A 57,671-nucleotide genomic window follows, 5' to 3' on the forward strand; every position below is an offset into this window, starting at 1 on the left:
CATCCCGATAAAATGCCATCATAACCCCCTTTACGATCAGCCGCCGAATGAATTCGGGGCGAAAAGAAACCTGGTACGACTGCGCTCGTCTGTGAGGAGACGAGCGCAGTTGCATGAATTCAATCCAGAAATTCTGACGTCGCCTCGGACGCGGCCGCGCACGAGGCTTGAAGCCTGCTGATGCAGACTTTTTTCAGCGATTTCTTCCTAGCGCCCTGTCTTGCGCCGGCTGAAGAAAAGGCCGCCCACCAGGGCCACCAGCGCGCCGGCCGCGGCGCCCACTGTTTGGGGCGACAGACTGGCGGGGAAGCCTTTGGGCTTGACCGCGTCGGCCACGCTCACGGCCTCGCGCGAATGGCGGGCATCGGCCACCAGGCGCTGCAGGCGCGCCGGATCACGACGCAGTTCGTCGGCAATGGCGCGCTTGCGGGCAATTTCCTCGTCGGTGACATACTGATCGAACGAGCGCATGCCGGCCAGTTGGAAGCCGTGCTTCTTGAAGAGGCGATAGATCTCTTTGACCCGATCCATTTCGATCTCGCGCCCCAGGGTGTAGTCCTCGAAAATGCCTTCCATCGCGAGGAGGGTCGTTTCAGCCAGACAGGCGTAGGCGGTCTTGGGCGGCAGGCCAATGTCGAAGCCAAAATCAACATCGCCGGGAATCAGAATCTCGCCTGATTCGATCACCAGGACGTCAGGGCGCAACGCGGCCTCTTCCTCGGAGATGTCCGGCGGCCGTGCCACGTCACAGATGACCGCGCCCGGCTTGCAGCGGGTGATGTCAATGATACGGGTCTTGAGCGCGGTGGTTGTCGTCACAATCAGGTCCACATCGCCCAGGTACTCGTCTGCACGCGTCGCGATCGTCACCACGGCCTGGGGCGTTTCGGCTTCGATCTGACGCTTGAGTGCGATCAGGCGCTCTGGCCGCGGGGCCACCAGCACGACGTTGTAGATGGCCTGGGCCAGCAAGCGGGCGCAGACGGCGCCGATGGAACCGGTCGCGCCCACGATCATGGCCTTACCCTGGCTCAAATCGGTCGCGCCCATCTTGATGACCGCCTGCTTGCCGGTTTCCAGGGTGGCCGCGACGGTGAGAGAGTTGCCAGAGGTGATGGCAATGTCAACCTTCTGCGCGACGGTGATGCCGGCATCGCCCACCACCGAGGTGAACGCGCCCAGGCCCATGATGCGCGCGCCCATGCGCTCGGACATGCGCGCGGCCTTGATCAGGCGGCGGTAAGTGAAGCTGGGATCGCGGCGCATCAGCTCGCGCGGGGTGGCGCCCAGGGTCAGGAGAATGCCTTCGACGCGCTGGCCGGTGGCCGGAGAGACCGCGCCGGTGATGCGCGAAAGATACATGGGCGAAATCTCGGCAACGTAATGCTCGACCAGCTTTTCAGGCAGGAAGCGCAGATAGCGCAGGCGTTTGTCCTTATAGATGTAGCGCGTGCTGAGCGGATGGATCACAAAGGCAAAGCGGTTGACTTGGGCGCTTTCCTCCTTGAGGCGCAAAATTTTGGGCGTCCACACCAGGTCGGCCATCAAGTTGAGATAGGTATCTTCGTTCAGCGGCGCGGCAGGATCTGGACGCAGCGCCACAAAAATGGCCTCGATGACCGGGGAGGGCAGGCGCGCCAGGTCGTCGTTCTCCCACGGCATGGTGGTAATCACCATCTCAGCGCCGCGGCCGCGCAGGTCGGCGATATCCTCATCGCTGGCGCTTTCCACCACGATGATCTTGCGTTTCAGTTCGGCGGGTGCATAGCGGCGAATGGCGCCCATGTCGCCGGCCAGCACATCGGCGTGCTCGAAGGGCGCCGCGGTCCGCGCCACACCGGGCGTGCCGGCTAGCGGGAAGAGGCGGCGGAACGGCTCATCCTTCAACTGCGCCAGCACCGGCCCGGCGCCGCGATCAAGCCCCACATAGCTGCCCAGCGGCGTCGGCAAACGGAAGTAGATGATCGAATCGGCATAGTTGACCTCGACAGCCTTCTCCTCCAGCGCGGCAGCCAGGCCGCGGTGATTGAGTCCGGGAACCATGAGGACATTCTTCTGGCTGAAAAGGCCGGGCTGTGCCTCGCTCACCAGGCGCACCGCCCAGCGTTCCAGCGCGCCCCGAATACCGTTGCCATCCAGCACGGGCGTCTGCGTGGCTGACTTGCGCAACTGATCGCCCACGGCATGGGTGACGGAGGCGGAACCGAGGCTCAACTTGGCGGACATGCCTTCCAGGGCGATGGCGTCCACCTTGCCATCGAATTCACGGATGAGGTCGGCCACGCGCTCCTGGTTGCCGTCGGCGCCGATGCGGCGCACGGAAAGCGTCTGACCCAGGAGCTTGACCTCCTGAGTCGTATCGCCAACCGGGCCGAGGTGCAGGCTGAGTATTTGTTTCGTCATAATCTACTGATTCCTTTTTTCTTCCCAATTGCGGTCCCATCTTTGGCCGCCACATCGTCATTTTCACCTGACATTCTGCGCACAGCGGCTGGAGGGGTTGAGCCATATCGGGCCGTGATAACGTCACGCGCGGTCAGGTTGTGCATCTATTATACTGGTACCAGTGTCCAGCGTCAAAGCCTCTGGGCAGCAGTTCCAAATGTAGCACACATTCAACCGCAAAGAGCACAGAGAACACAAAGAAACGGCAGATCAGACGCAAATCGGCAACTTCTCTGCGTTCTTTGTGATCTCTGTGGTAAAAAACCAGGCCACATTTGGAACTGCTGGCCTCTGGGCGGCAAGAATAAGAAGACCCTCTCGGCCACGTTGGGCGACCGAGAGGGTCGTGCTTTCGGGTGTTCACGCGACGGCGGCGCGGCCGGGTCACAGTGAACCGGCTGCATCCAGGCCTTACGCCGGTTCAGGCACGGGTAGCAGGGGAAGCAGGGGAAGCAGGCGGGCGGTCAGCTCTTGATAAGATTTGACGCCCACGACACGGTCCACCTCGACGCCGCCCTTGAAGTAGATCAACGTTGGAATACCCATGATGCCGTAGGTGCTGGGCGTGACGGGGTCATTATCCACGTCGAGCTTGGCGATGACGGCCTTGCCGGAGAACTCGGCCGCCAACCGCTCCACGGAGGGTGCAATGTAATGGCATGGCCCGCACCACTCGGCCCAGAAGTCAACGATCACCGGCAGGTCAGCCTGCAGCACGACCGACTTGAAGTCACTGTCAGTCACATGCAGCGGCAGCGGCCGGTTGGGATCATCCAAAATCGGGTCACGGGGCGCTTTGTCACTGCCCAGAATTCGCCTGAAAAAACTCATGGTAACACCTTTTTCTATGTGTACTGCAAGCGAGAATTGACTTCACTTTTCCGTCTGAGGAAACAGGCGCAATTCGTGCCCGCTTGCAGCATAAAATGTCGCGAACCGGTCAGGAGACCGGCCCACGACATGGCGGATCGGCCCCTAGGCCATTTCTGCAACCCGGACAGGCGCGGGCGCGGCGCTCAGGAAGCTGTCCACCTTCTGCTTGAGAAACGGATAGGGGACGGCGCCCACGATGGCGTCCACGGCCTGACCGTCGCGCACCAAGAGCATGGTGGGAATGCTCTGCACGCCGTACTGCCCGGCCCACACCGGGTTCTCATCGGTGTTGACCTTGGCCACACGCAGCTTGCCCTCATACTCGGCCGCCAACTTCTCCAGCGAGGGGGCGATCATCCGGCAAGGACCGCACCAGGGCGCCCAGAAATCTACCAACACCGGGACAGACGATTTCAATACTTGCTCTTCATACATCGCGTCACTGATATGCATCGGTTTCGTAGTCATTTTTGTTCTCCTCAAATTGCTCTTGCTCGAGCGTTTCCACATTGATTCTTGGACGATACTTCTGTTTGTCTCGTCACGCCGTTGGATGTTTCACCAACAGCCGTCGCGTTCGCATCATGCGGGGATCAACGAGCCAGCAGCCACAGCCGTTGTCATGGGCAACCCGCTGAGCGCATCCACCAGCTCATCCACCAGCTTCTCGGTGGACATGCCTGGTGCAGGATTCAGCAAGCATTCCGTAGCATGCGCTCTGACCAGCAGCAGGCTGGCCTGCTGCACGGCCGCGCGAATGGCCGAAAGCTGCTGCAAGATCGCCCGGCAATCGCGATCATCGTCCAGCATATGCTGAACGCCCCGCACCTGGCCTTCGATCCGTTTCAGGCGCCGGTGCAAATCACCCTTGACTTCGCTATTACTAATTGGCATTCGACACCTCAACTACAATACTGGGGTATAGTATATCACGCCATGCAGATGTTGTCAAATGGAGAGGGAGAGGTGGAGAGGCGAGGGGGGGGGAGAGGGGAGGGTGGAGGGGGGGGGGGTGGAGGGGGAGGGGAGAGAGTGAAGAAGCGCGCCTGGCGCCCTGGCGTCCTTGCGTTAAAAATTAACGCAAAGACGCAGAAGAGGCGGGGCGGTCGGAGGCTAGGGCGTGGCTTCCGTACTCACGACGGTTTGCGCCACCGCGCTGTTGTCGCCCAGGTCAGGGTCTGGTTCGGCTGCGGTCACGGTCACGGTGTTGGTCAGCGTACCGGCCGCGCCGGTCGTAATCACGATGCGGACCTGGATGCTGGCCTGGCTGGCGAGCGCGCCCAGGCTGCAGCTCACCACGCCGCCGGCCTCGCTGCAGGTTCCCTGATCGGGGATGGCCGTCACGAAGGTCACGCCGGCCGGCAGCGGGTCGCTCAAGACAACCGCGGTCGCGCCCAGCGGGCCGTAGTTGGTGATCGTGACTGTGTAGGTGAGCACCGCGCCGGGCTGCACCGGATCGGGCGCATCCACGATGGCGAGCGCCAGGTCGGCATCGGTCGGCGAGACGCAGAGGTCCTTGCGCAGCCAGGGGTCATAGAGCACATTGCTGCTGACGCCGTTGCCGCTGCCCGGCCCACTGCCGCCGGGGCCATCCGCCGCTCCCCACCAGTTGTAGCGCGCGTCCACAGAACTGGCGCTCGTGTTGCGCAGGCCGTAGCTGCCGTTGCCGCTGAGCGCCGCGCCGAGCACATCGAAAGCGCCGCCGGTGATGTAAACCCCGTCGCTGCCGTTGCTCGAAGCGCCGCCGCAGCGCATACTGGCCTGGCCGTTGTGAAGGCGCAGGCCATAGCCGCTGTTGCTGTCAAAGCGCGCGCCGCTGAGGGTGATTTGCGAGCCGGCGCCCGTCGCGTAGAGGCCGTAGTCCGCGCTGTTGTTGCCGTTGCTGGTGAAGAGGGTGTTGCTGATCGTCACGTGGCTGTTGTCCACGTACAAGCCGTAATCTGCATACTGATATACACCTGAGGTGGCCTGAACCAGGCTTACTGTGCTCTCCTCCAGGCGCACCTCCCCGGTCAGCACGTTGCGCACCGCAAGGTTGCTGCCCGGCGAGTTGGTGGCCGTGCCGAGGATGCTGTTGCCGTTACCCGCCCGCTTCACCGTCGCGTAGCGCAGATACCCCGTGCCGCCGTCGAACACCAGTCCCTGCCATTGGTCGCGGCCGCTGTCCACATCCGAGGTGAAGGTGATCGGCTGGCCCGGCTCGCCGATCGCTGCCAGGTACCCCAGCACACGCAGCTCCGCATCGACGCGGCCGCGCACCGTCACCCCGGGCTGCACCGTCAGGGTGACGCCCTGCCCCACGGTGAAGTCATCCGCCAGTTCGTAGCCGGCGAAGCCCGTGTGCGGCGTCAGCGTCGGCCCGTAGGCCAGCGCGCCCCCCGCGATCAGCACACGATTGTTGCTGTTGCCGCTGAAGCTGTTACCGCTCAGCGTCATCGTACTCGACGCCCCCTTGATAGTCATCGCATAGTCCGCGCCATCATTGCCGTTGCTGCTGAAGAGCGTGTTGCTGATCGTGACATGACTGCTATCCACGTACAGACCGTAATCCGCATACTGGTACACGCCGGATGTCGCACGCACCCCGCTCACCACACTCTCCTCCAGCCGCACCGCGCCGGTCAGCACGTTGCGCACCGCAATGTTGCTCCCCGGCGAGTTGTTGGCCGTGCCCAGAATGCTGTTGCCGTTGCCTGCATAGCGCACCGTCGCCTGCCGCAGATACCCCGTGCCGCCGTCGAACACCAGCCCCCGCCACTGATCGCCGCCGTTGTCCGTGTCTGACGTGAAGACGATCGGCTGCCCGACCGTCCCCTGCGCATCCAGGTGCCCCAGCACCGTCACCTCCGCCGCGTCACGGCCGCGCACGATCACCCCCGGCTCGACCGTCAGCGTCACCGTCGCCGGCACCGTCACGCTGTTCGACAGCTCGTAGCCGGTCAGCCCGTCCTGGTAGCGCAGGAGCGCCCCAGGCACGACCGTACCGCCAGCCACCACCACCCGGTCGCGCGTGCCGCCTGCAAACGTGTTCCCGCTGACCTCCTGCACCAGCGCCGCCGGCACGCCCACATCCCACGCCGCATTGGCCTGGAAGCTGTTCCCCACCACCGTGATCTCGCTATTTCCTCCTGTGACGTAGAGAGCGTAATCCGCACTGTCGTTGCCGTTGTTCGTGAACAGACTGTTGCTCACCACCACCCGGCTGTTCAGCGCATAGAGGCCATAGTCCGTATACTGATACACCCCGTTGGTGGCCAGGGCATCGCTCACCACACTCTCCTCCAGGCGCACCTCGCCCGTCAGCACGTTGCGCAGCGCAAGGTTGCTGCCCGGGGAGCTGACGCCCGTGCCCAGGATGCTGTTGCCGTTGCCCGCCCGCTTCACCGTCGCGTAGCGCAGATGCCCTGTGCCGCCGTCGAACACCAGCCCCTGCCACTGATCGCGGCCGTTGTCCGTCTCCGACGTGAACGCGATCGGCTGCCCGGCCGTCCCTTGCGCCTCCAGGTGGCCCAACACGCGCAGCTCGCCATCGAGTCGGCCCATGACGGTGACACCGGGGGACACGGTCAGGGTTCTGCCCACAGGCACGATGTAATCGGTGCGCAGCTCATACGATGTCAGGCCGGTGTGCGGATTGAGCAGGATGTCGCCCGCGGTCATGGCGTCGCCCTCCAGCAGGATGCGATTCTGGGCGTTGCTGACGAAGCTCAGGTTGCTGCGCGTGACCGCGCTGTTGGCGCCCTTGATGTACATGGGGAAGTCCGCGCCGTCATTGCCGTTGCTGGTAAAGAGAGTGTTGCTGATCGTGACGTGGCTGTTGTCCACGTACAAGCCGTAATCTGCATACTGATATACACCTGAGGTAGCCTGCACCAGGCTCACCACACTCTCCTCCAGCCGCACCTCGCCCGTTAGCACGTTGCGCACCGCAAGGTTGCTTCCCGGCGAGTTGGTGGCCGTGCCGAGGATGCTGTTGCCGTTACCCGCCCGCTTCACCGTCGCGTAGCGCAGATGCCCCGTGCCGCCGTCGAACACCAGTCCCTGCCATTGGTCGCGGCCGCTGTCCACATCCGAGGTGAAGGTGATCGGCTGGCCCGGCTCGCCGATCGCCGCCAGGTATCCCAGCACGCGCAGCTCCGCGTTGTCACGCCCGCGCACCGTCACCCCGGGCTGCACCGTCAGGGTGACGCCCTGCCCCACGATGAAGTCATCCGCCAGTTCGTAGCCCGCAAACCCCGCGTGCGGCGTCAGCGTCGGCCCGTAGGCCAGCGCGCCCCCCGCAATCAACACGCGATTGTTGCTGTTGCCGCTGAAGCTGTTACCGCTCAGCGTCATCGTACTCGACGCCCCCTTGATGATCATCGCATAGTCCGCGCCGTCATTGCCGTTGCCGCTGAAGAGGGTGTTGCTGATCGTCACGTGGCTGCTGTCCACGTACAGACCGTAGTCCGCATAGTGATACGCGCCGGATGTCGCACGCACCCCGCTCACCACACTCTCCTCCAGCCGCACCTCGCCCGTCAGCACGTTGCGCACCGCAATGTTGCTCCCCGGCGAGTTGTTCGCCGTCCCCAGAATGCTGTTGCCGTTCCCCGCATAGCGCACCGTCGCCTGGCGCAGGTACCCCGTGCCGCCGTCGAACACCAGCCCCCGCCACTGATCGCCGCCGCTGTCGGTATCGGAGGTGAAGATGATCGGCTGCCCGACCGTCCCCTGCGCATCCAGATGCCCCAGAACCGTCAGCTCCGCCGCGTCACGGCCGCGCACGATCACCCCCGGCTCGACCGTCAGCGTCACCGTCGCCGGCACCGTCACGCTGTTCGACAGCTCGTAGCCGGTCAGCCCGTCCTGGTAGCGCAGGATCGCCCCAGGCGTCAGCACACCGCCCGCCACCACCACCCGGCTGCGCGTGCCGCCTGCAAACGTGTTCCCGCTGACCTCCTGCACCAGCGCCGCCGGCACGCCCACATCCCACGCCGCATTGGCCTGGAAGCTGTTCCCCACCACCGTGATCTCGCTATTTCCGCCGGTGACGTAGAGTGCATAATCCGCACTGTCGTTGCCGTTGTTCGTGAACAGACTGTTGCTCACCACCACCCGGCTGTCCAGCGCATACAGACCGTAGTCCGTGTACTGATACACCCCGTTGGTGGCCAGGGCATCGCTCACCACACTCTCCTCCAGGCGCACCTCGCCCGTCAGCACGTTGCGCAGCGCAAGGTTGCTGCCCGGCGAACTGGTGGCCGTGCCGAGAATGCTGTTGCCGTTCCCCGCCCGCTTGACCGTCGCGTAGCGCAGATGCCCGGTGCCGCCGTCGAACACCAGCCCCTGCCATTGGTCGCGGCCCGTGTCAGCTTCAGAAGTGAAGATGATCGGCTGCCCCGCCGTGCCCTGCGCATCCAGATGGCCCAGCACGCGCAGCTCGCTGTTGATGCGCCCCTTGACGATCGTGTCGGGCACAATGGTCAGCGTCACGCCGCTGGTGACGACCACGTCCGCGGTCAGGACGTAGTATTGGCCGCGCCAGGTGGTGTCCTGGGTGATGACGCCGCTGACATAGGCTGGGGTAACGTTGGCTGTCTCATCGAGGTAGTTATCGGTGAGGTTCGTGTCCGGTTCGTCGGCCTGCACACCGGCGCTGTGAACGATGCTGCCGGTGTAGAAAGGCGCGAAGTGGGTGGCGACGGTCGCGAACGCGCCGGGCGCCAGCGTGCCCAGGGAACAGGTCGCGACGCTGCCGTTGAGCGTGCAGGTTCCCTGGCTGGCGGTCGGCAGGGTGGCTTCGACGCCGGCGATGGGCAGGGCATCGCTCAGCGTCACGTTGGTGGCCGCGTTGGCGCCGTTGTTCGTGATGGTGAGGGTAAAGCTCGTCGTCGTGCCGATCTGAATGGAGGCGGGCAGACCGGTGGAGGTGAGCGTCAGGTTGACGGGCGGCGGCGGGGGCGGCAGCGTGATCAGGCTGACCGTGACCGGCGCGGTCCAGGTCGCGTTGCCGCCCGTGTCGCTGGCGCGGGCGCGGATGCTGAAGGTCGAAGCCGAGAGGGGCGGCGTCGTGAAGTAATAGGCGAAGGGGTAGGCGCCGTCGGTAGCCACCTTCTGTCCATCCAGGTAGAACTCGACATTGCGCACCTGGACATCATCGCTGACCGTGGCGCCGATCCAGGACGGGATGTTGGCCGGCGCCTGCGCGGGGTTGAGGGAGAAGCCGGCCGCCAGGTCAATCGTGGGCGGCGCGCCCTGGCTGTCGTACGCCAGGTAGTTGATGACCTGCAGGCCGCTGTTGTGATCGGCCACGTAGGCCAGGCCGTTGTAGAGCGCCACCGCGTCGGCGTGGCCGGGGGTCAGGATCGTCGCCAGGAACTGATTGGTCACGGCCGGATTGCTGACATCGTAGAGCGAAACATTGTGCGAGCCGTCGTAGTTCAAGGCAGCGCCTACGGCCGCCACGCCCAGACCCGCGCCGTTGTCCACGATCTGTCGCCAGCCGAACTGCGCGCTGTTGCTGGCAGCCACGAGCACAGGCCGGCCAGGGTTCGCCAGGCTGAAGGTGTTGTAACCCTTGTTGTGAATGGTGTACAGCGTGCTCAGCCCCACGAACAGGCGCTTGTTGCCGGCGGCCACGTAAGGCGAGGGCGCCAGGCCGGTCAGCGACATGGCCCCTTGATCCAGGAGCAGGGCAAAGACGCGATCGTTCACCAGCGCGTAGAGGTAATCGCCGCTCAGGCTCAGGTCGTTGATGCCGGCCGTAGTCAGGGTGCTCTGGTTGAGAACGGCGCCGGTAGCCATGTCTACGGCAGCCACGTGGCCGTTGGCAAGGCCGGCATAGGCGATGTCGCCGCCGGCTGCCACGGCGTTGACCGCGCTGCCCAGGGAAACCTGGTGCAGGATGGTGGCCGCGGTCGGGTTGCTGACATCCAGGATGGTCAGGCCCGCGCTGCCGTCGGCGACCGCCACATAGCGGGCGGCGCAGGCCACGCGCAGTCCGCTGCCCGGCGTGTTCACCTGGGCAATGATTGTCGGATTCGTGCCGCGGTAGATGTTGAACAGCGCAATCCCGCTGGCGGAGTCGGCGACAGCCACCAGGTCGTTGAAGGCGCAGACATCAACGGCCGTTCCGGGCGTGTCTGCACTGGCGATGATGCCGGTGCGGGCCGGCAGACCGCTGAGCGGGTCGGTATTCTGCTGAATTTCGGCCCAGTCGCTGATGCCATCGCCGTCGCTGTCAGGGTTCGAGGACGAGGTGCCCACGACCGTTTCGGCCACATCGGGCAGGCCGTCGCCATCCGTATCGGTCTCGGTCTCCAGGGGGTAGAGCAACACCTGGGGAATGTTGGTCACGCGGCCGGAGCGTTCAGAGACGAAGGAAATGTAGCCGTAGCTGAGAGTCGTAGGGTCGAAGTAGGAGACGCGGAAGAAGGTGTTGGGCGCGATGGCCGCAATGTCGAAACGGCCGTCGCGGCGCATGCGGCCACGCAAAACCGGGCTGCCGCCCTCGCCGCCGGTCTCCAGGCGGTAGTAGAGGCGCGAGCGGTCGCTGATGTCGCCCGGCACGGCCAGGCGGCCGGTGGTGACGGTGCGGAACTCGGTAAAGGTCGCCAGGTAGCTGAACTGCGAGCTGTTGCCGGCCAGTTCCAGCTGCGAAATGGCGGCCAGCACGCGGGTGATGGCCGTTGTCAGCGCCTCGCGGTCAATGAAATCGCTGCGTCCGGCCTGGGCGTGCGTGAAGAGACCCTGGTTCCACAGGTCAACGGTCAGGTTGAGCCGGTCAATCAGGGCTTGCACATCGCCCTGGGCCAGGCCGGCCGGCCGCGGCAGGGCCAGGATGGCGGCCGCCTCGCTCGGAACAATGAACAATCCGCCGGCCGAGTTCTGCGCGGTCGCGGCGTAGGTCTGCACCAGGATGGCCTGGATCTGCTGGTCAATGAGGATCGAGGCGTCGGGCGGGCCGATGCCGGTCTCGACGCTCGTCCAGATGGCCGAACCGGTGGTTGTGACCACATAATCCTGGAATGTGGTCATCAGGTCGAGCTGCGCCAGGTAATGCACATCGGTGGCGCCGCTGAACGAGAGGGAGTTGAGCTGCCCCGGGGTGCCGAACAACCGGTTCTGGTTGGCGTCCTGGCCGTTGTACAGGATGCCGTTGTTGGATCCCCAATTGATGTCCATGTCCACGGTGGCGGCCGCGCGCCGCTCCATGCTGCGCAGCGCGTCCTCGCTCATTTCGCCGCCGGGCCAGGGGCCGCCATCGTTGTTGGCCGTGTCCATGATCTCGTTGGCCGAGTTCATCAGGACAAGGCGCTCGCCGTAGGTGCTGAGCGCGCCGCTGAAAATCTTGTCGGCCGTGATGTCGGAGAGGGTGTTGTCGTCGTCGCGTTCCAGGAGGTAGTAGCCGTTCGCGGCAATCGTGCCGGTCAGGGCAATCAAGGGGACATTGCCCGAGCCGCGCAGGGTCCAGCCGGCAAGGTCAATCGCGTAGTTGCGCGTGTTGTAGAGTTCGATCCACTGATCCGCAAACGACGCGGCCGTGCCGGCCCAGGCCACCTCGTTGATGACAACGGTGAGCGCGTTGTTGTTGGGCACGCCGGGGGTGGCGGTCGGCGTGCGCGCGTAAAGGGGTGCGTGGGCGTGAACGTGCGGGTGGCCGTCGGCGTATGGGTGGGCGGGCGCGTCGGCGTCGCGGTGGGCGGCGGGGTGAACGTGGCCGTCGCGCCGGGCGGAGGCGTGTCGGTCGGCGTGGATGACGGGCCTGGCGTAAAGGTAAAGGTAGCCGTCGCGGTGGGCGGCGGCGTGGGGGTGTCGGTTGGCGTGTTCGTAGGCGCCGGGGTCGGTGTGTCGGTCGGCTCCGGTGTGTCGGTGGGTTCAGGGGTGTCAGTGGGTTCGGGGGTGTCGGTCGGCGGCGGCGGTGTGGGCCGCGGCGGCCGCGGGGGCGGATCGGAGTCAGGCTGACAGCCGCAGGCATCGGCCAGGCCGGCCAGGCCCATGCCGCAGTCAATCAACCGCGAGATCTTGTCGAAGCCCGCGCAGCCGGAGATGCCGCTGGCGATGTTGCTCCCGGCGCTCATGGCGCAGGCCTGCCAATCGGGCGCCAGGACGCAATCGCGTCCCGTGGCGAAGGCGCCGTAGAGGCCGCCGCCAATACAGCCGAGGGGCGTGAAGGCCATCGCGCAGTCGGCCGCGGCCGTGTACGCGCCCCAGGCGCAGCCGGCCGCATCACGCTCGCAGGGTGGGCCGTCATCGCCCGAATCGGGAGTGGTGCCGGGCATGCTGCCGTGCCAGCCAGGCGCGATGATGCCTTCGCCGGGGTCGGTGCAAACGACCGTGCCATCGGCGGAGACGTGCATGCCGCCCACGACCTGGAACTCGCCAATGTCGTGGTTGAAACTCCACAGCGCGCTTTCCGCGCCAGGCGGCAGGGGCTGGCCGGTGGCCGGCAGGGGCAGGTTGGGGAAACAGGCCGCAACCGGCAGGTCGAAGTTGCTCGGGCCGCTGGTCTGCACGGTGATGACGATCGGCAGGTCGAGGCCGGGCGGCAAGGGGCCGGGCAGGCGGTCGGCGGGCACCGGCGCCATGCCAACCAGGCCGCCGCGCACGCCGTTGTCGGCAAACAGGTTGTTGGGGGGGACGACGATGTGCGCCAGGGCAAACTCAGGGTGCGCCGCGATGACCGAGGGGGCCACGGTGATCGTGGTCGGCTCGGTGGTGCTGATGTTTTGCAGGGTGCCAGGCTCGATGAGGGGCAGGTACACGTTGCCGATGTCGGTGGTGTCGCCGGGGACTGAATCCCAGCGCTTGCCGACGAACGGATAGTAGGCGCCGGGCGGCACGTTGTTGACGGCGGTGCGGCCGTCAATGTGAACGAAGAAGCTGCCGGCGGGCGCGGGATCGAGGCAGAAATCGCCATTGACGTCGGTGGTGTCGCGCAGCGTGGCTTCCGCGCCGTCCACGGTGATGGTGGCGCCTTCCAGCGGGACGTTGACCGAGCCGCCGCCGCCAGGCGCAAGTTCGGAGGCAAAGACATGGCCGCAGACCACGGTGTCGGGCAGGATGGTCAGGGTGAGGGTGTCGAAGACGAGGGTGCCGTCGCCGCCGGCCGCGCCGTCGCCATCCAGGTCAATGGCGTAGCCCTGGGCATCGGCCAGGGCATCGCCATCAATGGTGATGGTGATGCGCGCGTTGGCCGGCAAATACTGGTCGTAGAAGAGGGTGACGGTCCTGGCGTCGGCTGAGACGTAGAGGAAATAGCTGAGCGATTGGCCGGCGAACTGGGCCGTGAAGGTGGAGGGCACGACACCGGCGATGTCCAGGGGCGCGCTGAAATGGAAGATCGTTTCGCGCGTCACCGCGACATCGCGTTCACCGTAGGTGGGGCTGGTCCATACGAGCGTGGTTGTGGTGTGATGCCAGGCCTGGGCGACGATGGAGATGTCGAGCACGTCAATGGCCTGGTCGCGATTGAGATCGGCCGGGTCGCAGCCAGGATCTGTGGGGGAGCGCATCCAGCAGGCGGTGACCTGTTGGATGTCGCGGATGTCCACCTGACCATCGCCGTTCAGGTCGGGGTTGACGGGCGTCAGGGGCGAGGCCGCGAAACCGACGTTGACCAGGGCGGAGACGGCCCATTCGGGCACAAGAGAGCGCCAGTTGCGCAGATCGTGCGGGGAAGGGCGCAAGAGCGGCCACATGAGCGCACCCCAGAAGAGGGGTGAAAGGATGAGCACGGCAAACACGAGCTGCCGGGTGCGGCGTGCGGGGCGCGGCTTGGTCACGCGCGGCGCGCCGGGCGCGCTCAAGGCCAGCCAGAGCACGGCCCCGGCCGCCACCAGGGCCAGCACAATGACCAGTTCTGCGATCTTGGTGCCGCGCGTGGTGGAGACCACCTCGTGCGAGGACGGCCCCATGACAAACCACAGCACAGCGCCCCCCAGCAACAGCGCCAGGGCAGCAAATAGGTGTTTCATCGGTCCTCCTTGTAACGCAAGCCACCGGCTTGCCTCGTCGCGTCACCAGGCTCCTGTTTCGTCGCCGTCACGCGAGACGCCTTGAGCGAGTTGGGGAGGCCAAGACCGGGCTGGCCTCTCCTGCGCGCAGAGGCGGAGTAACGACACGCCAGGGTTGGAAACCTACGAAGGCAACGATCATGGCCGTTGTCAACACGGCGTTGAGGAAGAAATGGAATTCGAGGACAGGGAAGATGCGGCCCAGGATGCCCGGCGTGGGGGAGAGTACCCCTTGCAGGTATTCCATGACGCGGAAGATGTGTTCGAGGACGTGATAGCCCTGGAAATAGAGCAGAAAGACCAGCATGGCGTCGGCCAGCGCGCTGTCGCGCCACATACCAGGGTTCTTGGTGTAGAGAATCCAGGTGGCCAACAGGGACAGCAGAATGGCGAGGTTCATGAGCAGATGAATCCACTCGAAATCGAACCAGGTACCCAGCAAACCGGGAAAACGGGTCAGATGCCAGACGTACTTCTGGAGCATCTGCATGATATGTTCGGAGGCGTGAAATGCCTGGATGACCAGGGTCACGATGAAGGTGACGAAGCCCAACAGAGCCGGATCACGTGCCAAAGCGGATGACGACGATGACGACGATGACGACGATGACGACGATGACGACATGGAAGGCGCCTCCTGTCATGCAGTGTTTGTGGGGAGACCGCCCAAGCGCCCGCGTCCTCTTTCAACGCGCCGCCTGGCTGGGCAAGTGCTTCAACTGCAATTTGTGTTTACGATTGTTGCACTGATTCAAGGAGAAGAACGGATGGTATGCTGCAAGCGGGCACGAATTGCGCCTGTTTTCTTAGGCGGAAAAGTGAAGTCTATTCCCACTTGCAGCATACATTATAGTGAGTCGCAAACAGGCTGTCAAATGAAGCTTTTGTCACGGGTCCCTCGACCGCGACAAGCCAGGTTTTCAAGGACCTCAACAAGCAGCGCACCGCTTACTTGTCCAGTCCCAGGCCGTGGCGCCGGCCGAGTTCTGCTCACCCTGCAGGCCGATTTGGACAGGATGAACAGGATGAACAGGATTCTTGCTCCGTGGTGTGCGAAACTGCTACGAATGACACGTGAGGGCCCCCCACCCCCGCTGGGCGGTTTGGGGAGAGACCCCCCCAAGGGCGGGCGCCCCCTCGCCAGGGGTGGCGCCCCCAGCCGGCGGGAGCCCGCGCAGGCCCGCCGCGGAATGACCGGGACGGGTCGTCGCCCCCCATACCAACCGCTGGCAGGTTTGGGTGTATCAGACCGTGAATTCATTCACGGGGCGGCTGCCTGCCACGAATGACACGAATTGAGTCGTCGCACCCAACACCAACCTGCTTGAGCAGGTTTTGGTGTATCAGACCGTGAATTCATTCACGGGGCGGCTGATTACTCAGACGAGCTGGAGTATCTGGCGCAGGGCGTCGAACACCGGCTGGATGTCTGCTTCTGTCACCTGGCCCATGTGGCCGATGCGGAAGATGTCGTTCTTGAGCGCACCCTGACCGCCGGCCACCTCCTGGCCGAACTCGTCGCGCAGCCGCGCCCGCAGTTTGGCCGCTTCGACGCCTGGCGGGACGCGAATGGCGGTCACCGCGTTGGAGGCAAAGGCCGGATTGGCAAACAACTGCAAGCCCAGGCCGCGCGCACCCTGCCGCGTGAATTCACCTACGCGACGCTGGCGGGCGTGAATGACAGGCAACCCTTCCTCGCGCATCATGATCAGCGCCTCGTGCAGGCCAAAGATCAGCCCCACGGCCGGCGTCCAGGGCGTCTGCCGGCTGGCGGCCGATTTGCGCGCCTGGCGCAGATCGAAATAGAAGCGCGGCGAGCGGCACTGCTCGATCACCGGCCAGGCCCGCTCGCTGACCGCCACGAAGGCCAGTCCGGGCGGCAGGCCCCACGCTTTTTGCGAACCGCTGACCACCACATCGAGGCTCAGTTCATCCATCGGCAGGGGCAGGCAGCCAACGCCGCTCACGCCATCCACGATGGTGAGCGGACGCGCCTCACCCAACTCATTCAGAACCAGGGCGATCTCACGCATGGGATTGGTGACGCCGGTGGAGGTCTCGTTATGCGTCACCAGCAGCGCATGGAAGGGAGGATTCTCCTGCAGCGCCTGGCGCACCTGACTGACGTCTATCGGTTGGCCGGCCAGCGCGTCCAGCGCGGTCACCTGCGCTCCGTAAAGACGGGCCAGTGTGCGCAAACGCTCGCCAAAATTGCCGATGCTCAGCGAAAGGACACGATCCCCCGGGCTGACGATGTTGGCGACGGCCGCTTCCAGGCCGCCAGTGCCAGAACTGGTCAGCACCAGCACCTCCTGGCTGGTCTCGAACGCCCAGCGCAGGCCGTCGGCCACTTCGCCAAAAAGGGCGCTGAAACGGGGGCCGCGATGATTGATCATCGGCTGATTCATGGCCGCCATCACCCGCGGGTGAACCGGGATGGGGCCGGGGATACGCAGATTCATGCTCAGTCTCCTTTGTTTGACATTATAACGATCACAGGCCAGGTTGTCAACGAAACGCCGGCCATGCCCTGGTTGCGGTCGGCGGCCCCCTCGACCCCGCTCTCGAGATGATCAACGCGACCATCGTTGACTTCCTGGTCGCACATCTCGCGGCGACAACCCCCTGAACGAGCCAGACACAAATTCGACCTCTTTTTGACTTCCCTTTCGGCGTGCGGTATACTCGTTGGCGTTTGGACGCGGGCAAAAAACGCGTAGCCCAGGGAAAGTCGCCATCTGCCAGCAGATTTGGCAACCGTGATAGCATGATTCGTCTACTCGATCTAACATTAGAGCAGTTGCGCACGCAGGTGCAGGCCTGGGGTGAGCCGGTTTTCCGGGCCGATCAGCTCTGGCACTGGCTCTATGCACGCCAGGCCAACGATCCGGCCGCCATGTCCAACCTGCCGCGCACCTTGCAGGCGCGCATAGCCACGGATGCCACCATCGAGCCGCTGAAGCCGGTGGCCCAAACGGCATCGGCCGATCTCCTGGCGCACAAGGTGCTCTTTCAACTGCGCGATGGGCAGACGGTCGAAGCGGTGCTGATGCTGTACGACCGGCGGCGCACGCTGTGCATCTCCACGCAGGCCGGTTGCGCCATGGGCTGCACCTTCTGCGCCACCGGGCTGGCCGGGCTGGCGCGCAATCTCACGGCGGGTGAAATTGCTGCCCAGGTGCTCTATTTTGCGCGTTGGTTGGGCGACCCGGAGGCCGGCGGGACCAATTCGCTGCCGATCATGCGGCCCGCGCAGGTGACCAACGTGGTGCTGATGGGGATGGGCGAGCCGCTCGCCAACTACAGGGCAGTGTGGCAGGCCCTGTATACCCTGACCGACGCCCAGGGCTTTGGGCTAGGCGCTCGGCATTTCACCCTGTCAACCGTGGGCCTGGCGCCCATGATCGAACGCATGGCCGGCGAGTCGTTGCAGGTCAACCTGGCCGTCAGCCTGCACGCCCCCAGCGACGAGCTGCGCAACAGGCTGGTGCCCATCAACAGGCGCTATCCGCTGGCCGTGCTGCTGGCCGCCTGTCGTGCGTATACCGAGCGCACTCACCGCCGGCTGAGCTTCGAATACGCGCTGATGCGCGGCATCAACGACAGGCAGGAGCATGCGCAGCGCCTGGCCCTGATCACGAAAGGCATGTTATGTCATGTCAATTTGATCCCGCTCAACCCGGTGCGCGGGTCGGCCTATCAGCCTTCAACCAAGGCTGACACCGAGGCCTTTCTCGACACCTTGCAGCAGGCAGGCATTTCGTCCACGCTGCGCCTGCGCCGCGGCGTGGACATCAACGCCGGTTGTGGGCAGTTGCGCCAGCAGGTGCAGTCACGCGATGGGGCAGGCTAAACAAAAACGCCAACCGTGGTTAAACGGCTGGCGTTCTTGATCGCTCGCTAAATAAAGTGCTGAGGCATCAGGCCTTTTTCTGCAGCGTCTTCAGGCACTTGGTGCATGCACGAACCCGGCGTGATTGACCATCCACCATAATGGTCTTGCGCTGGATATTGACCCGCCACATGTGACGAGTGTGTCGGGCCGAAAAGCTCACCCGGTTACCAAACTGCGGCTTCTTGCCGCACATTTCACACATTGCCATGTCGAACCCCCCAAGGACGTGGCGCCGGTTTCACCTATGCTCTTGCAGCGAGAAGCCGTCGCACTCTGATTCTTGCGCCTGACTGTCGGGCAAAATAAACGCCCCGCAAAGTTGCAGGGCAGTTGGCCCAAAGTCGTGCCGTTCACTGAGGGTCATCTTACCACACGATGGCTTTTTCGCCAAAAGGGTCAGTAGGCGCGGTATGCACGTGGAGAAACCAGGTTCGGAAACCAGGATAAGGCGAATGAGAGAAATCATGGAAGAAACCAAACGAGGACGCATCGAGATTTCACCGACGGCCATTGCCACGCTTGCCAGCGAAGCGGTCTTGGAGTCGTACGGCGTGGTGGGCATGGCCAGCCGCAACTTGATTGACGGCATCAGCGAGATGCTGCAAGGTGAGCGCGCGCGCCGCGGTGTGGCCGTGCATATGGACGACGATCGTATCACGATTGACCTCTACATCATCGTCCAATACGGCACCCGCATCTCCGAGGTAGCCCAAAGCGTGATGAATCGCGTTAAATTTACCCTGGAACAGACCCTGGGGCTGCCGGTGCAAGAGGTCAATGTACATGTGCAAGGCCTGCGCATGAACGGCGGCGACCACTCGGCGTGAGAGAAGCACGCGTGACAGACAGGAGATTCCAGGTTTGACAGGAACATCTTTACCACAGAGCCAACCTGCGCCCCGGCTGGCCGACAAGTACCCTCCGGGGGCAGATGTGGCCAGCATGGATGGGGCCGATTTTCGTCAGTTGTTCGAAGCCGCTTACGCGTGGTTGGCGCAGCACCACGAAAGTGTCAACGCGCTCAATGTCTTCCCGGTGCCCGATGGCGATACCGGCACCAACATGCTGCTCACCATGCAATCAACCTGGGAGGAAATCGTCAAGGTGGATGGCGGCCACCTCGGCAAGATCATGCAGGCCGCGTCCCACGGCGCCCTGATGGGCGCGCGCGGCAATTCCGGTGTGATCCTGTCGCAAATTTTGCGCGGCATGGCGCGGGGCCTGGAACAAAACACCACCTGCAACGCCAACCAACTGGCGCATGCCCTGCGGCTGGCATCCGACACAGCCTATAAAGGCGTCGTCAAGCCGGTAGAAGGCACCATCCTGACGGTCATCCGCCTGGTGGCCGATGCGGCCGAGAAGGCCGCGCAGCTCGATCATGACCTGCGCTTTGTCTTTCGCCGCATCACCCACACCGCGGCTGAGGCCGTGGCCAAAACCCCCAGTCTGCTGGCCGTTCTGGCGCAGGCCGGCGTGGTGGATGCCGGCGGCAAAGGCCTCTTTTATCTTCTGGAGGGCATGACGCGCGCCCTGGAAGGGGAACGCGTGACACAGGACAGCAGCCGGCAGGTCGCGTTTGCCGGTCAAGCCGACGCGCTGGAGGGCGAGTACGGCTTCGACATTCAGTTCATCCTGCAAGGCAGCAACCTGGACGTGGATGAGATTCGCCGTGTGATTACGGGCATGGGTGAATCGGTGCTGGTGGTGGGCGACCGGACTGCGGTCAAGGTTCACCTGCATGCCGGTGAGCCGGGCGCTGCCCTCAACTACGGCGTCAGCGTCGGTCATATGAGCCGCATCATTGTCGAAAACATGGATGCCCAGTTTCAGGAGTTTGTGCATGGCGAGGGCAGCGGTGACGGACCGTTGGCCGGCCGCAATCCGGCTCACACCGATGCGCAGCCGCTGCCCGCCGCCAGCATTGCCACGATCGTGGTGGCGCCGGGTGTGGGTCTGCAGCAGGTCTTCCAGAGCCTGGGCGCCAGCCAGGTCGTGGCCGGGGGCCAGACGATGAATCCGAGCACGCAAGAGCTGCTGGCCGCGGTGGAGGCAAGCGCAGCCGAGGATGTCATCATCCTGCCGAACAACAGCAACATCGTGATGGCGGCACAGCAGGCCAGCAGCCTGGCGCACAAGCGCGTGCATGTTGTCCCAAGCAAAACCATTCCGCAGGGCATCAGCGCGCTCATTGCCTTTCAGCCCGCGGACAGCGTCGCAAACAACCTCGCGGCCATGACCCGCGCCCTGGCCGCGATTGACACGGGTGAAATCACGGTGGCTGTGCGCAGCGCCACCTTCGATGACATCCGGGTCGCAGCCGGTGAAGTCATCGGCCTGCTCAACGACGTGCTCACCGCCCATGGCCACCAGGTGCAGGAAGTCGCCCTGGAGTTGCTGCGCCAAATGCAGGCAGAAACCCGCGAGATCATCACGATCTACCACGGTCAGCCGGTGACCGCAGCCGAGGCGACGGCGCTGCAGGCTGTTCTGCGCGTCACCTATCCTGATCAGACCATCGAACTGGTCAACGGCGGACAGCCGCACTATCATTACATCCTTTCGGCCGAATAATCGCTGCCTGGAGTCGTTCCTGTGTCTATGGTAAAAATTGTCACCGACAGCAACGCCCAACTCACGCCCGGAGTTGTCGAGCGCCTGGGTATCCATGTGGTTCCTCTGCGCATCCAACAGGGCAAACGGATCAGCCGTGAAGGTGTGGACGTCACGGCGCAAAATTACTTCTCGCGCCTGGAGCGCAGCAATACCCTGCCGGTTGACTTGCCGCCGCCGCAGCAAGAAATGGCCGACCTCTACACGCGCTTGCACCGCGAAACGGATCAGATTCTATCGCTGCACCTGTCAGCGCGCATCAACGACACCTGTGGCGTCGCGCGTGCCGCGGCCGCCAACCTGCTGGGCCGTTGCCGGATCACGATCCTCGATTCGCAGATGGTCTCTTTTGGTCTTGGCATCCTGGTTGAAGCCGCAGCCGAAGCGGCCGCCGCCGGCACGCGACTCGATGAAGTGGTGCGCCTGGTACGCGGCATGGTGCCGCATCTGTACGGCGCCTTCTTTGTGGAAACACTCGGCTATCTGGAGCGCAGCCGGCAGATCAGCAAAGCCCAGGCCCTCCTGGGAACCATGCTGGGCATCAAGCCTTTGTTGACCGTGGAGGACGGGGAGCTTTTGCCGGCGGAAAAGGTGCATACGCGCGAGCGTGCAGCCGAAAAGCTGGCCGAGTTCATCAGCGAGTTCTCGACCATCCACAAGATGGCAATCCTCCAGCATGGTTTCAACCCGGAGGCAGAGACCCTGCTCAAGCATCTACACGATCAATTGCCCAATCGGGAAATCCCTGTCTACACCTACAGTCCCTCGCTGGCCTGTCATCTGGGGCCAAGCGCCATCGGTGTGATTGTCTACGAAGGTCAGATTTAGCATGACAAGCAAGTCGGAGCTACCAGGCGCGTTCGAGCGCCTGGGCAAGATTCTGGCGTTAGAAAAACGCCAGGGCTATCGCAACAAGGCCGTCATCGGCGGTCTCGACAAGTTTGCCGCGCGCTGGGAACAGGATGCACGCCAGGAGATTCCCAACGGCGCGCCGCTGATTGCGGAGATCGTCTCCCTGCTCACCGGGTATCCGACCATGCCGGACCCGGAGGCGCGCGCGCGTGTGCTGAACGACATCGTGCTGCGCATGGGCCTGCCCGCGTCCCCGCCAATCACTGCCCAACCGGTCAGCCCGCGGCCGGCCACCGCCCAGGAAACCGGCGGCAAGGTGCAACCGCCGCGCCCGGCCACCGCCCAGGAAACCGGCGGCAAGGTGCAGCCGCCGCGGCCGGCCACCGCCCAGGAAACCGGCGGCAAGGTGCAACCGCCGCGCCCGGCTACCGCCCAGGAAACCGGCGGCAAGGTGCAACCGCCGCGCCCGGCCACCGCCCAGGAAACCGGCGGCAAGGTGCAACCGCCGCGCCCGGAGATGCGCCAGCAACCTCAGCCTGCGCAGCCGCCCGCGCCAAAAGAAAAACCGGCGCCGGCGCAGACTCAATCCCCAGTCAGGCCACCACGCGGCCCGGACAAGGCCGCGCCGCCTGCCCCGCCGCGGGCCCAACCCGCGGCCGCCAGGAAGCCGGTCCCACCGCCCGCACGACCCGCGGCCGGCGGCAAGGGGGGACAGAAACAAGTTCCGGTCGGCACGAAGCCTGGGGGGCCGCCGGCCAAATTCAGCCAGCCTGAGCGCCCCGCCGCCCCGCCGCGCCCGGTCCCTGAGCGCCGCCCACCGGCGCGCCGCGCGCGCGGCCTCTCCACGGGCGAATTCAACCTGGGCTTGCAGGCGCCGGTCACCAGTTTGCCCAGCATCGGCCCTCATTACGCCGAGCTGTTGGAGCGCCTGCACATTGCCACGGTCGAGGATTTGCTCTGGCACTTTCCCCATCGCTACGTTGACTACAGTCACCTCAAACCCATTGCCTCGCTGACCCGCGGCGAAGAGGTGACCATTCTGGGCACCGTCTGGGAGGTGCAGGAGCGCTCCCAGTTCAACGGCCGCCATGTCATCCAGGCCATTGTGGCCGATGCCAGCGGCACGATTCAGGTGACCTGGTTCAATCCTTACGTGAAGAATCAGGTCAAGCCCGGTCGCGTGCTGGCCCTCAGCGGCAAAACCGACCTCTACATGGGGCGGCTGGTGATGAACAGCCCCCAGTGGGAGCCGCTGGATCAAGAACTGGTGCATACGGCCCGCCTGGTGCCCATGTATCCGCTGACCAAAGACCTGAGCCAAAGCTGGCTGCGGCAGCGGATCAAGCAGGTGGTGGATGCCTGGGCCAGTCACATCACCGACTTCCTGCCCGACCGGATCCTGGCCTCCACCCGGCTGATGTCACTGGCCAAAGCCCTGGCCCAGGTCCACTTCCCTGACAGCGCCGAGCAACTGGAGCAGGCCCGCCGGCGGTTAGCCTTCGACGAGCTGTTCATGATCCAGATCGGAGCGCTGCGTCGCCGCAACCTGTGGCGCGGACAACCGGCGTCGCGCCTGGTCGTCACTGAGCCAGACCTGGCGCGTTTCCAGGCCTGCCTGCCCTTCACCCTGACGGCTGCGCAGCAGCGCGCCCTGGGCGAAATTCTGCAGGACATGCAGGACATGCGCCCGATGAGCCGCCTGCTGCAAGGCGATGTTGGCTCTGGCAAGACGGTGGTGGCCGCCATCGCCATGTGGGTTGCCGCGCAAAATCAGAGGCAGGCCGCGCTGATGGCGCCAACGGAAATTCTGGCCGAGCAGCACTTTGCCGGCCTCACGCGCCTGTTTGCACGGCTGACCGAACAGGGCCTGGAAGCGCCGTCGCTGGCGCTGTTGACCGGCAGCCTGAAGGATGCAGACAAGGAGGCTGTTGTTGCCCGCCTGGCCAACGGGGAAATCCAGGTGGTCGTTGGCACCCATGCACTGATTCAGCAGGGCGTCACCTTTGCCAACCTGGGACTGGCTGTGGTAGATGAGCAGCAGCGCTTTGGCGTGGAGCAGCGCGCCGCGCTCAAACAAGCGGGACGCGCCCAGGAGCAGCCGCTGACACCCCACCTGCTGGTGATGAGCGCGACCCCCATCCCGCGCTCGTTGGCGCTGACCGTTTATGGCGATCTTGACCTGTCTATTATTGACGAGCTGCCGCCCGGTCGCCAGCCGATCAAGACCTATGTGATTCATCCGGACGAACGCGAGCGCGCATACGGCTTCGTGCAGTCCCAGGTGGCCCAGGGCCGCCAAGTTTACATCATCTGCCCGTTGGTTGAGGAATCGGAACAGACGGAGGCGCGGGCGGCGGTCGCCGAGCATGAACGCCTGCAGCGCGAGGTCTTCCCGCGGCTGTCGTTGGGCCTGCTGCATGGCCGCATGAGGGGCGACGAGAAGGAAACAGTAATGCAGGCCTTTGCGCGCAACGAAACGCAAGTGCTGGTCTCCACCTCGGTGGTAGAGGTTGGCATTGACGTACCCAATGCAACTGTCATGTTGGTGGAAGGCGCCAATCACTTTGGCCTGGCCCAGTTGCACCAGTTCCGCGGGCGCGTCGGCCGCGGTGAGTTTGCCTCCTTCTGCCTGCTGCTCGTCGAGCGTACCGATCAGACAGAAGATGAACGGCTGCGGGCCATGGTGCAGACGCAGGATGGCTTCAAGCTGGCCGAGATTGATCTGCAACTGCGCGGCCCCGGCGATTTCCTGGGGACACGCCAGAGCGGCCTACCCAGTCTGCACATGGCCAGCCTGGGTGATGTGCGCCTGCTGGACATGGCACGCAGCGAAGCGCAGCAACTGCTGGAGCTTGACGCAACCCTCAGCCAACCGGAACAGCGCGGCCTTGCCACACGGCTTGACCACTTTTGGCGCGATCAAGGAGATGTGAGTTAGCACCATGACCATTGCCCTCTATCCCGGCACCTTTGATCCGATTCACAACGGGCACATTGACATTGCGACACGGGCGGCCGGCCTGTTCGAGCACGTCATCGTTGGCCTGTACGACCGCCCCGCCAAGCGTCTGTTATTCAGCGCCGATGAACGCGCGCAGATGGCACGCCTGGCGCTGGCCCATCTACCCAATGTCACGGTGCAGTTGTACAGCAGCTTGACGGTGGATTTTGCCGGCCAGATCGGCGCCAGCGTGGTGGTGCGCGGCCTGCGCGCCATTTCTGACTTCGAATTCGAGTTCCAACTGGCCTTGACCAACAAGAAATTGGCGCCCGGCGTGGAGACCGTCGGCCTGATGAGCAGCCTGGAATACCTGTTCCTCAGCTCGACCATTCTCAAGGAAGTGGCCTTGCTCAACGGGCCGGTGAGCGATCTGGTGCCCCCTCACGTCGAAGCAGCGCTGCAGCAGAAAGCCGCCACATGAGATACTGCAAGCGGGCACGAATTGCGCCTGACCCCTTAGGCGGAAAAGTGAAGTCTATTCCCGCTTGCAGTAGAGATGCAAACTCGGGGAAAGTTGGCGTCTCTCGCCCCGATGACATCGCCCGCTGCATCGGAGTCAAGAGATAGAGATCGGAGAGGTGGAGATTGGCATGGAAATTCTGCAGCTCGTAGACCAGTTCGAGAGCATGCTGCACAACAGTTGGCGCGTCCCCCTGACCAGCCGGCTGTTGGTGAGCGAGGCCGACTGCATCCGGCTGATTGATCAGATGCGCATGACGGTGCCAGAGGTGGTCAAACAGGCCCAACGCACGGTGCAAGAGCGTGAGCGCGTCCTGGCCCAGGCCAAAGAGGAGTCGGAGCGCATCGTGACGCGTGCGCGTGAGCGGGCGCTGGAACTGGTCGCCGAGCATGGCATCATGCAAGCGGCGCAGCAGCGGGCCGCGGCCGTGGTGCAGGACGCCGAGCAACAGGTGGCGCAGTTGCACCACGACGCCGATGATTATGCCATCCACTCGCTGCAAAACCTGGGTGAGCACCTGGAGCACATGCTGACCGAGGTGCGCAACGGGATTGCCGTGCTCAAGCCGGACAGCGGCCCGAACGAATGAATTCGTGACGACGAAGCGTTTTCATCTCCGGCAGGTGTGCCCACTTTTCTTGACGACCGGCGCACTCTCGCCTATAATGTCATGCTGATTGGCAGCCGGTGATGTGTTCCTGCCGATCAGCAGAGGAAGTGATGGGGTCCCCCGCGGTCGAAAAGGTGTGCGATGGATCTAAAATTCAATGTGGCACAGCTTCTCAAAGAACCGGTTGGTGCGACGCGGCGGTATGAGTTGGAAGAGGATGTACAGGAGCTGCTGGCGGAATTGCCGCTGGTTGCCCCTGTCTCGGGACGTGTTCAGCTCTTGCACATTCCCGGCGGAGTGCTGGCCACAGGCACGCTGCAAACAACTATGGCCACCGAGTGCAAACGCTGCCTGAAGCCGCTGGCCCTTGCGACTGACTTCGAAATGGAAGAGGAGTTCAAGTCCACGGTGGATGTTTTGACCGGGACACCGCTGCCGACGGCAGCCGAGGAAGATGCGGCCTTGCTCATCAATGCGCATCACATCCTGGACCTGGGTGAAATCATCCGCCAGGATTTGCTGTTGACGGCCGCACCGGCGGTCTTGTGCCAGCCAGACTGCCGGGGACTGTGCCCGACCTGTGGAAAAGATCTCAACGAAGGCCCTTGCGAGTGCCAAACGGAAATAGAAGACCCGCGCTGGGCGGACTTGAGTCACCTGTTAAAAAAGACATCAAAAAAGTAAAGAGGAGATTGTCAACCAATGCCACCATTAACGAAACATCGGTTTTCACACGGCCGCACTCATCGCCGCCGCGCGCATGACGCCCTGACCCTGCCCCAATTGATCGAGTGTCCCCATTGCAAGACGCCCCGCCTGGCACACCAGGTTTGCCCCAGTTGTGGTTTTTACAAGGGCGTGGAAGTCGTCAAGCAGGAAGCGAAGGACAAGAAGAAGCCGGCTGCGTAAGTGAACCGGACGACTGCAAGTCGCTGCAACCTGTAGATGAAGCAGATGAAGTAGACAGTAGATACAGTAGATGAAGCAGATGAAGGACGAAGCGTAGCTCCTGGCAGCGTAGATTCGTCCTTCATCTTTCGTAGCGATCGCTTGACAACCGACTATGCCACACCTTGCCTACATCTTCCCTGGTCAGGGATCACAGGCTGTCGGAATGGGGCAGGCTCTGGCCGCCGCCCATGCCGTAGCCGCCGCCACCTTCGCCGAAGCAGATGAGATTCTGGGTTTCGCCCTGTCGTCGCTCTGCTTCGATGGCCCCGCTGAGGCGCTCAACCATACCATCAACACCCAACCGGCCCTACTGGTGACCAGTGTCGCCGCATGGCGCGCGGTCGCGGCTGCGCTCGGTCAGGCGCCGCCGGCCCGTTTCGTCGCCGGGCACAGCCTGGGCGAATACAGCGCGCTGGTGGCCGCGGACGTGCTCAGTTTTGCCGATGCCGTGTCCCTGGTGCGCCTGCGTGGCAAGCTGATGGACGCAGCCGATGAGACGGCCCCGGGCGGTATGGCCGCGATCATTGCCCTGGATGCCGACACGGTGGACGCCGTCTGCGCGGACGTGCGCGGGCAAACGGGCGGCGTGCTCCAGGTCGCCAACTACAACAGCCCCGGCCAGGTGGTCATCTCCGGCGACGAAGCCTCCCTGACGCTGGCCCTGCAGATTGCCAGGACCTATGGCGCGCGCAAGACCATGCGCCTGCCCATCAGCATCGCCGCCCATTCGTCGCTGATGACGCCGGCCGCCGAGGAAATGGGCCGGGCGATCATGTCCACCCCCCTCAAGCCCCCGCGCGTGCCCGTGGTCAGCAATATCAGCGCCCTGCCGTTGACCAGCGTGAATGAGATTCGCCGCGAGCTTGTGGGGCAACTGACGGCCGGTGTGCGCTGGGAGGATTCGGTGCGCATGATGGCCGCCGCAGGCGTTGACTTGTTCATCGAGATCGGCGCGGGCAACGTGTTGACCGGGCTGGTGAAACGCATTGTCAAGGACGTGGGCACACTCAGTGTCAGCGATCCGGCAGGCATCGAGCAGATGCGCACACTTGTGTGAACTCATAACCAAAAGAAAGGCACGCTATGAACTCGCTTGACGGTCAAGTTGCCATCGTGACCGGCGCCTCACGCGGTATTGGCGCGGCCGTGGCCCGGCTGTTGGCCGCCCGCGGCGCCAAAGTGGTCATCAACCACCGCGCCAGCGCCGACACAGCAGAAGCGCTGCAGGCTGAAATCAGTGCGGCCGGCGGCGAGGCCCTGGTGGTGCAGGCCGATGTGAGCAACACCACTGAAGCGGCCGCCCTGGTCAAGGCAACCATCGGCGCCTATGGCCGCGTCGACATCCTGGTGAACAACGCCGGCACGACGCGCGACAATCTGATCATGATGATGAAGGAAGCCGACTGGGACACGGTCATCACCACCAATCTGAAGAGCGCGTACAATTGCGCCAAAGCGGTGCTGCGCCCCATGCTGAAGCAGCGGTCCGGCCGCATCATCAACATCACCTCGGTGGTGGGCCTGGCCGGCGCCGCCGGTCAGACCAACTACGCCGCGTCGAAGGCAGGCATCATCGGTTTCACGAAGAGCCTGGCCAAGGAGGTGGGTTCGCGCAACGTCACGGTCAACGCCGTGGCGCCCGGCTTCATCCCCACCGCGCTCACCGACGTGCTGCCCGCAGAGGCGCGGCAGCAGACCATCGCCGCGACGCCGCTAGGACGCCTGGGCACCGCTGAAGACATCGCCGAAGCGGTGGCCTTTCTCGCCTCCAGCGGCGCCAGCTTCATCACCGGCCAGGTGCTCAGCGTGGATGGCGGCCTGGTCATGCAGTAGGGGTTTGCCCCAACGATGCTTGAGGCGGACGCGGAACAAGGTGCTTATGAAACAAGAACCAGAACCCACTGAGATTGTCACCAGCGAATACGGCGCCAGCAACGACAGCGGACACCTGGGCCATGTGACGATCGTACCCGCGGTGCTCCTGAGCATCGTGCGCCAAACGGTTCTCAGTCAACCGGGCGTGGTACGTCTGTCCAGCCGCAACATCGCCCGGCGTGCCGGCAGCGGAAAGACGCGCAGCGCCAGCGCCAAGGGCCTGCGCATCGAGATCGCCCAGGACCACAGCGTAGGCGTAGATGTGTACCTGGTGGTATCAGGCCAGACCAACATGCGCGAGCTGGCCGAAACCCTGCAGAGCGAGATCACGCGCGCACTGCAAACGATGGTGGATATGACCGCGCGCGAGGTCAACGTCCATATTGATGCTGTTGACCTGGGCAGCAGCGGCGCTCAAGAAACCGCCACAGAGCCTCGTACACACCGTCGCTGAGGCGGCGGGTCAAGAACAACAGAGGAACTAACAGCGTGAAAGCAGCCCGCCGGCAGGCCCGGACCATGGTGCTCCAGGCACTCTATGAAACGGACAGCGTCCATCACGACCCACAGCAAGTCATTGACAACCGCCTGGCCGAGGAGCCGCCGGATGTCGAGAGAGAGTCGTTCACGCGACGCCTCTTCTTTGCCGTGCTGCAAAATCAGGTCAAACTGGATGCCATTATTCAACAGCACGCACCCGAATGGCCGTTAGACCAAGTGGCGGTCATTGACCGCAATCTCCTGCGCATGGCCCTGTGTGAAATGATGATCACCGGCGACGCGCCGGTCAAGGTCGTCATCAACGAGGCGATCGAATTAGCCAAAGATTTCGGCAGTGACAGCAGTTCACGCTTTATCAACGGTGTGCTCGGCAGCATCGTCAACAAGGGCGTGGTCGTCGCTGAGCGCAAAGGCAAAAAACCCTGATATGACGTGAGTCGGCACGACCGTTGTCGAGAGATGCAAAGCAGCACCGACTCGGAACCGTCCACCGGAAAGGACCAACATTCAATGGCGAAGCAACGAGTTCTGATCATGGGCGCCGCTGGGCGCGACTTCCATAATTTCAATGTTTACTTTCGCGGGCGCGACGATTACGAAGTCGTCGCATTCACCGCCACGCAGATCCCCAATATCGAAGACCGCCGCTACCCTGCCGCGCTGGCCGGCCCGCTTTATCCCCATGGCATCCCAATCTACCCTGAATCCGACCTGACCCCCCTGATTGCCCAGTTGGCGGTTGACCAGGTGATCTTTGCCTACAGCGACGTGGCGCACGCGTATGTGATGCACAAGGCGTCGCAGGTGCTGGCCGCCGGCGCCGATTTTCGCCTGCTGGGACCGCACGCCACCATGCTGACCGCACGCAAGCCGGTCATCGCCATCGGCGCGGTGCGCACCGGGGCAGGCAAGAGCCAAACCACCCGCCGCGTGTGCGACATCCTGCGCAGCCAGGGCAAAAAAGTGGCGGCCGTGCGTCATCCCATGCCGTATGGCGACCTGGTCAAACAGGCGTGTCAGCGTTTTGCCTCCTATCAGGACCTGGACGATCATCAGTGTACGATCGAAGAGCGTGAGGAGTACGAGCCGCACCTCGATCGCGGGGTTGTGGTCTACGCAGGCGTGGATTATGAGCGTATCCTGCGCGCGGCCGAAGAAGAGGCGGACGTGGTGGTGTGGGACGGCGGTAACAACGATTTTCCCTTCTACAAGCCGGACCTGTTCATTGTGGTGGCCGATCCGCACCGCGCCGGTCATGAGCTGGCCTATCACCCCGGCGAGGCGAATCTGCGCATGGCCGACGTGGTGGTGATCAACAAGGTTGACACGGCCGACCTGGACGCGATCAGCCGCGTGCGCGACAACGTGCGCAGCGTCAACCCGAAGGCGATCATGATCGAAGCGGCTTCACCGATTACGGTCAGCGATCCTGCGGCCATCCGGGCAGGCGGTGCTGGTGGTGGAAGATGGGCCAACGCTGACGCATGGCGAAATGGCTTACGGCGCCGGGGTGGTGGCGGCGCGGCGCTTCGGCGCAGCCAAGATCATTGATCCGCGCCCCTATGCCGTGCGCACGATCGCCGATACCTACGCCAAATATCCGCGCACCGGCGCGGTGCTACCCGCCATGGGCTACGGCGATGCCCAGATCGCCGACCTGGAAGAGACGATCAACAACACCCCGTGCGACCTGGTCATTATCGCCACGCCCATTGACCTGAGCCGCGTGATGCGCATCAACCGCCCCACCCAGCGCGTGGGCTACGAACTGCAAGAGATCGGCAGCCCGACGCTGAACGACGTGCTGAAATAAGAGGGATACGTCATGTCAACAGGTGACGAACTGGATGGGTTTGCCGAGATTCTGGCCGAGATCACGCGGCGCATCAGTGATTTGAACGAAGAAAGCTTGGTGCGCTTGTCCGAATTCGTCAGCTTCCTGAAATGGCAGGAGGAGCAGTGGCGTTCGCCGACGCTGGAGGAGCTGGACGGCAGCCAGCCGCAGGTAGTCTGGCGTTTCGACCTGGTGGAACAGTTCGCCAGCGCCCGCCAGGCCTCCACACAGGCTCCGGCCGGCATGGAGATCAAGATAGGGCCGGCCTCCAGCGGCGGCGAGCTGCGCCCGGCCATTTGGGAGCACCCGCCCGTGGCAGGCGCGGCCGTGGTCGAGTATCAGTTCACGGTACCCATGGCCGTGGAGCGGTTGCACTTCCGCGGCAGCGTCGGTGTGCGTGACGGCGCCTTGATTTCGGACAACAACCCGGTCGCTTTCCGGCTGGTCATCAATGGGCACAAACTGTGGAGCACGCTCAAAGCGTCCTGCCGCTGGGATCCCGTGGAGGTCGTGCTGCCATCGCTGGCCGGCCGCGAGGTCACCGTGCAACTGGTGACCGACGGCCTGGGCGATGCGCGTTGGAATTGGGCCGTGTGGGGCGATCCCCAGGTGGTGGGCTTTGCGTCAGCAACCTGAGACTGCGGGCGGGCGCGGTGTGCGCATCATCGGCGTACCCATGGATTTGGGCCAGCAGCGCCGCGGGGTGGACATGGGGCCGAGCGCGCTGCGCTATGCCGGCATGCAGGCGCACCTGGAGCACCTGGGCTACGAGGTGACCGATGAGGGCAACATCAATGTGCCGGTGCCCGAAGCCTCCACCGAGACGATCACCGGCGTCAACGGCCTGCGCCATCTGCCGGCCATCGAGCAGGTGACGCAGGAGTTGTACACACGCGCGGCCGCCCTGGCGGCCGGGCCGGATACACCGATTTTCCTGGGCGGAGATCATTCGATCGCCCTCGGAACCGTCGCCGGCACCGGCAGCGTGGGAACGATGGGCCTGCTCTGGATTGACGCACACGCCGATTTCAACACGCCGGAGACCACGCCCAGCGGTAATATCCACGGGATGCCGGTGGCCGCGCTCCTGGGCCGCGGCGCAGCCAGCCTGACCGAGATCGGACGCCGCAGCCAACTCAAGCCAGCGCAGATCGTCATGATCGGCGTGCGTGACCTGGATCTCGAGGAGCGGCGGCAACTCAAGCAGAGTGGCATCACGGTCTTCACGATGCGCGAGATTGACGAACAAGGCATGGCGCGCATCGCCCGCCGCGTGCTCGACCGCCTGGCCGCCTTCCCGCGCCTGCACATCAGCCTGGACATGGACGCGCTCGACCCGGACTTCGCGCCCGGCGTGGGGACCCCGGTGCCCGGCGGCCTCAGCTATCGCGAAGCCCACCTTCTGATGGAACTGCTCGCCGAGTCCGGCCGCGTGGCCGCCGTTGACGTGGTTGAAATCAACCCGATCCTGGATCACGGCAATAAGACCGCGGAACTGGCGGTGGAGTTGGTCTGTTCGTTATTGGGAAAGCGGATTTTGTGATCGGAGATCGGTATGCCTGATGAATTTTCGTTTGTGGGCGGGGGGGAGATTGTCTGGCGGCCATCGGCTGAGGTGGTGGCGCGCAGCCGGCTGCAGCAGTTCATGAACCGGCACGGCCTGCGTTCGGTCGAGGAATTGCATCGGCGTTCAACCGACGACATCGGCTGGTTCTGGGAAGCGGTGCTGGCCGAATTGGGCATCGAGTTCGACGTGCCCTACCGTCAGATCGTGGATACGAGCCGCGGCATCCAGTGGCCGGTGTGGTGCGTAGATGGCATGATGAACATCGTTCACAACTGCCTGGATAAATGGCAAGGCACCGCCACGGTCAACCGCGCCGCGCTGCGCTGGGAAGGCGAGGAAGGCCAGGTGCGCGTGCTGACCTACGGCGACCTCTACCGTGAGGTCAATCGCATGGCCGCGGGGCTGCGTGCGTTGGGCCTGGGTAAAGGTGATGCCATTGGCCTCTTCCTGCCCATGATTCCCGAAGTGGTGATTGCCCTGCTCGCGATTGCCAAGATCGGCGGCGTCATTCTGCCGCTCTTCTCCGGCTATGGTGCAGGCGCGGTGGCCAACCGCCTGGCCGACGGCGAGGCGAAGGCGCTGTTCACGGCCGACGGCTTTTTGCGCCGCGGCCGCGTGGTGCCGCTGAAGCCCGTGGCCGATGAGGCGCTCCAGCACGTTCCGAGCGTGCAGCACGTGATTGTGGTCAACCGGGCGCAGCACGAGATTCCCTGGACGGCCGGCCGCGATCACTGGTGGGCCGACGTGGTGGCCGGTCAACCACAGCGGGCCGAGACAGAGCGCACCCGCGCCGAAGACGTGGTCATGCTGATCTACACCTCCGGCACCACCGGGCGGCCCAAAGGCGCGGTGCATACGCACTGTGGCTTTCCCATCAAAGCTGCTCAGGACATGGCCTTCGGTCTGGACGTGCATGACGATGACACCGTCTACTGGATGTCGGACATGGGCTGGATGATGGGGCCGTGGCTGGTCTTTGGCACGCTACTCCTGGGCGCCACCATGCTGCTCTACGACGGCGCGCCCGATTTTCCCGGCGTGGATCGCACCTGGGCGCTGGTCAGCCAGCATGGCGTCACCGCGCTCGGCGTCTCGCCCACGCTCATCCGCGCCCTGCGACCGCACGGCGCGGCGCCGGTTCAGCAGCACGACCTCTCCACCCTGCGCCTGGCCGGCTCCACCGGTTCACCCTGGGATCCGGAATCGTGGCTGTGGTTCTTCGACACCGTGCTGGAGGGCCGCAAACCGATCATCAACTACTCCGGCGGCACCGAAATCTCCGGCGGCATTGTCATGGGCCATGTGCTGGGACCGCTCAAGCCCTGTGCGTTTACAGGGCCGGTGCCGGGCATGGCGGCCGACGTGGTGGATGACCACGGCCGCTCCGTGCGCAACCAGGTGGGCGAATTGGTCGTGCGCCAGCCCTGGATCGGCATGACGCGCGGCTTCTGGCGCGATCCGCAGCGTTACCTGGACACCTACTGGTCGCGCTTCCCGGACGTGTGGGTGCATGGCGACTGGGCCGCGATTGATGAGGACGGCCTGTGGTACATCCTGGGACGTTCGGACGACACGATCAAAGTCGCGGGCAAGCGCCTGGGGCCGGCCGAGATCGAATCGGTCTTGATTCGCCACCCGGCCGTGATCGAGGCGGCCGTCATCGGCGTGCCGCACGAGATCAAGGGCCAGGAGGTGGTCTGCTTCTGCGTGTTGCGCCCGGAACACGAGGCCAGCGAAGCTCTGCGCCAGGCGCTGCAAGCCATGGTGATCGCGGAGATGGGCAAGGCCCTGCAGCCCAAGGCGATCAAGTTCGTCAGCGCGCTGCCCAAGACGCGCAACGCCAAAGTCATGCACCGCGTCATCCGCGCCGCCTACCTGGGTCACGACCCCGGCGACCTGTCGTCGCTGGAGAACCCCGCGACGCTGGAGGCGATCAAGCACGCGGCGTAGAGGGTTCTTGGAGTCTGTACTATGTACGCTGGAGTTGCCGAAGTTCATGCAACAAACGATTACAAACTGGTATTGACATTCGACAATAAGGAGCGCCGGTTGTTCGACATGACGCCGTACCTGGACGTTGGCCGGTTTGCCGAACTCAAGAATATCGAGGCCTTCAAGCAGGTCAGCGTCTCTTTTGATACCGTAGAATGGGAAAATGGACTGGACTTGGATCCGGAATTCCTGTACACGCGTAGCGTTGGCTCGATAGCCGCCAAACCAAGGGCGTAAACGGCAATAACCATAGTTGGCAGATATTCTCCTGTGCGGTATGATAACAGTATCCATAGGTCAGGTGACGATGTCTATACCGCAGCGGGACAAACCGATGCGGGACGTTATCTAATCGTCTTCTTTGTTCACAAGCGATCTCATACAGCGCTAATCCTGAGCGCACGCGATATGGATCAGAAGGAGCGAAGATACCATGAACGAAAGTAAAGCTACAGTACGACGCACAAGCATTTCCGAGGCCGAAACGTTAGAAGAGATTGCTGAGTTTTGGGATACGCACAGTCTAGCCGACTACTGGGACCAGACGCATGAGGTAGAGTTCACGGTGAGGGCGACGCGCCGGCCGCGCGTAACGTTGGATCCAGATCTCTTCTTTCGGATTGAAACCGAAGCGCGTAAACGTGCCCTCTTGCCAGAGGCGCTGGTCAACTTGTGGTTGGACGAGATTGCGCCTGTCGCGGGCCGTGACATTTTTCTTTCGCTAAAGACGTGCGGTGGTGTTCCCCATCGCATTGAATGGGCTCATAGCTGTGATTAGTGTGGGTAAAAGTTCGATTCGAGGTGCGTCCCGTGCCTGTGATTTTTCGCTATAAGGGTTATGTTTTCTTCTTTGTGATGTTCGACCTGAATGAACCAATCCACGTCCATGTGCCGGGGGGAAAGGCGGATCTGGAGGACCTCTGGCGTTGGCCTGGAGCCAGGCCGGCGAAGCACGGACCAAGACCGACGGCTCGTTGAGGAAAAACGTTCCTTGATTGTGGCAACCTGGCAAAAAGAGCTGAACAAACGATGAACGCGATTCATATTAAGGCAGCAATTCATCATAACGGCGACAACCAGACAGTTATTGCGCCTGTCTCGACGCCCGATCTAATCGAAGTCCGTCTGTTGGCTGAACGATTGCACGTCGAAGGGCAAGAATATAGGGGCATGGCTTGGGGGTGGCCGGCTTATTATGACCCCGAATTAAGGGAGGAGGCCGCAGAATTTCAAATCCTGGATGAACAGGGAGAATATCGAACAGAGATTCGTCCGTTTTGGAGTCCGGCGAGCTTTACGATTGGTGAGAGCGGCGTCTGGTTCTACTCACTGCTGTGGGAGCTTGGCCGCGATAAACCTCCTGTTGAATTCCTGGATGATCAGGCGCTGGCAACATCGTTCACAAGCAAGCCCATACAGCGCTGATCCTGAGCGCACGCGATATGGATCAGAAGGAGCGAAGATACCATGAACGAAAGTGAAGCTACAGTACGACGCACAAGCATTTCCAAAAACGAGAAAAGTCCCGACTCCAGGCTAGGAGTCGGGACTTTTCGTATGTTGGGCGCTGTGACTGCTCAATGAGGCGCTGAGCCACTCGCTCGCTCGCTCGCTGCATCGCGACCGCAGCGGGCGACCGAGTGAATCAGCGAACAATCCGCGGGAGAAAGAGATGTTGGCTTGGGGTGCTGACGGTGGCGATGCGAGGCCCAAAAAGCACGGGGCCTTCAGCATAATTGAACTCCAGCCAGTAAACGTGGTTGCCGGGCGTTGCGGTCACATCATACCAGGAGTAGACGGTAAGAACACCGTGGGGCGCCAGCGGTTGGGCCGTCAACAGAACGAAGTCAGAGCCGTCGGGCGCGCTGCGGTAGATATTGAAGTTTTGCACTTCGTTCTCATTGCCCGTGCGCCACATGATTTCGACGAACGGGGCGCCAACCGTCACGCTGAAACTGACGAGCGCCTGGGTGGTGGGCGTCACAAAACCAAAATCTACGACGGCCGTGGTCTGTGACTCGCGGATGCCGACCCAGCGCTGCTCCGGGGTACTGGTCAGCAGAGTCGTGGTGCTCTGCGCTGACACCTGGTAGAGGCCTGGGAGCAGCCCGCCCGCCACATAGCGGCCCTGCTCATCGGTAGTCACCAGGCCAGCCAGGGTGCCGTTGTTGTCGGTCAACGCAACGGTGACATGGGCCAGGGCTTGGGTTTCATCGCTGTTGCGCACACCGTCGCCGTTGTTGTCTACCCAGACGGTGCCCATGACCTGACCGCCGGTGGCAGCCGCCGCGGGAGTCGCCCAGGCCAGCGTCGCCACCAGCATGATGACCAGGCTGGCGAGTGTGACCAACGCGGCCGCGACACGAACGATCCCCTGCTGCTGCCGATTCTGCGTGCAAATCATGTAATTCACTCCCTCTTCTTCCCTGGTTCAAGTGACCGTTTCCGAATGCGGGAATGATAGCACAAGTTTTGCCAGATGTGCTTTACAACTACCTTACAGAAACCGCCGCGGCCTTTCCTGGTAAAGCCACAGCAGCGTGGGCGCGATTCATCTCAACGCAGGGACGCCAGGGCGCAAAGGCGCTTCAAGGTGGCGCTTGCGTCTTTGACGTCTTTCGTGTTGGTCATCAGCCGCTGCTTAGGCGCCGATTCTCAGGGCACGCCAGCGCAAACCCAGGACGGCGTGCTCGCCAGGCGCCAGGCTCCACGAGAACTGCGGCGCCAGGGTCAGGGCAAAAAGGCCATCGGCGCCGGACACGTCGTCAGGCGCAGGCTGTGCCTGGAACACCACCAGGTAGTTGGCGGCCCGATTCAACACGCCGCGGGTGGCCGCGTCCGCGTCGGTCTGCGGGAATCCGCCGGCCTGCCAGTAGGTGACCGCGGCGCGACCGGCGTCCAACAGATCAACGCTGGCCGGGCACAACTCGTTTTCGATCACCAGGCGCACGGAGGTTGGCGCCGCGCCGGCGTTGTGCAGGCGATAGACGACCTCCAGGCCATCCTGGTACAGGCTGATTTGTTTGCTGAGCGCCAGCGCTGGCGGTAATAAAGGCAGGCCGAGCGCCTGGGAAAATGTCACAGAGCGGTCGCTCATCTGCACCTCCCACGCCACGTTTTGGCTGGGTTGCAGCACGAGCTGGTCATCCACCCACAAGTAATCGGCCAGGGCACGCGTCTGGCCGGCCAGCGGTTGCCACTCGGCAGGCTCCGCGGCAGCGAGGAGCGGAGCGAAATAGGCCGGCAGGGTCTCCGGTTCGCCGGCCCACCAGTCATTGGGCAAGAAGCGATCCCACAACGCCCGCGGGTTGGCAGCCTGCGCCGCGAAGTCGCTGACATTCGCATCCACAGTCGTCGGCAGCCAGCGCCGGAGCCAGGTGCGGGTCACGACCGGGTAGGCGCCGTCATGGCTGAAACGGGCGGGCGACATGGCGTTTTCGTTGCCCACCCACGACACGCCCTCCTGCAGGTCGAACGCGTAGAGGAGACGCCCGCCCAGGGCGGTCAGCACGGTAAAGACACGGCCGCCCGCCAGGCAGATCTCTTCCGCGCCATCGGCATTGACATCTTCACACCACAGCCTGCTCTCCAGGGCGGGCGCCGCGTCGGCCGCGAGAGCCAACTGCTGGCGCCGGGCGTCGCGCCAAGCGAACGGGCTGTCCGCGGCGGGCGCAGGTGCGGCAGCCAGCGTCTGCTCCTGCGCCGGGGATGGCAGCAGCGCCGTGGCAGCCAGCTCGGCCGCACGCAGGCAGACCAGCGCGGCGCGGGCCATTTCCCACTGCCGGTCGCCCGGCTCACCGATGCCAATGCAGCCAAACTCGAACTGATGGGTGGCCAGCGCCAGGTGCGCCTGGGCGATGAGGCGCACGGCGGCCGCGTTGGCCGGCGGAGCGACCTGGCTGGCTTGCAGGCGCGCCCGAATCTGCGCATAGAACTGGCGGAAGTAGGCCAGTTTGGGCGAACGGGCGTTGAAATCAAACCAATCACGAAAGCCGTCCTCGTGATACGGCTTGCCGGTGGCGCGCAGTGAGGCCACCATCCAACTGGCCTGCCCGTCGGGCACGGTGGTCAAATAACCCTGGGGCGCCGGTGCGTGCGCTGGCGCAGTGATAGCCAGCCACGGCTGCTGCTCCAGCTCGGTGAGCAGGCGATCGAGATTGGCCCAGGCCGATTGCGGCAGGACGCCGTCGCTGTAGCCCCAAAGGCCAACGGCTTCGGCATCTTCGGCATACCAGACGTAGTAGGCGTCGCGATCAGGTTGCTCGGCCAGGGCGCGCAGGTAGGCGAGGGCGCGGGTCGTGCGGCCGGTCCAGATGGCGTAGTTGATGGCATCCTTCAGCGGCTGGTCGTCGTTGAAAAGGGTGATGCTGTGCCCATCCTGCCCGGTTTGCCAAACGGCATGGGGTTGGGGACAGCCAGCCTGGCGTAGAAAATCGCCCTCGATCAGGGTGTGGGTGTAACCGCCGGCCGCGAGGACAGGCGCCAGGTTCTGGCGCCAGCAGCGCTCGGAGTTCCAAAGAGGGTCGGGCTGACGCCAAAGTTGCGCTGCAGAACCTCGCGGTGCAGGGTCATCTGCAGCAGGTTGTCCCAGTCATCGCTGGCATACGGGACGTTTTGGGCGTAAGTGCTGCCCAACAGCGTGAACTGTCCGGCGTTGATGCCATCAGCCAGCAGTTGCAGCGGCTCCGGGTCGAACCACTGCAGGGCATGAACGAGACTGCCGGAGATGTGAATGGCAAAGGGCAGGCGCGCATGCCGGCGCAGCACGTGCAGCAGCCCCCGGTAGCAGACCTGGCTGGCCAGGTGGCTGAACTGATTGAGATTCTGATTGAAATGAAAGAGGAGCGCAATGCGCAACTGGCTCAAGGATGCCTCCATTCTCAACGCAAGCGCGCTTGTACGGCGTCGCTGGTCAATTCGCGCAGGGCGTCAGCGGCCACCCAGCGCGCGGTTTTGTCTGGCATGGCCCCAATGGTCTGCGCCGTCGCGATGGCGAGGGTATTCAGGGCACGGTTGCGCTTGCCGATGCCACGCAGCGCCCAGTTGACTGCCTTCTTGACGAAATTGCGCGCATCGTCGGCCTCACGGGCGATGATGGGCAACAATGCCTCGAATTGCTGGTCAGATGCGCGTTTGTCATGCACGGCCAACGCGGCCATGAGCACAAAGCCGGCGCGCTTGACGAACTCCTCCGGCCGGCTGCTCCAGGCGACGGTTTTGTCCCAGGCGAAGGGCGTGCGGTCGAACAGGTTGCTGCACACCTGGTCGCACACGTCCCAGGAATCGAACGCAGTGACCCAGCGTTCCATCTGCTCCTCGGTCACCCAGCGCGGATCATCCACGAGCGCGGCCAGAACACGCGCCTCATGGATGCCCGATTCCCACAGCGCGGCCGCCAGCGCATGATCGCGGCCCGCCCGCTTGGCCAGTTCGCGCACCACCGGGATCGAAACGCCCAGCGTGTCATGCGGATTGATGCCGAACTGCGCCATCCCCGCCACATTAGCCGGGTTCGCATGGCTGCGTAATTCGGCGATAAGTTCTATACTTGTCATGTCTCCAATCTCCGATTTTCGGTTTTCGATTTGCGCCCTTCGCGCCTTCGTGCCTTCGTGCTTCGCGCCTTCGTACCCCTTCGTGCCTTCGTGCTCATCTCTCATCCATCCGTCGCAGGATGGCGAGCAGGGCCAGGGAGACAGCGAGCAGCATCACGGAGAGGGCAAGGGCCACGCCGAGGCTGCGCTCCAGACCCAGGTAGATAGCCAGGGGCATGGTTTGGGTGCGCCCTTCCAGGTTGCCGGCAAACAGGATGGTGGCGCCAAATTCGCCCAGGGCGCGGGTCCAGCAGAGAATGGCGCCTCCGAGCAAGGCGCGTCCGCTCAGGGGCAGCATCACGAAGCGGAACAATTGCCATTGGCTGGCCCCTTCGACAAAGGCCGATTCTTCGAGCTGCACATCAATGGAACTGAAGCCGATGCGCGCCGCGCGCACGTAGAGCGGTGCGGAGACGAAGGTCTGCGCCAGCACAACCGCCGCGGTGGTGAACGGCAGGCTGATCCCCAGGGCGCTGAGCGCGGCGCCAAAAACACCCTGACGGCCAAAAGCAATCAGCAGCGACAGGCCGGCCACCGAGGGCGGCAGCACCACCGGCAGATCAAGCAACAGATCGAGCCAGGGCCGCCCCCGAAAACGCCAGCGCGCCAGGAGATAGGCCAGTGGGGTGCCGGTGGCCACCGCGACCGCCACGCTGATCGTGCTGGTGAACAGACTCAGGCGCAGGGCAGCCAGGGCCGAGGGCGCCAGCACATAGCCCAGAAAATCGTCCATCAAGGCCCGGCCCACAAGGGCCAACAGCGGCAGGAGCAGCAGGCCCACCAACGCCGCGGCCGGCAGGATGAACAACCACGCGCTGCGGCCGTGAGGCATCATGGTTGCGCCGCCGAACGGCGTGGCCGCGGCTGCGGGCAGGTGTCGTCAATCAACCGGCGTAAACCCCCACTTCCTGAGGATCGCCTGACCGTCCGGCGCCAGCACCATCTGCACAAACGCGGTCGCCAGGTCGGGTTGCGCGGCCGCGCTGAGGACGGCGATGGGATAGCGCGCCACGACGTTGGCTGAGGCTGGAATCGCCAGCGTGCGCAAGGTGGGCGCGGCCACCGCGTCCGAGGCATAGACGATGGCGGCGTCGGCTTCACCCAGCTGCACTTTGGCCACCGCCTGGCGCACGTTATCTTCGTTGGACACCACGTTCGCCAGGACCTGCGCCTCATAGCCCGCGCCGAAGATGGCGTCGAGGTTACGCAGCAGCACGCGCGCATACTGGCCTGCGGGCACCTCCGGCGCGGCCAGCACCAGTTTCAACCCCGGCCGCGTCAGGTCGGTCAGGCTGTGTATCTGCGCCGGATTGGCGGCCGGCACAATGACCACCAGTTGGTTGGTCATGAAGATACGCACGCTGCCGGATGTCACCAGAGAGGCCGCCACAGCCCTGTCCATCTCGGCCAGGTTGGCCGCGGCGAAGACATCTGCGGTTGCGCCCTGCTCCAATTGGGTGCGCAGGTTCTGTGAGCCGCCAAAGTTGAAGACAACTCGAACGCCGGGATGCTGCGCGGCGAACGCGGCGCCGATGTCGTCGAAGGCTTCAGTCAACGACACCGCCGCAAAAACCACCAGCGCTGTCGGCCGGTCAGGCGCGGGCGTGCGCACGAGCCAAGCAGCAGGCAGACGGCCACGATGCCGGTCAGCCCTGGGCTGCAAAGCCCCGATCCCATCCGACGATTCTTCATCTGGCGACTCTTCATCTGGCGAACCCTCATCTGGCGACCCTTCATCTGGCGCGGGCGCTCATTTCCCTCACCGCGACGCCGTGCCCACGCACCGGCTCGGCAGTCGTAGCATTATAGCCGAGGGCAAGCCGGCGCCCCAAATTCATTGACGCCTGTCGGTTTCGATGTTATGATGCAACCGGCAAGGGCCTACCGCGCTCTCCCAATGGGCGCGTGCGCATGCGGCTACCCTCGGCCTGTGCTACCCCAGCGAAATGGCCCGCCGGCGCGAGCGGGCGCGACACAACCACGCCGGTTGATGGCGCTCCACGTCAGGAGGAACGATGAACAGCAATATACGTAAGCGCATGGCCGCCCTACCCGGGCAGATGCGTCGTCTGAGACAAGCTTCGTTGCCGGTGGCGGTTGTGCTGGCGATCATGCTGGCCGGTTCAACGCTGGCCGCGGCCACTCGGGTGCGCTTTCGCCCACAGGTAGCGTATGAGATGGCCGGCTCAGAGCCAAAGCGCATCGTCGCGCAAGACTTCGACGGTGATGGACACCTGGACCTGGCGGTCACGTCCTACCTGGGCGAAGAGAATCTAACGGTGCTGCTGGGCAATGGCGCCGGCAATTTTGGCGACAATCAGCCGTTCAGACCGGGCATTACCGCCTGGGGTCTGGCGGCCGGCTATCTGAACAGTGACAACGTGCCCGACCTGGTGCTTACCCAAGGCGGCCATGACAGCACGCTGGTCCAGATCCACGCCGGCAACGGCGACGGCACCTTTTCACTGCTCGATACCACCACGGCCGGCCGTTTCCCCGTCGCGGTGGTCATCGGCGACTTCAACGAGGACACCTACCCCGATCTGGCCGTCGCCAACAACGTGCTCTTCGGTTTGTCGGTCATCACCGGCACGGCCCAGGGGACATTCGGCGCACCGTCACACATGCCCAATTGGGCGAATATGCAGGCCACCGACCTGGCGATGGGCGATTTCGACGGCGACAATCACCTTGACCTGGCGGTGTCGCACTACAACGGGGTGCAGACCTTCCTGGGCGCAGGCGATGGAACGTTCAGCGCGGGCAGCGCCGCCGGCAGCAATTTTCTGACCGAGGCCGTGGCCGCCGGGGATTTGAACGGGGACAGCACGCTCGACCTGGCCTCTATCGAGATCTACGGCAGCCGGTTGCTCATCAACCTGGGCACCGGCGCCGGCGCCTTCGCCGGCGCTGCGATCTATACCACCGGCAGCTTTCCCCGCGACGTGATCTTCGCCGATATGAACATGGATGGCAAGCAGGACATTGTCGTCGCCAACCAGAGCAACAACAACGTGGCGGTTTACCTGGGCAACGGCGATGGCACGCTGCGCAGCCCGCAGACCTTTACCACGGGAACGCAGCCAGGCGCCGTCAGCGCGGGAGACTGGAACGAGGATGGCTATCCCGACCTGGCCGCGCCCTACCGCAACCTGGGCGAGACACCCTGGGTCTCCATCTTGCTGCAAAGTTGTTGCGACGTCACCGGAGACGGCCAGACCACGTCCGCCGACATCGCCGCGGTCGCGCAGGCCGTGGGCGATGCCTGGAACGGTGCGCCGTACAACGGCGACCTGGACATGGCGCCAGACGGTGTGCTGGATGTGCGCGATGTCATGTTCGTCGCCGCGCACCTCGCAGCCCACCCGGCCCCCCTCTACCTGATCTGCGCGGGCATGCCAGGCTTCAACCGGTGGCCGGCGTTGTCCAGGCTGAGCTTGACGGCCAGCACCAGGTTGGCCCGGTCGGCGCTGGTCTGCACGGTCTTGGGGGTAAACTCCGCCTCGGCGGCAATCTCGCTCACGCGGGCGCTGAAAAGCTCGCCGGGATAGGCGTCCACGGTCACGGCGAAAACCTGCCCGATCTGCACCTGACCGAGCTGGCCGGCCGGCACGTAGACCCTGAGACTGACCCGGTCGAGATCAGCCAGGCGCAGGAGCACCGCGCCCGGCACGGCCAGTTCCCCCAGGCGCGCCGCCTGCTCCAAGATAACGCCTGTGCGCGGCGCGGTCAGCGTCAGTCGGGCCAAGCGGCTGCGGATGGTAGTCAGGGCGGTCTCGGCCTGGTTGACTTGCGCCTGGGCCACCTCAACCTCGGTGGCGCGCGGCCCGGCCTGGGTCGCGGTCAGCCGCGCCGCGGCCACCTGTGCGGCGGCCTCGGCCTGCCGATACGCGGCCTGCGCCGCGTTGGCCTGCGCCTGCAGGGCCAGGGGGTTGGCACGCATGGCCTGCAGCAGGGCCAGTTGACGCCGGACGCCGGCCAGCTCGGCCGCGACCGCGGCCTGATTGGCCTGCGCCGCGTCCAATTGCCTGGCCGCGGCTTGCGCACGGGTGCGGTCGTCATCCGTCGCCACGTGACGAAGAGCTTCGTCGCGCTGGATTTCCGCGGTCTTGACGTCTGCCTGCGCCGCGTCCACCTGCTGCACCCACAGCGCGACCTGGCGCCCGGCCGCGGCCACGCGGCTGTTCAGTTCCAACGGCTGCGTGATCACCGCCTGCACTGACCGCCAGACGGTGTACGCGCCGTCACGGCCGGCCTGCGCTTGCGCCAGCTCGGCCTGCGCCACCGCGATGGCTTCGAGCCGCGGCGGCGCAGAGATATGCGCCAGGTTCGCCTGGGCCGTGGCCAGCGCAGCGTCCGCCTGATTCTCTTGCGCCAGCAACCAGGTGCGGTCCAATTCGATCAACGCGGCGCCCTGCGTGACGGTCATACCCTCGGCGGCATGGAGCGCGACGATGCGCCCGCCCAGCTCGCTGGTCAGCGCCAGCACATCCGCCTCGATGGCGCCTGAGCCTTGCACACCCGCGCCGCTGCTTGCGCGCGCGGCCGGCTGGCGGTCAGCCGGCCCCGGGCCGGCGTCGGCGCCAAAGCCCACATCAAAACTTACCTCTGCGCCCATGCCCGGCTTCAGGGCATGGGCCGGGTTGCTGATGCGCAAGCGCACGGCAAAGACCGTTTGCGCACGCTCATTTTGCGTCTGCACATTCTTGGGCGTGAACTCGGCCCGGTCAGCGATCCAGGCCACCTCTGCGCGAAACGGGGCGTCTGGGAACGCATCGGCCCACACGGTGATGGCCTCGTCCAGATGAACCGCGCCCATGCTCGGCTCCGGCACATAGACGACCAGGTCAACCGTGTCGAGATTGCCCAGGCGCAGCAGGGTCACGCCGGGCATGGCGGTCTCACCCACGTGTGTACTCATCTCCAGCACCTGGCCGGCCGCGGGCGCGACCAGCGTGTACTTGGGGCGCAGGGCTGCCAGGGCCGCAGATGCGGCGCGGGCCTGCGCCACCCCGCGTTGGGCCACGTCGCGTTGGGTGGATGATGCGCCGGCCTGCATCTGCACCAGCGCGGCCTGCGCCACCGGCACGGCCGCCGCGGCTTGCCGATAGCCGGCCTCCGCCTGCGCCACCTGGATGGCCGCGCCCTGCGGGTTCTGACGCACGGCCAGGAGACTGGTCAGGGCCTGCTGTGCAAGATCGCGCGCGGCGCCGGCCCGATTGAGATTGGCCCACGCGCTCCAGACATCGGCCGTCGCCAGGTTCCAGTTTATGTCAAGCTGATGTTTGACGGCATCCCCCACGACCGGCGAATCGCCGATCGTGGCTACCTGGCGCTGGCGCACGCTGGCCAGCAGCTCGGCCGCGTCCTTCAGCGCCGTGGCCTGCAAGAGGCGCCCCTCCGCCACCGCCACCTGGCTACGGGCGTTGGCGATCTGCAGATCAAGCTCTTGCGGGTTGGCCTGCAAGGTCAGGGCATCCTGCCAGGCTTGCCAGGCGCCATCCCGCCGCGTCTCCGCCAGCGTCACGGCCGCGGCGGCCACATGCATCTCCTCGGCCCTGGCCCCGGCCTCGATGCGCGCCAGTTGGGCCTGCGCGACGGCCACCGCCGCGTCGGCTTCGGCCAGTTGGGCAGCCAGCAGGGTCGTGTCAATCTCAAGCAGGGGTTGGCCGGCGGACACGGTGTCACCGGCGCCGACCAGCACGCGCGCAATTTCACCGCTGACTTCGCCGGCGACGGCCACGGTGGGGGCCTCGACGAAGCCGGATGCCCGCAGGTCACTCGCCGCCGGTCCGGCCACCGTCAGACCCAACCGGCTCAAGGCGGCTGGGATCAAAGCAGGGTGCTGCCAGGCATACCACGTGCTGCCCAGCAGCACCAGCAGCATGATGCCCAAAGCTGGGCGCAGCAAATGATTTTTCATAATTTCTCCGCGTTTTCGTAACAACTCAGCCTGCCCCCGGCATCGGATGAATCCAACGCCTGATACCCCTGGAAACCCGCGGAAGCGGGTTGCGGGCGGCGTTTCGAACCTGCTTCAGCAGGTTTCCGCCATTTCAGCCGCCGATTTCAATCGTTGGCGACGGATGGCTGAGTAGTTACGCGTTTTCTGCGAAAACGCCTCCGGACCGCATGGCGCCGCAATCCGGCGGATTGCGTTACACGTGCCGCGCACCACCAACGCTGGCAATAAAAACGTCTTCGAGCGAGGGGGGGATGACGGCCAGGGCCAGCACGTGAACGCCGGCGGCGGTCAGCGTCTGCGTCACCACGGCTTGTCGGGCCGCGGCGTCAGGCGTGATCACGTGCAACTGCGCGCCATAGAGCGCCACTTCTTCGAAAATTCCCAGCTTGCGCAGCGCCACCACAGCTGCATCGGGCTGATCGCAGGTGACTTCCAGGACCTGGCTGTGCATCTGCGTCTCTTTGATCTCCTGCGGTGAGCCGCTGGCAACGAGGCGCCCGCGCTGAATGAACGCCAGCGCCTGGCAATTCTCGGCCTCATCCATGTAGTGGGTGGTCACCAAAATGGTCACGCCGGCGGCAGCCTGCTCATACAGCAGGTTCCAGAACGTGCGGCGGGAGAGGGGATCAACACCAGCAGTCGGCTCATCCAGGAAGAGCATCTCCGGCTCGTGCAGCATGGCCGCGCCCAGGGCCAGGCGCTGCTTCCAGCCGCCGGAGAGGTGGCGCGTGAGGGTGCGCTGGCGCCCGACCAGGCCCGCCATCGCCAGAATATCCGCTTTGCGCTGCCGCAGCCGCGCCCCGCGCACGCCGTAGACGCCGGCGTAGAAGTTCAGATTCTCGTCCACCGTCAGGTCGTTGTACAGGCTGAATTTCTGGCTCATGTAACCGATGCGCTGGCGCAGGGTTTCGGCCTGACGCTGCACGTCAAGCCCCAACACCGTGGCGCTGCCTGCGCTGGGGCGCAGCAGACCGAGCAGCATACGGATGGTGGTGGTCTTACCCGCTCCGTTGGGGCCTAGAAAGCCAAAAATCTGCCCGCGTGGCACCTCGAACGAGATGTCGTCCACCGCCACAAAATCGCCAAAACGTTTGCTCAGTTGATCCACCTTCACCGCGATCATGCTGTTCCCTCGCCAAGTCCCTGCTGCCGCCGGATCAGCCAGATGAAGGCTTGCTCCATGCGGGCGGTGGTGGTGCGCAAGCCGGCCGGCTCGATGCCGTGACTGCGCAGGGCCTGAGCCACCAGGGGCATGCCACGCGCCGCATCTTCCACGATGATGTGCAGCAGGTTGCCGTAGGTTTGCACCTCGATGACGCCGGGCAGGCTATGCACCAGCGCCTCGGCGCGGCGGATCAGGTTGACGCCCTGGCCGGCGCCCTGCGGGCAGACCTCGATGATCTCACCGGTCACCAGGCGCTTGATCTCGGCGGGTGTGCCGCTGACCACCAGGCGTCCTTCGTACATCAGGCCGATGGCGGAGCAGCGTTCAGCTTCATCCATGTAGGGCGTGCTGATCACCATCGTCACCCCTTGCAGGTGCAACTGGGACAGAATATCCCAAAACTCGCGCCGCGCTAGCGGATCCACCCCGGTCGTCGGTTCGTCGAGCAAAAGAATGTCGGGCTGATGGATGAGCGAGCAAGCCAGGGCCAGCTTCTTCTTCATGCCTCCGGAAAGCTGACTGGCACGGCGCTGCGTAAATTCGGTCAGGCGGGCGAAGTGGAGCAGGCGCTCGATGCGCTCACGGCGCACGCGGCCACGCACGCCGCAAATGTCGGCGAAGAAATCGAGGTTCTCCTGTACGCTCAGGTCGCCATACAGGCGAAATTCCTGCGCCATGTAGCCGATACGCTCCTTGATCGGCTGCGCCGCGGTCATGGTATCGAAACCGGCCACTGTGACCCAACCGGTCGTCGGCGCCAGGATGGTTGCCAGCATGCGCAGCGTGGTCGTTTTGCCGGCGCCATCTGGCCCCACCAGCCCAAACACCGCCGCGCGCGCGATGGTCAAATCGAGACCGGTCACCGCGGCGATGGAGCCGAAGGCACGGCCAAGATTTTTGGCGACGATCAGGGGGCCAGCGACTGCGACAGCGGGCATCGTCTACTCCAGGCGTTTGCGAAAACGAACGGTGGCGAGGGCCAGGATGCCGACGCTGAACAGGCCCAGGATGATGACCTCACGCCAGAGCATGTCCAGCCCGACGCCTTTGAGGACCACCGACCGAATGATGGTCAGCAGGTAGCGCAGGGGCACGAACTGGCTGACGAACTCCAGGGGCGCGGGCATGGCTTCCAGGGGAAAGATGTAGCCGGCCAAAAAAATGGAGGGCAGGAAGAAGAAGTAGGTTAACATCATGGCTTCTTGCTGAGTGTGCGCAATCGTTGAGATCAGCAGGCCCAGGGCCAGGGACGAGATCATGGCGAAAGCGATCAGGAACAGCAGTAGGGTCACGCTGCCGTGAATGGGCACCTGGAACCAGAGGACGGCCAGGACCAGAACCGCACAGGTGTTGATGAAGACGATCAAGGCGTAGGGTGTCACCTTGCCCAGGATCATCTCGGCCGGGCGCACGGGGGTGACGATCAACTGCTCCATGGTGCCTTGCTCGCGCTCGCGCACGATGGCGAGGGCCGTGGTCATCATGGAGAGCATCTGCAGGATGATGCCGACCAGGCCGGGCACCATGTAATTGGCGCTGCGCATCTCCGGGTTGTACCAGACACGCGGGCGCACATCAACGCCAGGCTGCTCTTGGCGGTCACTGTCCAGTAGTTCTGTCAACACCTGAAGCGAGAATGCCTGACCCACGCTCTGTGCGGAGGCAAAAGCGGTGTTGGCAATGGCCGGGTCCGAGCCATCAATGATAAACTCGATGGCCGGCCGCTCGCGCCTGGTTAGGGCTGTGCCGAAGCCGGGAGGAATGACGATGCCGGTGCGCACTTCGCCGCGGTCAATCAGGCGCCCCAGGGCCTGACGATCGGCCGGATAGATGACAATGTCGAAGTAGTTGGAGGCCTGGTAAGTGGCAATCAGGTCGCGGCTCTGCGCGGATCGGTCGAGATCGAGGACGGCCGTCGCCAGGTGCTCGACGTTGGTGTTGGCCGCATAGCCCAGCAGGATCAGTTGCACGATGGGAATGGCAAACAGCGTGGTCAACGTGCGCCGATCCCGAAACATGTGGCGAAACTCCTTGCGCATCAGCGCCAGAGTACGAAATACCACTGCCGTCTTTCTCCGATTTACACGATGCGTTAATTACTGAACATCCGCGCTGGCCGGGCCGGCCGCCAGTTTGATGCCGCGCACGACGGTGTCAAGGAAAATGGAGCGCAGCGGTTTGATGGCCAGGGCCGCTTTATACGGCGGTGATTTCTCCAGGACCTGGATGATGCGACCGACGGCCTGATAGCCCAGCCCTTCTGTGTTGTCCAGAATCAAGTCGGCGAGCTTGCCGCGCTCGATGGCCATGGCCACCATGCGATCGAAGGTGGACTCCGGCGTGAAGACGCGGCGCGGCCGTGGGTTCATGGAGAGCGCGCCGTGGCGGCAGGCGCTGTAGCAGACGCCGCAGCCCAGGCAGAGATCGGCATTACGGACGGCCCAGCGCTTGCGCCGGTTGGTCAACTGCTGCTCCTCGATGGTGATGGCGTTGACCGGGCAGACTTTGGCGCAGCGGCCGCAGCCGTTGCAGTGGCTGAGATCAATGTCGCTGATCCAGTTCGAGGTGACGATGGCGCCGCGCAGGTCGAAGCGGCGAATGGCGTTCATCATGCCGCAGCAGTCACCGCAGCAGTTGCAGATGTAGCCGACGTTGCGCTGCACATTGTCGGCCGTCTGCGCCAGTCCATTGACTTTTGCCAGCTCCAGGATGTCCATGGCCTCGCTATTGGTGATACGCTCGGCCACGCCGTTGCGCACGAGCGTTTTGGCGCCGTAGTTGAACGACAGGCAGGTGCGCTGCGGCCGGCCGCAGTCTTCGTTCAGGTGGCTGGCATGATGCCGGCAGGCGCACAGGGAGACGGCGGCATCGGTCGCCGTTTTGACAATCGTGCTGGCCCGCTCCCAGTCCAGAATTTCGACGTGCTGACCGCTGACGTCAGCCGGCAGCGCCTCTTCACGCACCAGCGAGCGTCCGATCTGGGTTTCGTGCTGAAAGATCGCGCGTGCGAAGCGATCATCCTCTTTGAAGTAGGCATCGAACAGGCGCGCCAGTTCGGGCAGCGGGGCGTCCGGGCGCAGGCGCATGAAGGTGAATTCGAAGAAGCCAATGACAACCGGCGCCAGCGAGAAGTAACGTTGGCCGTGGCGTTCGATGTCAATGACGCAGCCGCGCTCCGCCATGCCGCTCAGGATGTCGAGCAACTCGGCTTCGGGTAGATGCAGCTTGCGGGAAAGGTCCGTCAGCCCGGTGAAGTTGGTCGGCAGTTGACGGGCGATCTCGGCATCGGTCGGGGAGAAGAGGAGCTTGAGGATTTGCATGAAAGCCGGTGTTTCCGGCGCGCCGGTGACATTGCGATCCAGGCGCTGCTGCAGCAGGTGGTAGGATCGGTCGGGATTGACGATGTGACCCATGACATTCTCCTTCGAAGCGCAATCCATACGAACGGCCTCACCTCAACCCCCGGCCGCTTGCGTCGTGGGCGCTGCAATCCGGAGAATTGCGGTACAAGGCTATTTTTAGGTCAGAAACGACCTGAAATCGGGCTGCCAGCCACTGGGCACATAGTCGCCAGAAGTCTGATCTTGCACGTAATGACCCTTGTAGTCGCCGCGGGCGATTTTGCTCAGCGCTTCCACCAGGTAATCCACTTCGGCCAGGGTGTTGTACAGGCCAAAACTGATGCGCACCAGTCCCGGCATATGGGCGCGGTCATGGGCCAGCATCTCATCGCGCACCTGCTGCGTCTGCGCCGCGTCGAGGCCCAGGAGGTGCAGGATGTACGGATGCGCACAGAAACAGCCGTTGCGCACACCAATGCCGAATTCGTGGCCCAGGATGGAAGCTACCAGAAAATGCTGTACGTGGCGCACGTTGAACGGAATGACGCCCAGGCGCGTGGCTGCGCGTGCAGGGTCAGTGTCGCCGATGATTTCGAGGCCCTCAACCTGGGACAAGCGACGCAAGGCATAGGTCGTCAACTCGGCCTCGTGGCCGGCCACGTTGTCCATGCCCACCGTTTGCAGTTGCTCGATAGCTGTCGCCAGCGCCACCGCGCCCACGACGTTGGGGCTGCCGGCTTCGTCCCGCTCCGGCGGATCGCTCCACCAGACGCCATCCTCGGTGACGATCTCCACCGTGCCGCCGCCGCGCACATCGGGAGCACCCTGGGCAAAGGTGTCACGCCGGCCGATCAGGGCGCCGGTGCCGAAGGGCGCATAGAGCTTGTGCGCGGACAGGGCCACGTAGTCGAAATGACCGGGGTCGTCCAGGCTGCCCATGGTAATCGGACGGTGCGGCGCCAGTTGCGCGATGTCGAGCAAAAACTGCGCGCCCGCGGCATGGGCTTGCGCGGCCAGGCGCGGCGCCGGATTGATGATGCCGGTCACGTTGCTGCCGCCGGTGATGGCCACCAGCGCCACTCGCCCGGCATACTGCGCCAGCTTGCGCTCATAATCGGCCTCATCCAGGCTGCCATCTGGCTTGATGGCGACATGGACGACGTTGGCCACGGCCCGATAGGGCAGATCGTTGGAGTGATGCTCCATCATGGAGACCAGGATGGTGTCACGTCCCGGTGCAAATGGCAGACGCCGCGCCAGCTTGTTCAGCGCCTCGGTGGCATTCTTGCCAAAGATGCAGACGTGGGTGTGAGGGTCCGCGCCAACAAAGCGCAGCGTCGCCCGGCGAGCATCCTCGTAGGCGAACGTTGCCAGTTGGCTCTTGAAGCCGCTGCCGCGGTGGACAGAGGAATACCACGGCAAGAAACGATTGACCGCAGCCGTGACCGCCCGCAGCGGCGGCGTGGAAGCCGCGTTGTCGAAATTGACATAGGTACGCGTGCTGCCGTCCAGCAGGGGCACTTGTTGTTCTACATCGAACAGCCGGCGCCAGTCATGGCTCTGACCGGTCGCGGCATCTGTGACCGCCATGGTTCACAACCTTTCCGGGCAATGCTGAACGATGAAAGCTGAATGAGGAATGTTGCACCCCCGGCGTTTTCGCAGAAAGCGCCAAGCATTCAGCTCTGAGCATTCAGCATTCAGCATTCCTCACTCTTCTGCTTCCTCGTCGCCCTCTTCCAGCCACTCCAGGGTGATCGGCTGACCCCAGGCGATGTCTTCGTAGCTCACTTCGGCGGCTTCGTCAACCAGGTCCTCATCGCCGTAGTAATTGATGTCGTCGTTGCTATCCACGTAGACCAGGACACTTGGCTTATCTTGTGCGAGGATCCAGTCATTTTCTTCGACCGCGTCCCACAGTTCCTCTTCGCCGAAATCTTCGACGTCATCCATCTCCACGGCCACGAGTATGAATTTCTCGTACACCGCCACACCATGACTTGTCGTAAACATCTTTCCCCCTTTTGCTTCGAGATTTGCAATTCCTATCTAATGCTTGAAATGCCTCACCCCGGTGAAGCACATCGCCAGCCCCAGGCGGTCCGCCGCGGCGATCGTCTCCGCGTCGCGCATGGAGCCGCCGGGTTGAACCACGGCAGTGCAACCGGCCGCGGCCGCGGCCTCCACGCCATCGGGGAACGGGAAGAAGGCGTCTGATCCGACCACCGCGCCTTTGGCCCGCTCTCCGGCCTTTTGGCTAGCCAGGCGCACCGAGTCCACGCGGCTCATCTGCCCGGCTCCCACCCCCACCACCTCGTTGGCCGTGGTGAAGACGATGGCGTTCGACTTGACGTGTTTACTCACGCGCCAGGCGAAGTCCAGCGCGGTCATTTCGTCTGCCGTCGGCTGGCGCTGCGTCACCACCTGCCAGGTGTTTGCCGGCTCGATCGTGTCATCAGGCGTCTGCACCAGCAGCCCACCATGAACGGTGCGCATGGCGTAGGGCAGGACCGCCTCCGGTTTGACCTCCAGCACGCGCAGGTTCTTCTTGCGCTTGAGCGCCTTCAGCGCCTCTGGTTCGTACGCCGGCGCAGCCAGCACTTCGACGAACAGTGCGCCGATAGCTGCGACGGTTGCCAGGTCCAGCGGGCGATTGACGGCAATCACGCTGCCAAACGCGCTGACCGGATCGGCCGCCAGGGCCAACTGAAACGCCTCGACCAGGCTGTCGGCGCTGGCCAGGCCGCAGGGGTTGGTGTGCTTGATGATGGCCACCGTCGGCCGGGAAAACTCTTGCGCCATGCCCCAGGCAGCGTCAAGGTCCACGTAATTATTATAACTCATTTCCTTCTCACCGCTTAGTTGGGACAGGGCACGCGCGGCATCGGGCCAGCGGTAGAAGCCGGCGCGCTGATGGGGATTTTCGCCGTAGCGCAACACCTGCGCCAGCTCGGCGCTCAGCGTCAGCACGGCCGGGAAAGTATCGGCGCCCTCGACCTGGCGACCCAACCAGGTGGCAATCGCGGCATCGTACGCGGCCGTGTGGCGGAAGGCCTTCAGCGCCAGGTGACGCCGCGTCTCGGCCGGCACGGCCTCGCCCTTCTCCACATGCAGCGCCACGGTCAGATAGTCCTGCGGATCGCACAACACCGTGACCGACTCGAAGTTCTTGGCCGCGGCCCGCAGCAGGGTGACGCCGCCGATGTCAATCTCCTCGATGGCCTCGGCCTCGGTCACGTCGGCGCGGGCCACTGTGCGGGTGAACGGGTACAAATTACACACCACCAGGTCGAACGGCTGCATCCCCTGCTTGCGCAGATCGGCCAGGTGCTGCGGCGTGCGGCGGGCGAGGATGCCGCCGTGAATAGCAGGGTGCAGGGTCTTGACGCGGCCGCCCAGCATTTCAGGAAAATGTGTGACCTCTTCAACCGGGGTGCAGGGCAGATCGGCCTGCGTCAAGGCGCGCGCGGTGCCGCCGCTGGCCACAAGCTCAACCCCTTGCGCGACCAGAATGCGCGCCAGGTCGAGTAGCCCTGACTTGTCGTACACGCTCAGTAGAGCACGTTGAATCGTCATGAATAAAAGTCTCTCCTTTGGGGGCGAGTTGCCAGCCAGCGCTGAACGGCGCGCACCAGCAGGGTGTGTTCGTGGGCGTGCAGCCGTTTGGCGAAATCATGGAACTGGTCACGGGGATCAAAGGGCACAACGACAAAATCAAGCACGGGACCGGCGTCTACCTCCGGTACGACGCCATGCACCATCGCGCCGCTGACTTCGATTTCGCCGGCCTGGTAGGCCGCGAACGCGCGCTCGATGGCGTGCGTGCCCGGAAACTGACCGGGTAGAGCCGGGTGCAGATTGATGAGACAATCGGCGAAGGGGGTGATGAAAATCGGCGTCAAGACCTGCATCCAGCCCGCGCACACGATCAGGTCGGGCTGAAAACAACTGATCAGCGCCGCCAGGTCGCGATCATAGGTTTCACGCGGCAGACCCTGATCGCTGTACGGTTTGAGCGGGAAGTAGAGGGTGGGCACGCTGGCCTGCTGCGCCCGCACCAGCCCGTACGCGTCACGTCGGTTGGAAACCACGGCCGCCACCCGCGCCGGCAAACGACCGTCCTGACAGGCGTCGAGCAGGGCCTGCAGATTGCTGCCGCTGCCTGAAATCAGAACGACCAGGCGGGCCAGGGACACTGTTTCAGACATGGCTTCCCCTCACAACAAGCCGCCGAATGAATTCGGGATGCAAGGCGTGCCGCCGCCATGTCGGCCTGCGCCGGCCGGCATCGCGTCCACGCAGGTGGGCGCCCGGCGGAACGCCCACCAGGCGCGATTTCAATCGCTCTCAAGCGATGATGACACGCGGCCCGGCGCCCGACCAGGGCATCACACGGCCGATAATGTAGGCATCCGCGCCCAGGACCTGGCGCACGGCAGCAACGGCGTCTGGCGCGACCACGATGACCATGCCAACGCCCATGTTGAAGGTGCGGAACATGTCGTCATCCGGCACCTCACCCAAACGGCGGATCAGCTCAAAGATGGGCGGCGCGGGCCAGGCGCCAGCTTCGATCCCTGCGCCCAGGCCAGCGGGCAGGCTGCGCGGCACATTGTCCAGCAACCCGCCGCCGGTGATGTGCGCCATCGCTTCGATGACCACCCCGGCCGCCCAAAGTCGCTCCACCTCCGGCAGGTAGCAGCGATGGACGGCCAGCAGCGCATCGCCGATGCTGCGCCCGGCGCCCAACTCCGGATGCGGCGCGGCCCAATCCAAGCCGGCAAGCACGCGCCGCGCCAACGAAAAGCCGTTGGTATGCAAGCCATTGCTGGGCAGGCCCATCAGCACGTCGCCCACCTGCACGTCGCGGCCATCCACGATGCGGCTGCGCTCGACCACACCGACGATCGTGCCGGCGACATCGAACTCGCCTGCCTGGTAAACGCCGGGCATCTCGGCCGTTTCGCCGCCCAGCAGCACGCAGCCCACGGCCCGGCACGCGTCCGCCATCCCGGTGACTACGGCCGCCACTTCTGCCGGCGCCAGCCGGCTGGCCGCGATGTAATCGAGAAAAAAGAGCGGCCGGCCGCCCTGCACCAGAATGTCGTTGACACAATGATTGACCAGGTCCGCGCCGATGGTGTCAAAACGCTGCATCTGCGCGGCCACCTTGACCTTGGTGCCCACCCCATCGGTAGAGGCCACCAACACCGGCGCGGTCATCGTCTGCAGCGCCGCCGCGTCGAACAACCCGCCGAACGCACCGATGCCGGCCAACACAGCCGGGGTATACGTGGCCTGCACGGCCGCCCTCATCAGCGCCACCGCCCGATTGCCCGCCTCGATGTCAACCCCCGCCTCGCGATACGTCGTCATCTCATTCCTGCCTCAGCCAAAGAGAGATCAGGGATCAGAGACCAGAGACCGGGTGTGTGGAAGGCGGAAGTTTCCCGGTCCTGAGTCTCCAATCTCCGATCTCCAATCTCCGATCTCCGCTCTCCAATCTCCACCCTTTGCCACGAATGACGCCCATTGACACAGGGACAATTCGTGAGAATTCGTGTAATTCGTGGCAAAAAACTCCTTGCGCTCTCCGATCTCCGATCTCCCTCAACTCCCAATATCTCTCCTAAAATGCATTCCCTCGAAATGAATCTGCTCCATCCCGCCATAGGCGCGACGCCGGGCTTCATCAAAGTCCGCGCCGGCGCCGGTGACGGCCAGCACGCGGCCGCCGTGGGTTAGCAGGCGTTCGCCCTCGCGCCGGGCGCCGGCCTGAAAGACCTGTACGCCCGGCAGGGCGTTGGCCGCTTCCACGCCGGTGATGGGATCGCCCTGCGGATACGCGCCAGGATAGCCGGCCGCGGCCGCGACGACGGTGACGGCTGCGCCCGCCTTCCAGCGCAGCTTGCACGCGGCCAGGCGCCCGTCCAGGCAGGCGTCGAAGACATCCAGCAGGTCGTTTGCGAGCAGGGGCAGAATGACCTGGGTTTCGGGGTCGCCGAAGCGCACGTTGAACTCCAGCACGCGCAGGCCAGCCGGCGTGAGCATCAGCCCGGCGTAGAGCACGCCCACAAACGGAGTGCCCTGGGCCGCCAGTCCATCCAGCGCGGGCTGCAGCACGGTGCGCACGGTTTGATCTACCAGGGCTGCGGTCAGGCGGGGCGCGGGTGCGAAAGCGCCCATGCCGCCGGTGTTCGGTCCGCGGTCGCCATCGGCCACGCGCTTGTGATCCTGCGCCGGCAGCATCGGCGCCACCGTCGTGCCATCACAAAAGGCCAACAGCGACACCTCCGGGCCAACCAGGCGCTCCTCGATCACAATCAGGTCGCCGGCCTCGCCGAACACGCGGGCGCGCAGCATATCGAACACCGCCTGCTCCGCGTGCAGCATGTCATCGCAGACGATGACCCCCTTGCCCGCGGCCAGACCGCTGGCCTTCACCACCAACGGTCGCTCGGCCTGGCGCACATACTCAAGCGCAGCCTCGTAGTCATCGAAAATGGCATAACCGGCCGTGGGGATGCCCGTTTCCCACATGAAGTCCTTGGCAAAGGCTTTGGAGCTTTCCAATTGCGCGGCGGCTTGGGTGGGGCCAAAGATGCGCAGTCCCGCGGCCTGAAAGAGGTCCACGATGCCGGCCGCCAGGGGCGCCTCAGGGCCAACGACGGTCAAATCCACCGCGTGGCTCTGCGCGAACGCCAGCAGCGCAGGGCCATCCGCGGCGTCGAGCGCCACATTCTGAATGACGCCAACGCCGGCCGTGCCCCCATTACCCGGCGCCACCCATATTTGCCCCACCTGCGCTGACTGCGCCAGCTTCCAGGCCAGCGCATGTTCGCGACCACCAGAGCCGACAATCAGGATCGTGCGCTTGGTGGCGTCATCCATAGACTGACTCCGTCTTGCTCGATGTTGCGCGTCAGCAGAAGCCCCTGGCTACGCATTTTGGCATAGATCGCGGCTTCTTTGATGATCGGTGATATTACGACGTTATACTCCAATTCGACATCACACGCGATATCAACGATCTCGTTCCAGTAGCGCCGATACTCACCGCTGCGCATCGAAACAACGACCAAAACATCAAGGTCGGATTCGCTGTTGAAATCGCCTCGCGCCTTCGAACCGAAGAGCACC

General features: G+C 64.1%; 47 protein-coding genes and 3 pseudogenes (2 of these 50 cut by a window edge). 22 read left to right on the plus strand and 28 right to left on the minus strand.

All coding sequences use genetic code 11. The features are described from left to right. The 9 genes and pseudogenes from IPF85_RS11405 to IPF85_RS11445 all read right to left on the minus strand — a co-directional run. Positions 1 to 19: the 5' end (the start) of an SCP2 sterol-binding domain-containing protein gene (locus tag IPF85_RS11405; RefSeq protein ID WP_343408208.1), read on the minus strand. The gene continues 380 nt to the left of window position 1, outside the view; the window shows 19 of its 399 coding nt (coding positions 1–19); it begins with the start codon at positions 17 to 19; its stop codon lies beyond the left edge, outside the window. 188 nt (positions 20 to 207) lie between these two features. Further along, the gene (locus tag IPF85_RS11410) at positions 208 to 2,403 is read right to left on the minus strand and encodes a serine carboxypeptidase (RefSeq protein ID WP_343408209.1); all 2,196 of its coding nucleotides are present in this window, start codon (positions 2,401 to 2,403) and stop codon (positions 208 to 210) included. 453 nt (positions 2,404 to 2,856) lie between these two features. Then, complete coding sequence (gene trxA, locus IPF85_RS11415) at positions 2,857 to 3,276, minus strand: thioredoxin (RefSeq protein ID WP_343408210.1); 420 nt, start codon at positions 3,274 to 3,276, stop codon at positions 2,857 to 2,859. Between the two features lie 144 nt (positions 3,277 to 3,420). After that, positions 3,421 to 3,828, minus strand: coding sequence for a thioredoxin (trxA, locus tag IPF85_RS11420; protein ID WP_343408211.1), 408 nt, complete (start codon positions 3,826 to 3,828; stop codon positions 3,421 to 3,423). Positions 3,829 to 3,900: 72 nt separating this feature from the next. Continuing rightward, entirely contained in the window at positions 3,901 to 4,212 is a 312-nt protein-coding gene (locus tag IPF85_RS11425) for a metal-sensitive transcriptional regulator (RefSeq protein ID WP_343408212.1), read from the minus strand. A gap of 219 nt (positions 4,213 to 4,431) precedes the next feature. Then, positions 4,432 to 11,898 carry a lamin tail domain-containing protein gene (locus IPF85_RS11430; RefSeq protein ID WP_343408213.1) on the minus strand — a complete coding sequence of 2,489 codons (7,467 nt, stop codon included), beginning with the start codon at positions 11,896 to 11,898 and terminating at the stop codon, positions 4,432 to 4,434. Between the two features lie 1,547 nt (positions 11,899 to 13,445). Then, a pseudogene (locus tag IPF85_RS11435) lies at positions 13,446 to 14,276 on the minus strand (dockerin type I domain-containing protein); the annotation flags it as partial. A 67-nt stretch (positions 14,277 to 14,343) separates the two neighbouring features. Then, entirely contained in the window at positions 14,344 to 14,940 is a 597-nt protein-coding gene (locus IPF85_RS11440) for a hypothetical protein (protein WP_343408214.1), read from the minus strand. A 754-nt stretch (positions 14,941 to 15,694) separates the two neighbouring features. Continuing rightward, positions 15,695 to 16,777 (minus strand): alanine--glyoxylate aminotransferase family protein, encoded by a 1,083-nt coding sequence (locus IPF85_RS11445; RefSeq protein ID WP_343408215.1) that lies wholly within the window; start codon positions 16,775 to 16,777, stop codon positions 15,695 to 15,697. 305 nt (positions 16,778 to 17,082) lie between these two features. Here IPF85_RS11445 and rlmN point away from each other — a divergent pair, with 305 nt between their 5' ends. After that, positions 17,083 to 18,168, plus strand: coding sequence for a 23S rRNA (adenine(2503)-C(2))-methyltransferase RlmN (rlmN, locus tag IPF85_RS11450; protein ID WP_343408216.1), 1,086 nt, complete (start codon positions 17,083 to 17,085; stop codon positions 18,166 to 18,168). Positions 18,169 to 18,235: 67 nt separating this feature from the next. On the opposite strand, the gene rpmB is transcribed toward rlmN, so the two are convergent. Beyond that, positions 18,236 to 18,418, minus strand: a complete 183-nt coding sequence (rpmB, locus tag IPF85_RS11455; protein ID WP_343408217.1) for a 50S ribosomal protein L28 — start codon at positions 18,416 to 18,418, stop codon at positions 18,236 to 18,238. Positions 18,419 to 18,674: 256 nt separating this feature from the next. On the opposite strand from rpmB, the gene IPF85_RS11460 reads away from it, so the two are divergent. The 19 genes and pseudogenes from IPF85_RS11460 to IPF85_RS11550 all read left to right on the plus strand — a co-directional run bounded on the left by IPF85_RS11460 (position 18,675) and on the right by IPF85_RS11550 (position 35,891). Continuing rightward, entirely contained in the window at positions 18,675 to 19,037 is a 363-nt protein-coding gene (locus tag IPF85_RS11460; protein WP_343408218.1) for an Asp23/Gls24 family envelope stress response protein, read from the plus strand. 34 nt (positions 19,038 to 19,071) lie between these two features. Then, positions 19,072 to 20,784, plus strand: coding sequence for a DAK2 domain-containing protein (locus IPF85_RS11465; protein ID WP_343408219.1), 1,713 nt, complete (start codon positions 19,072 to 19,074; stop codon positions 20,782 to 20,784). Between the two features lie 27 nt (positions 20,785 to 20,811). Beyond that, on the plus strand, positions 20,812 to 21,651 hold the full coding sequence (locus tag IPF85_RS11470; protein ID WP_343408258.1) for a DegV family protein: 840 nt from the start codon (positions 20,812 to 20,814) through the stop codon (positions 21,649 to 21,651). Position 21,652: 1 nt separating this feature from the next. Next, positions 21,653 to 24,613: an ATP-dependent DNA helicase RecG gene (gene recG, locus IPF85_RS11475; RefSeq protein WP_343408220.1), complete on the plus strand. Its 2,961-nt coding sequence runs from the start codon at positions 21,653 to 21,655 to the stop codon at positions 24,611 to 24,613. A gap of 4 nt (positions 24,614 to 24,617) precedes the next feature. Beyond that, on the plus strand, positions 24,618 to 25,097 hold the full coding sequence (coaD, locus tag IPF85_RS11480) for a pantetheine-phosphate adenylyltransferase (RefSeq protein WP_343408221.1): 480 nt from the start codon (positions 24,618 to 24,620) through the stop codon (positions 25,095 to 25,097). A 169-nt stretch (positions 25,098 to 25,266) separates the two neighbouring features. Then, positions 25,267 to 25,725, plus strand: a complete 459-nt coding sequence (locus tag IPF85_RS11485) for a hypothetical protein (RefSeq protein WP_343408222.1) — start codon at positions 25,267 to 25,269, stop codon at positions 25,723 to 25,725. 162 nt (positions 25,726 to 25,887) lie between these two features. Continuing rightward, positions 25,888 to 26,430 carry a DUF177 domain-containing protein gene (locus tag IPF85_RS11490; RefSeq protein ID WP_343408223.1) on the plus strand — a complete coding sequence of 181 codons (543 nt, stop codon included), beginning with the start codon at positions 25,888 to 25,890 and terminating at the stop codon, positions 26,428 to 26,430. Positions 26,431 to 26,448: 18 nt separating this feature from the next. Beyond that, positions 26,449 to 26,655 carry a 50S ribosomal protein L32 gene (rpmF, locus tag IPF85_RS11495; protein ID WP_343408224.1) on the plus strand — a complete coding sequence of 69 codons (207 nt, stop codon included), beginning with the start codon at positions 26,449 to 26,451 and terminating at the stop codon, positions 26,653 to 26,655. 154 nt (positions 26,656 to 26,809) lie between these two features. Then, positions 26,810 to 27,754, plus strand: a complete 945-nt coding sequence (gene fabD / locus IPF85_RS11500) for an ACP S-malonyltransferase (RefSeq protein WP_343408225.1) — start codon at positions 26,810 to 26,812, stop codon at positions 27,752 to 27,754. 26 nt (positions 27,755 to 27,780) lie between these two features. Continuing rightward, positions 27,781 to 28,530, plus strand: a complete 750-nt coding sequence (fabG, locus tag IPF85_RS11505) for a 3-oxoacyl-[acyl-carrier-protein] reductase (protein ID WP_343408226.1) — start codon at positions 27,781 to 27,783, stop codon at positions 28,528 to 28,530. Positions 28,531 to 28,576: 46 nt separating this feature from the next. Further along, entirely contained in the window at positions 28,577 to 29,026 is a 450-nt protein-coding gene (locus IPF85_RS11510) for an Asp23/Gls24 family envelope stress response protein (RefSeq protein WP_343408227.1), read from the plus strand. Positions 29,027 to 29,061: 35 nt separating this feature from the next. Beyond that, positions 29,062 to 29,499, plus strand: coding sequence for a transcription antitermination factor NusB (gene nusB / locus IPF85_RS11515; RefSeq protein WP_343408228.1), 438 nt, complete (start codon positions 29,062 to 29,064; stop codon positions 29,497 to 29,499). Between the two features lie 84 nt (positions 29,500 to 29,583). Then, positions 29,584 to 30,886, plus strand: a pseudogene (locus IPF85_RS11520) (cyclic 2,3-diphosphoglycerate synthase). Positions 30,887 to 30,898: 12 nt separating this feature from the next. Continuing rightward, complete coding sequence (locus IPF85_RS11525; RefSeq protein WP_343408229.1) at positions 30,899 to 31,543, plus strand: hypothetical protein; 645 nt, start codon at positions 30,899 to 30,901, stop codon at positions 31,541 to 31,543. Beyond that, positions 31,527 to 32,450, plus strand: a complete 924-nt coding sequence (gene rocF / locus IPF85_RS11530; protein WP_343408230.1) for an arginase — start codon at positions 31,527 to 31,529, stop codon at positions 32,448 to 32,450. The genes IPF85_RS11525 and rocF overlap by 17 nt, the downstream gene beginning before the upstream one ends. 12 nt (positions 32,451 to 32,462) lie before the next feature. Next, a complete protein-coding gene (locus IPF85_RS11535; protein ID WP_343408231.1) occupies positions 32,463 to 34,424 on the plus strand; it encodes an AMP-binding protein in 1,962 nt (653 codons plus the stop codon). A gap of 21 nt (positions 34,425 to 34,445) precedes the next feature. Beyond that, on the plus strand, positions 34,446 to 34,703 hold the full coding sequence (locus IPF85_RS11540) for a DUF2442 domain-containing protein (protein WP_343408232.1): 258 nt from the start codon (positions 34,446 to 34,448) through the stop codon (positions 34,701 to 34,703). Positions 34,704 to 34,899: 196 nt separating this feature from the next. After that, the gene (locus IPF85_RS11545; RefSeq protein ID WP_343408233.1) at positions 34,900 to 35,244 is read left to right on the plus strand and encodes a CopG family antitoxin; all 345 of its coding nucleotides are present in this window, start codon (positions 34,900 to 34,902) and stop codon (positions 35,242 to 35,244) included. 251 nt (positions 35,245 to 35,495) lie between these two features. Then, positions 35,496 to 35,891, plus strand: coding sequence for a hypothetical protein (locus tag IPF85_RS11550; RefSeq protein ID WP_343408234.1), 396 nt, complete (start codon positions 35,496 to 35,498; stop codon positions 35,889 to 35,891). A gap of 220 nt (positions 35,892 to 36,111) precedes the next feature. Here IPF85_RS11550 and IPF85_RS11555 read toward each other — a convergent pair whose 3' ends face one another. Together IPF85_RS11555 and IPF85_RS11560 are read right to left on the minus strand one after the other, a co-directional pair. Then, positions 36,112 to 36,870 (minus strand): SdrD B-like domain-containing protein, encoded by a 759-nt coding sequence (locus tag IPF85_RS11555; protein WP_343408235.1) that lies wholly within the window; start codon positions 36,868 to 36,870, stop codon positions 36,112 to 36,114. A gap of 237 nt (positions 36,871 to 37,107) precedes the next feature. Further along, complete coding sequence (locus IPF85_RS11560; RefSeq protein WP_343408236.1) at positions 37,108 to 38,538, minus strand: hypothetical protein; 1,431 nt, start codon at positions 38,536 to 38,538, stop codon at positions 37,108 to 37,110. A gap of 21 nt (positions 38,539 to 38,559) precedes the next feature. Here IPF85_RS11560 and IPF85_RS11565 point away from each other — a divergent pair, with 21 nt between their 5' ends. Continuing rightward, on the plus strand, positions 38,560 to 38,895 hold the full coding sequence (locus IPF85_RS11565) for a hypothetical protein (RefSeq protein ID WP_343408237.1): 336 nt from the start codon (positions 38,560 to 38,562) through the stop codon (positions 38,893 to 38,895). Between the two features lie 14 nt (positions 38,896 to 38,909). Here the strand turns inward: IPF85_RS11565 and IPF85_RS11570 are convergent, their stop codons facing one another. The 4 genes from IPF85_RS11570 to modA all read right to left on the minus strand — a co-directional run bounded on the left by IPF85_RS11570 (position 38,910) and on the right by modA (position 41,723). Next, the gene (locus IPF85_RS11570; protein WP_343408238.1) at positions 38,910 to 39,332 is read right to left on the minus strand and encodes a hypothetical protein; all 423 of its coding nucleotides are present in this window, start codon (positions 39,330 to 39,332) and stop codon (positions 38,910 to 38,912) included. Between the two features lie 14 nt (positions 39,333 to 39,346). Further along, on the minus strand, positions 39,347 to 40,021 hold the full coding sequence (locus tag IPF85_RS11575; RefSeq protein WP_343408239.1) for a DNA alkylation repair protein: 675 nt from the start codon (positions 40,019 to 40,021) through the stop codon (positions 39,347 to 39,349). A gap of 94 nt (positions 40,022 to 40,115) precedes the next feature. Beyond that, positions 40,116 to 40,895, minus strand: coding sequence for an ABC transporter permease (locus tag IPF85_RS11580; RefSeq protein WP_343408240.1), 780 nt, complete (start codon positions 40,893 to 40,895; stop codon positions 40,116 to 40,118). A gap of 45 nt (positions 40,896 to 40,940) precedes the next feature. Further along, positions 40,941 to 41,723, minus strand: a complete 783-nt coding sequence (modA, locus tag IPF85_RS11585; protein WP_343408241.1) for a molybdate ABC transporter substrate-binding protein — start codon at positions 41,721 to 41,723, stop codon at positions 40,941 to 40,943. Positions 41,724 to 42,237: 514 nt separating this feature from the next. On the opposite strand from modA, the pseudogene IPF85_RS11590 reads away from it, so the two are divergent. Further along, a pseudogene (locus tag IPF85_RS11590) lies at positions 42,238 to 43,185 on the plus strand (VCBS repeat-containing protein); the annotation flags it as partial. Between the two features lie 251 nt (positions 43,186 to 43,436). Here the strand turns inward: IPF85_RS11590 and IPF85_RS11595 are convergent. The 12 genes from IPF85_RS11595 to IPF85_RS11650 form a co-directional block, all read right to left on the minus strand. Next, positions 43,437 to 45,983: an efflux RND transporter periplasmic adaptor subunit gene (locus IPF85_RS11595; protein ID WP_343408242.1), complete on the minus strand. Its 2,547-nt coding sequence runs from the start codon at positions 45,981 to 45,983 to the stop codon at positions 43,437 to 43,439. Between the two features lie 235 nt (positions 45,984 to 46,218). Beyond that, positions 46,219 to 47,148: an ABC transporter ATP-binding protein gene (locus IPF85_RS11600; protein WP_343408243.1), complete on the minus strand. Its 930-nt coding sequence runs from the start codon at positions 47,146 to 47,148 to the stop codon at positions 46,219 to 46,221. After that, positions 47,145 to 48,128: an ABC transporter ATP-binding protein gene (locus tag IPF85_RS11605; protein ID WP_343408244.1), complete on the minus strand. Its 984-nt coding sequence runs from the start codon at positions 48,126 to 48,128 to the stop codon at positions 47,145 to 47,147. Before IPF85_RS11605 ends, IPF85_RS11600 begins: the two co-directional genes overlap by 4 nt. A gap of 3 nt (positions 48,129 to 48,131) precedes the next feature. Beyond that, positions 48,132 to 49,253, minus strand: coding sequence for an ABC transporter permease (locus IPF85_RS11610; protein WP_343408245.1), 1,122 nt, complete (start codon positions 49,251 to 49,253; stop codon positions 48,132 to 48,134). Positions 49,254 to 49,286: 33 nt separating this feature from the next. Further along, complete coding sequence (locus IPF85_RS11615; protein WP_343408246.1) at positions 49,287 to 50,603, minus strand: 4Fe-4S binding protein; 1,317 nt, start codon at positions 50,601 to 50,603, stop codon at positions 49,287 to 49,289. Between the two features lie 105 nt (positions 50,604 to 50,708). Next, the gene (locus IPF85_RS11620; RefSeq protein ID WP_343408247.1) at positions 50,709 to 52,121 is read right to left on the minus strand and encodes an aminotransferase class V-fold PLP-dependent enzyme; all 1,413 of its coding nucleotides are present in this window, start codon (positions 52,119 to 52,121) and stop codon (positions 50,709 to 50,711) included. Positions 52,122 to 52,241: 120 nt separating this feature from the next. Then, positions 52,242 to 52,544, minus strand: a complete 303-nt coding sequence (locus IPF85_RS11625) for a hypothetical protein (RefSeq protein ID WP_343408248.1) — start codon at positions 52,542 to 52,544, stop codon at positions 52,242 to 52,244. A gap of 36 nt (positions 52,545 to 52,580) precedes the next feature. Then, on the minus strand, positions 52,581 to 54,107 hold the full coding sequence (purH, locus tag IPF85_RS11630) for a bifunctional phosphoribosylaminoimidazolecarboxamide formyltransferase/IMP cyclohydrolase (protein ID WP_343408249.1): 1,527 nt from the start codon (positions 54,105 to 54,107) through the stop codon (positions 52,581 to 52,583). Continuing rightward, the gene (purN, locus tag IPF85_RS11635) at positions 54,104 to 54,739 is read right to left on the minus strand and encodes a phosphoribosylglycinamide formyltransferase (protein ID WP_343408250.1); all 636 of its coding nucleotides are present in this window, start codon (positions 54,737 to 54,739) and stop codon (positions 54,104 to 54,106) included. The genes purH and purN overlap by 4 nt, the downstream gene beginning before the upstream one ends. A 139-nt stretch (positions 54,740 to 54,878) precedes the next feature. After that, entirely contained in the window at positions 54,879 to 55,907 is a 1,029-nt protein-coding gene (purM, locus tag IPF85_RS11640; protein WP_343408251.1) for a phosphoribosylformylglycinamidine cyclo-ligase, read from the minus strand. Between the two features lie 234 nt (positions 55,908 to 56,141). Next, positions 56,142 to 57,422: a phosphoribosylamine--glycine ligase gene (purD, locus tag IPF85_RS11645; RefSeq protein WP_343408252.1), complete on the minus strand. Its 1,281-nt coding sequence runs from the start codon at positions 57,420 to 57,422 to the stop codon at positions 56,142 to 56,144. After that, positions 57,392 to 57,671, minus strand: partial view of a nucleotidyltransferase domain-containing protein gene (locus tag IPF85_RS11650; protein ID WP_343408253.1) — the 3' portion only. Its footprint extends 101 nt past the window's final position; only the last 280 of its 381 coding nucleotides appear in the window; its start codon lies off the right edge, out of view — the gene reads right to left on this strand; it ends in the stop codon at positions 57,392 to 57,394. Before IPF85_RS11650 ends, purD begins: the two co-directional genes overlap by 31 nt.

Source organism: Candidatus Amarolinea dominans (assembly GCF_016704685.1).
GTDB classification, from domain to species: Bacteria; Chloroflexota; Anaerolineae; order SSC4; family Amarolineaceae; genus Amarolinea; species Amarolinea dominans.

Coding starts and splice junctions, on each gene's coding strand:
- IPF85_RS11485 (WP_343408222.1), top strand. CDS start 25,267: ATGGAAATTCTGCAGCTCGTAGACCAGTTCGAGAGCATGCTGCACAAC.
- purM (WP_343408251.1), bottom strand. CDS start 55,907: ATGACGACGTATCGCGAGGCGGGGGTTGACATCGAGGCGGGCAATCGG.
- recG (WP_343408220.1), top strand. CDS start 21,653: ATGACAAGCAAGTCGGAGCTACCAGGCGCGTTCGAGCGCCTGGGCAAG.
- purN (WP_343408250.1), bottom strand. CDS start 54,739: ATGTCTGAAACAGTGTCCCTGGCCCGCCTGGTCGTTCTGATTTCAGGC.
- purH (WP_343408249.1), bottom strand. CDS start 54,107: ATGACGATTCAACGTGCTCTACTGAGCGTGTACGACAAGTCAGGGCTA.
- IPF85_RS11615 (WP_343408246.1), bottom strand. CDS start 50,603: ATGGGTCACATCGTCAATCCCGACCGATCCTACCACCTGCTGCAGCAG.
- IPF85_RS11620 (WP_343408247.1), bottom strand. CDS start 52,121: ATGGCGGTCACAGATGCCGCGACCGGTCAGAGCCATGACTGGCGCCGG.
- IPF85_RS11545 (WP_343408233.1), top strand. CDS start 34,900: ATGAACGAAAGTAAAGCTACAGTACGACGCACAAGCATTTCCGAGGCC.
- IPF85_RS11595 (WP_343408242.1), bottom strand. CDS start 45,983: ATGAAAAATCATTTGCTGCGCCCAGCTTTGGGCATCATGCTGCTGGTG.
- fabD (WP_343408225.1), top strand. CDS start 26,810: ATGCCACACCTTGCCTACATCTTCCCTGGTCAGGGATCACAGGCTGTC.
- IPF85_RS11540 (WP_343408232.1), top strand. CDS start 34,446: ATGTACGCTGGAGTTGCCGAAGTTCATGCAACAAACGATTACAAACTG.
- rlmN (WP_343408216.1), top strand. CDS start 17,083: ATGATTCGTCTACTCGATCTAACATTAGAGCAGTTGCGCACGCAGGTG.
- rpmF (WP_343408224.1), top strand. CDS start 26,449: ATGCCACCATTAACGAAACATCGGTTTTCACACGGCCGCACTCATCGC.
- IPF85_RS11535 (WP_343408231.1), top strand. CDS start 32,463: ATGCCTGATGAATTTTCGTTTGTGGGCGGGGGGGAGATTGTCTGGCGG.
- IPF85_RS11425 (WP_343408212.1), bottom strand. CDS start 4,212: ATGCCAATTAGTAATAGCGAAGTCAAGGGTGATTTGCACCGGCGCCTG.
- rpmB (WP_343408217.1), bottom strand. CDS start 18,418: ATGGCAATGTGTGAAATGTGCGGCAAGAAGCCGCAGTTTGGTAACCGG.
- IPF85_RS11510 (WP_343408227.1), top strand. CDS start 28,577: ATGAAACAAGAACCAGAACCCACTGAGATTGTCACCAGCGAATACGGC.
- trxA (WP_343408210.1), bottom strand. CDS start 3,276: ATGAGTTTTTTCAGGCGAATTCTGGGCAGTGACAAAGCGCCCCGTGAC.
- IPF85_RS11625 (WP_343408248.1), bottom strand. CDS start 52,544: ATGTTTACGACAAGTCATGGTGTGGCGGTGTACGAGAAATTCATACTC.
- IPF85_RS11490 (WP_343408223.1), top strand. CDS start 25,888: ATGGATCTAAAATTCAATGTGGCACAGCTTCTCAAAGAACCGGTTGGT.
- IPF85_RS11605 (WP_343408244.1), bottom strand. CDS start 48,128: ATGCCCGCTGTCGCAGTCGCTGGCCCCCTGATCGTCGCCAAAAATCTT.
- coaD (WP_343408221.1), top strand. CDS start 24,618: ATGACCATTGCCCTCTATCCCGGCACCTTTGATCCGATTCACAACGGG.
- fabG (WP_343408226.1), top strand. CDS start 27,781: ATGAACTCGCTTGACGGTCAAGTTGCCATCGTGACCGGCGCCTCACGC.
- IPF85_RS11445 (WP_343408215.1), bottom strand. CDS start 16,777: ATGAATCTGCGTATCCCCGGCCCCATCCCGGTTCACCCGCGGGTGATG.
- IPF85_RS11575 (WP_343408239.1), bottom strand. CDS start 40,021: ATGACAAGTATAGAACTTATCGCCGAATTACGCAGCCATGCGAACCCG.
- IPF85_RS11580 (WP_343408240.1), bottom strand. CDS start 40,895: ATGATGCCTCACGGCCGCAGCGCGTGGTTGTTCATCCTGCCGGCCGCG.
- IPF85_RS11470 (WP_343408258.1), top strand. CDS start 20,812: ATGGTAAAAATTGTCACCGACAGCAACGCCCAACTCACGCCCGGAGTT.
- trxA (WP_343408211.1), bottom strand. CDS start 3,828: ATGTGGAAACGCTCGAGCAAGAGCAATTTGAGGAGAACAAAAATGACT.
- IPF85_RS11525 (WP_343408229.1), top strand. CDS start 30,899: ATGTCAACAGGTGACGAACTGGATGGGTTTGCCGAGATTCTGGCCGAG.
- IPF85_RS11555 (WP_343408235.1), bottom strand. CDS start 36,870: ATGATTTGCACGCAGAATCGGCAGCAGCAGGGGATCGTTCGTGTCGCG.
- IPF85_RS11550 (WP_343408234.1), top strand. CDS start 35,496: ATGAACGCGATTCATATTAAGGCAGCAATTCATCATAACGGCGACAAC.
- purD (WP_343408252.1), bottom strand. CDS start 57,422: ATGGATGACGCCACCAAGCGCACGATCCTGATTGTCGGCTCTGGTGGT.
- IPF85_RS11440 (WP_343408214.1), bottom strand. CDS start 14,940: ATGTCGTCATCGTCGTCATCGTCGTCATCGTCGTCATCGTCGTCATCC.
- IPF85_RS11410 (WP_343408209.1), bottom strand. CDS start 2,403: ATGACGAAACAAATACTCAGCCTGCACCTCGGCCCGGTTGGCGATACG.
- IPF85_RS11460 (WP_343408218.1), top strand. CDS start 18,675: ATGGAAGAAACCAAACGAGGACGCATCGAGATTTCACCGACGGCCATT.
- IPF85_RS11600 (WP_343408243.1), bottom strand. CDS start 47,148: ATGATCGCGGTGAAGGTGGATCAACTGAGCAAACGTTTTGGCGATTTT.